General features: G+C 33.8%; 50 protein-coding genes and 1 pseudogene (1 of these 51 running past the window's edge). 46 read left to right on the top strand and 5 right to left on the bottom strand.

The window, feature by feature from the left end; translation table 11 throughout:
- The 14 genes and pseudogenes from KQI85_RS11580 to KQI85_RS11515 form a co-directional block, all read left to right on the top strand.
- On the top strand, nt 1–283 hold the 3' end of the coding sequence (locus KQI85_RS11580; protein ID WP_216576249.1) for an ABC transporter permease. Its footprint begins 671 nt before the window's first position; 283 of the gene's 954 nt are visible here — the last part of the coding sequence; the start codon falls outside the window, past its left edge; its stop codon occupies nt 281–283.
- Nucleotides 280–1,098 (top strand): ABC transporter permease, encoded by an 819-nt coding sequence (locus tag KQI85_RS11575; RefSeq protein WP_216576248.1) that lies wholly within the window; start codon nt 280–282, stop codon nt 1,096–1,098. Before KQI85_RS11580 ends, KQI85_RS11575 begins: the two co-directional genes overlap by 4 nt.
- Nucleotides 1,088–1,876 carry an ABC transporter ATP-binding protein gene (locus KQI85_RS11570; RefSeq protein WP_216576247.1) on the top strand — a complete coding sequence of 263 codons (789 nt, stop codon included), beginning with the start codon at nt 1,088–1,090 and terminating at the stop codon, nt 1,874–1,876. Before KQI85_RS11575 ends, KQI85_RS11570 begins: the two co-directional genes overlap by 11 nt.
- A complete protein-coding gene (locus KQI85_RS11565) occupies nt 1,860–2,621 on the top strand; it encodes an ABC transporter ATP-binding protein (RefSeq protein ID WP_216576246.1) in 762 nt (253 codons plus the stop codon). Before KQI85_RS11570 ends, KQI85_RS11565 begins: the two co-directional genes overlap by 17 nt.
- A gap of 53 nt (nt 2,622–2,674) precedes the next feature.
- Nucleotides 2,675–4,342, top strand: coding sequence for an ABC transporter substrate-binding protein (locus KQI85_RS11560; RefSeq protein WP_216576245.1), 1,668 nt, complete (start codon nt 2,675–2,677; stop codon nt 4,340–4,342).
- Nucleotides 4,343–4,522: 180 nt separating this feature from the next.
- The gene (locus KQI85_RS11555) at nt 4,523–6,313 is read left to right on the top strand and encodes an ABC transporter ATP-binding protein (RefSeq protein WP_216576244.1); all 1,791 of its coding nucleotides are present in this window, start codon (nt 4,523–4,525) and stop codon (nt 6,311–6,313) included.
- Nucleotides 6,307–8,022 carry an ABC transporter ATP-binding protein gene (locus KQI85_RS11550; protein WP_216576243.1) on the top strand — a complete coding sequence of 572 codons (1,716 nt, stop codon included), beginning with the start codon at nt 6,307–6,309 and terminating at the stop codon, nt 8,020–8,022. Before KQI85_RS11555 ends, KQI85_RS11550 begins: the two co-directional genes overlap by 7 nt.
- A gap of 14 nt (nt 8,023–8,036) precedes the next feature.
- Nucleotides 8,037–8,306, top strand: a pseudogene (locus KQI85_RS11545) (metal-dependent transcriptional regulator); the annotation flags it as partial.
- A 286-nt stretch (nt 8,307–8,592) separates the two neighbouring features.
- Complete coding sequence (locus tag KQI85_RS11540; protein WP_216576241.1) at nt 8,593–8,802, top strand: hypothetical protein; 210 nt, start codon at nt 8,593–8,595, stop codon at nt 8,800–8,802.
- Nucleotides 8,803–9,141: 339 nt separating this feature from the next.
- Nucleotides 9,142–9,471 carry a hypothetical protein gene (locus tag KQI85_RS16625; RefSeq protein WP_253293856.1) on the top strand — a complete coding sequence of 110 codons (330 nt, stop codon included), beginning with the start codon at nt 9,142–9,144 and terminating at the stop codon, nt 9,469–9,471.
- Nucleotides 9,472–9,529: 58 nt separating this feature from the next.
- On the top strand, nt 9,530–10,036 hold the full coding sequence (locus tag KQI85_RS11530) for a type II CAAX prenyl endopeptidase Rce1 family protein (RefSeq protein WP_216576240.1): 507 nt from the start codon (nt 9,530–9,532) through the stop codon (nt 10,034–10,036).
- Between the two features lie 80 nt (nt 10,037–10,116).
- A complete protein-coding gene (locus KQI85_RS11525) occupies nt 10,117–10,662 on the top strand; it encodes a hypothetical protein (protein WP_216576239.1) in 546 nt (181 codons plus the stop codon).
- A gap of 177 nt (nt 10,663–10,839) precedes the next feature.
- A complete protein-coding gene (gene eis, locus KQI85_RS11520) occupies nt 10,840–12,045 on the top strand; it encodes an enhanced intracellular survival protein Eis (protein WP_216576238.1) in 1,206 nt (401 codons plus the stop codon).
- 85 nt (nt 12,046–12,130) lie between these two features.
- Entirely contained in the window at nt 12,131–12,598 is a 468-nt protein-coding gene (locus KQI85_RS11515; protein ID WP_216576237.1) for a YaiI/YqxD family protein, read from the top strand.
- Between the two features lie 291 nt (nt 12,599–12,889).
- Here the strand turns inward: KQI85_RS11515 and KQI85_RS11510 are convergent, their stop codons facing one another.
- A complete protein-coding gene (locus KQI85_RS11510; protein ID WP_216576236.1) occupies nt 12,890–13,030 on the bottom strand; it encodes a hypothetical protein in 141 nt (46 codons plus the stop codon).
- 333 nt (nt 13,031–13,363) lie between these two features.
- Between KQI85_RS11510 and KQI85_RS11505 the strand changes: the two genes are divergently transcribed.
- The 4 genes from KQI85_RS11505 (at nt 13,364) to KQI85_RS11490 (ending at nt 20,997) form a co-directional block, all read left to right on the top strand.
- Nucleotides 13,364–14,440, top strand: a complete 1,077-nt coding sequence (locus KQI85_RS11505) for an NAD(P)H-dependent flavin oxidoreductase (RefSeq protein ID WP_371820609.1) — start codon at nt 13,364–13,366, stop codon at nt 14,438–14,440.
- Between the two features lie 214 nt (nt 14,441–14,654).
- A complete protein-coding gene (locus KQI85_RS11500) occupies nt 14,655–16,628 on the top strand; it encodes a cellulase family glycosylhydrolase (protein WP_253293854.1) in 1,974 nt (657 codons plus the stop codon).
- A 496-nt stretch (nt 16,629–17,124) separates the two neighbouring features.
- Nucleotides 17,125–18,819, top strand: a complete 1,695-nt coding sequence (locus KQI85_RS11495) for a GGDEF domain-containing protein (protein ID WP_216576235.1) — start codon at nt 17,125–17,127, stop codon at nt 18,817–18,819.
- A 618-nt stretch (nt 18,820–19,437) separates the two neighbouring features.
- Entirely contained in the window at nt 19,438–20,997 is a 1,560-nt protein-coding gene (locus KQI85_RS11490) for an ATP-binding cassette domain-containing protein (RefSeq protein WP_216576234.1), read from the top strand.
- Nucleotides 20,998–21,076: 79 nt separating this feature from the next.
- On the opposite strand, the gene KQI85_RS11485 is transcribed toward KQI85_RS11490, so the two are convergent.
- On the bottom strand, nt 21,077–21,931 hold the full coding sequence (locus tag KQI85_RS11485; RefSeq protein WP_216576233.1) for a bacteriohemerythrin: 855 nt from the start codon (nt 21,929–21,931) through the stop codon (nt 21,077–21,079).
- A 284-nt stretch (nt 21,932–22,215) separates the two neighbouring features.
- Between KQI85_RS11485 and KQI85_RS11480 the strand changes: the two genes are divergently transcribed.
- The 12 genes from KQI85_RS11480 to KQI85_RS11425 all read left to right on the top strand — a co-directional run bounded on the left by KQI85_RS11480 (nt 22,216) and on the right by KQI85_RS11425 (nt 37,193).
- Entirely contained in the window at nt 22,216–22,869 is a 654-nt protein-coding gene (locus KQI85_RS11480) for a helix-turn-helix transcriptional regulator (protein ID WP_216576232.1), read from the top strand.
- 169 nt (nt 22,870–23,038) lie between these two features.
- The gene (locus KQI85_RS11475; RefSeq protein WP_216576231.1) at nt 23,039–23,842 is read left to right on the top strand and encodes a motility protein A; all 804 of its coding nucleotides are present in this window, start codon (nt 23,039–23,041) and stop codon (nt 23,840–23,842) included.
- A gap of 109 nt (nt 23,843–23,951) precedes the next feature.
- A complete protein-coding gene (locus KQI85_RS11470) occupies nt 23,952–25,055 on the top strand; it encodes a methionine synthase (protein ID WP_216576230.1) in 1,104 nt (367 codons plus the stop codon).
- A 336-nt stretch (nt 25,056–25,391) separates the two neighbouring features.
- Nucleotides 25,392–26,360 carry a 3'-5' exonuclease gene (locus tag KQI85_RS11465; protein ID WP_216576229.1) on the top strand — a complete coding sequence of 323 codons (969 nt, stop codon included), beginning with the start codon at nt 25,392–25,394 and terminating at the stop codon, nt 26,358–26,360.
- A 66-nt stretch (nt 26,361–26,426) separates the two neighbouring features.
- A complete protein-coding gene (locus KQI85_RS11460) occupies nt 26,427–26,927 on the top strand; it encodes a hypothetical protein (RefSeq protein WP_216576228.1) in 501 nt (166 codons plus the stop codon).
- A 22-nt stretch (nt 26,928–26,949) separates the two neighbouring features.
- Entirely contained in the window at nt 26,950–28,152 is a 1,203-nt protein-coding gene (locus tag KQI85_RS11455) for a sugar MFS transporter (protein ID WP_216576227.1), read from the top strand.
- A 41-nt stretch (nt 28,153–28,193) separates the two neighbouring features.
- Complete coding sequence (locus KQI85_RS11450; RefSeq protein ID WP_216576226.1) at nt 28,194–28,379, top strand: hypothetical protein; 186 nt, start codon at nt 28,194–28,196, stop codon at nt 28,377–28,379.
- 20 nt (nt 28,380–28,399) lie between these two features.
- Nucleotides 28,400–29,395, top strand: a complete 996-nt coding sequence (locus KQI85_RS11445; RefSeq protein WP_216576225.1) for a YafY family protein — start codon at nt 28,400–28,402, stop codon at nt 29,393–29,395.
- A gap of 50 nt (nt 29,396–29,445) precedes the next feature.
- Nucleotides 29,446–31,203: a 1-deoxy-D-xylulose-5-phosphate synthase gene (locus tag KQI85_RS11440; protein WP_216576224.1), complete on the top strand. Its 1,758-nt coding sequence runs from the start codon at nt 29,446–29,448 to the stop codon at nt 31,201–31,203.
- Nucleotides 31,203–31,847, top strand: a complete 645-nt coding sequence (locus KQI85_RS11435) for a methylated-DNA--[protein]-cysteine S-methyltransferase (protein ID WP_216576223.1) — start codon at nt 31,203–31,205, stop codon at nt 31,845–31,847. The genes KQI85_RS11440 and KQI85_RS11435 overlap by 1 nt, the downstream gene beginning before the upstream one ends.
- A gap of 70 nt (nt 31,848–31,917) precedes the next feature.
- Complete coding sequence (locus tag KQI85_RS11430; protein WP_216576222.1) at nt 31,918–32,787, top strand: YitT family protein; 870 nt, start codon at nt 31,918–31,920, stop codon at nt 32,785–32,787.
- Between the two features lie 632 nt (nt 32,788–33,419).
- A complete protein-coding gene (locus KQI85_RS11425; protein WP_216576221.1) occupies nt 33,420–37,193 on the top strand; it encodes a lipocalin-like domain-containing protein in 3,774 nt (1,257 codons plus the stop codon).
- A gap of 462 nt (nt 37,194–37,655) precedes the next feature.
- Here KQI85_RS11425 and KQI85_RS11420 read toward each other — a convergent pair whose 3' ends face one another.
- Nucleotides 37,656–39,308 carry a Na/Pi cotransporter family protein gene (locus tag KQI85_RS11420; RefSeq protein ID WP_216576220.1) on the bottom strand — a complete coding sequence of 551 codons (1,653 nt, stop codon included), beginning with the start codon at nt 39,306–39,308 and terminating at the stop codon, nt 37,656–37,658.
- A gap of 7 nt (nt 39,309–39,315) precedes the next feature.
- Nucleotides 39,316–40,728 carry a pyruvate kinase gene (pyk, locus tag KQI85_RS11415; RefSeq protein ID WP_216576219.1) on the bottom strand — a complete coding sequence of 471 codons (1,413 nt, stop codon included), beginning with the start codon at nt 40,726–40,728 and terminating at the stop codon, nt 39,316–39,318.
- A 1,150-nt stretch (nt 40,729–41,878) separates the two neighbouring features.
- Between pyk and thiS the strand changes: the two genes are divergently transcribed.
- The 16 genes from thiS (at nt 41,879) to KQI85_RS11335 (ending at nt 56,492) form a co-directional block, all read left to right on the top strand.
- On the top strand, nt 41,879–42,073 hold the full coding sequence (gene thiS / locus KQI85_RS11410) for a sulfur carrier protein ThiS (RefSeq protein ID WP_216576276.1): 195 nt from the start codon (nt 41,879–41,881) through the stop codon (nt 42,071–42,073).
- Between the two features lies 1 nt (nt 42,074).
- On the top strand, nt 42,075–42,710 hold the full coding sequence (thiF, locus tag KQI85_RS11405; protein ID WP_216576218.1) for a sulfur carrier protein ThiS adenylyltransferase ThiF: 636 nt from the start codon (nt 42,075–42,077) through the stop codon (nt 42,708–42,710).
- A 106-nt stretch (nt 42,711–42,816) separates the two neighbouring features.
- On the top strand, nt 42,817–43,599 hold the full coding sequence (locus tag KQI85_RS11400; protein ID WP_216576217.1) for a thiazole synthase: 783 nt from the start codon (nt 42,817–42,819) through the stop codon (nt 43,597–43,599).
- A gap of 105 nt (nt 43,600–43,704) precedes the next feature.
- On the top strand, nt 43,705–44,985 hold the full coding sequence (gene thiH / locus KQI85_RS11395) for a 2-iminoacetate synthase ThiH (protein ID WP_216576216.1): 1,281 nt from the start codon (nt 43,705–43,707) through the stop codon (nt 44,983–44,985).
- Nucleotides 44,978–45,577 (top strand): thiamine phosphate synthase, encoded by a 600-nt coding sequence (locus KQI85_RS11390; RefSeq protein WP_216576215.1) that lies wholly within the window; start codon nt 44,978–44,980, stop codon nt 45,575–45,577. The genes thiH and KQI85_RS11390 overlap by 8 nt, the downstream gene beginning before the upstream one ends.
- Nucleotides 45,578–45,955: 378 nt before the next feature.
- Nucleotides 45,956–46,945, top strand: coding sequence for an Ig-like domain-containing protein (locus KQI85_RS11385; protein ID WP_216576214.1), 990 nt, complete (start codon nt 45,956–45,958; stop codon nt 46,943–46,945).
- Nucleotides 46,946–47,368: 423 nt separating this feature from the next.
- Nucleotides 47,369–48,019 carry an IS607 family transposase gene (locus KQI85_RS11380; RefSeq protein ID WP_216576213.1) on the top strand — a complete coding sequence of 217 codons (651 nt, stop codon included), beginning with the start codon at nt 47,369–47,371 and terminating at the stop codon, nt 48,017–48,019.
- On the top strand, nt 47,979–48,212 hold the full coding sequence (locus KQI85_RS11375) for a hypothetical protein (RefSeq protein WP_371820618.1): 234 nt from the start codon (nt 47,979–47,981) through the stop codon (nt 48,210–48,212). Before KQI85_RS11380 ends, KQI85_RS11375 begins: the two co-directional genes overlap by 41 nt.
- 202 nt (nt 48,213–48,414) lie before the next feature.
- The gene (locus tag KQI85_RS11370) at nt 48,415–48,861 is read left to right on the top strand and encodes a hypothetical protein (RefSeq protein ID WP_216576212.1); all 447 of its coding nucleotides are present in this window, start codon (nt 48,415–48,417) and stop codon (nt 48,859–48,861) included.
- Entirely contained in the window at nt 48,839–49,843 is a 1,005-nt protein-coding gene (locus KQI85_RS11365; protein ID WP_216576211.1) for a hypothetical protein, read from the top strand. Before KQI85_RS11370 ends, KQI85_RS11365 begins: the two co-directional genes overlap by 23 nt.
- Nucleotides 49,844–50,009: 166 nt before the next feature.
- The gene (gene cdaA / locus KQI85_RS11360) at nt 50,010–50,900 is read left to right on the top strand and encodes a diadenylate cyclase CdaA (RefSeq protein ID WP_216576210.1); all 891 of its coding nucleotides are present in this window, start codon (nt 50,010–50,012) and stop codon (nt 50,898–50,900) included.
- The gene (locus KQI85_RS11355; protein ID WP_216576209.1) at nt 50,878–52,170 is read left to right on the top strand and encodes a YbbR-like domain-containing protein; all 1,293 of its coding nucleotides are present in this window, start codon (nt 50,878–50,880) and stop codon (nt 52,168–52,170) included. Before cdaA ends, KQI85_RS11355 begins: the two co-directional genes overlap by 23 nt.
- A 23-nt stretch (nt 52,171–52,193) precedes the next feature.
- Nucleotides 52,194–53,540, top strand: coding sequence for a phosphoglucosamine mutase (gene glmM / locus KQI85_RS11350; protein ID WP_216576208.1), 1,347 nt, complete (start codon nt 52,194–52,196; stop codon nt 53,538–53,540).
- Between the two features lie 12 nt (nt 53,541–53,552).
- A complete protein-coding gene (locus tag KQI85_RS11345) occupies nt 53,553–53,816 on the top strand; it encodes an HPr family phosphocarrier protein (RefSeq protein WP_216576207.1) in 264 nt (87 codons plus the stop codon).
- 3 nt (nt 53,817–53,819) lie between these two features.
- Complete coding sequence (locus KQI85_RS11340) at nt 53,820–54,812, top strand: glycosyltransferase family 2 protein (protein WP_216576206.1); 993 nt, start codon at nt 53,820–53,822, stop codon at nt 54,810–54,812.
- A 27-nt stretch (nt 54,813–54,839) separates the two neighbouring features.
- Nucleotides 54,840–56,492 (top strand): DUF6311 domain-containing protein, encoded by a 1,653-nt coding sequence (locus KQI85_RS11335; RefSeq protein ID WP_216576205.1) that lies wholly within the window; start codon nt 54,840–54,842, stop codon nt 56,490–56,492.
- Nucleotides 56,493–56,967: 475 nt separating this feature from the next.
- Here KQI85_RS11335 and KQI85_RS16985 read toward each other — a convergent pair whose 3' ends face one another.
- Complete coding sequence (locus tag KQI85_RS16985) at nt 56,968–57,123, bottom strand: helix-turn-helix domain-containing protein (protein ID WP_216576204.1); 156 nt, start codon at nt 57,121–57,123, stop codon at nt 56,968–56,970.
- Between the last annotated feature and the right edge of the window lie 548 nt (nt 57,124–57,671).

The following is a 57,671-nucleotide window of genomic DNA, read 5'->3' as shown; positions in this document are numbered from 1 at the left end:
TACGCAGATTATATTTGGGGAGGTACTGAGAAATGCCCTGCCTGCGGCAATCACATTATTTGCTCAATATTGTGCGGCGTTGTTTGGAACATCATCACTGGTGGAAAGCGTTTTTTCGATTGATGGTTTAGGAAGTTATTTAATGAAATCTTGTGAAGGAATGGATATATATGGAATATCAGGAGCAATCTTAGTGTGTGCCGTCCTGTTTGCGTTCTTCAATACAGTTGCTGATATTCTTTCAAGCATAATATGTCCTGCGTATAGGAGGAACTGGATATGAGAAGGAAATGGCAGATAATTATTGGAATCATGTTGATCGCTTTTTTTATACTGATTGCAGTTGCCGCACCTATGCTGGCGCCAAATGATCCAAATGCAACAAACCTTGCAATGAAAAATGCAGAGCCTTCCGCAGAATATCCGTTAGGATGTGACCAGATGGGGCGTTGTGAATTGTCGAGGCTTTTATATGGGGCAAGGTATTCATTAGGGCTTTCTATTCCTGTATTGATTGTTTTAGCGGTGATTGCTTTATTCACAGGAAGTTTTTCATGCTATATAGGCGGAATGATAGATGAAATAGCAAGGGTGGTATGTGATATATTGATGGCATTCCCTTTGTTAGTTATTGCAATGGCTCTGGTTACTTCATTTGAAAATCCGACAGTCTGTATTATTGTAGCGATCAGCATATCCATGACAGCATGGTTTTTGAGGATGGTGCGTTCTTATGCAAAAACAGAGTGCGGCAAAGAGTATGTAGAGGCAGCAAGAATTTCGGGAGCTTCCAATATCCGCATTGTTGTTATGCACTTGATACCAAATGTACTGCCACAATTTATTGTATATTTTACAACGGGGATTGCATCAGTCATTATTTCTATTTCTGGATTTGCTTTTTTGGGTATAGGTCTGGTAAAGGGTACATCAGAATGGGGCGCAATGTTAAACGAAGCCCGCAACAGCTTATATTCAAATCCTAACCTAATTGTTTATCCGGGAATTTGTCTGCTTGTATGCTGTGCAGGATTTAATTTGTTAGGGGAAGGGCTGAGGAATTCTATTGGGAAGGAGGATGATATAAGTGGCACTTGATGTTAGAAATTTGAAAATATCATTGTTCTCTGGAGAAATGATTGTAAATGATGTTTCTTTTGAGATCAGTCATGGTCAGATGCTTTCACTGGTCGGAGGTTCAGGGGCAGGAAAAACAACAGTTTGCAGGGCGGTTATGGGATTGCTTTCTGATAATTACATAATCGAAGGTTCTATAAATTTTGGGGGCAGAGATTTACGAAAATTAAATAAAAAGCAGTTAAGTGGAATTTATGGAAAAGAAATCTGTTTTATCATGCAAAACCCAATGACAGCTTTTAATCCGTCTATCCGTATTGGAAAACAGTTAGAAAGATCTTATCTGCGTCACCACCTAAAAGCAGAGAAAAAAGAAACAAGAAAAAGATATGAAACGATTTTAAATGGATTAGGTTTAGATGATACAGAAAGAATTTTGAATAATTATCCTTTTGAATTATCAGGCGGTATGTTACAGAGGATTATGATAGCAGCAGCTATCATTCAGGAGCCTAAACTGTTAGTGGCAGATGAAGCAACGACAGCGATTGATGCTTGTAACAGGATGGAGTTAATGCAGCAAATGAAAAAATTATGTGGTCAGGGTATGTCTGTCCTGTTTGTAACACATGATCTGAAAGCGGCTTCTGTATCTGACTGGATGATGATAATGAATCATGGAAAGATTGTTGAAACAGGGCAGACAGATATGGTCATGAACAGCCCTGAAAATGAATTTACAAAAGAATTGGTAAATGCCTGCGAACTAAGGAGGGATGCATATGATAGAGCTAAATGACGTAAGCTGCAAATTTAGAAAAGGAAAGTTTGGAAATAGGGATTTTGTGGCCGTGGCTCCGGTTTCAATCTCATTCCATGACGGAGGCAGATATGCGATTGTAGGAGAATCCGGTTCTGGAAAAACAACACTGGCAAGAATGATTGCCGGATTACAGTTTCCTTCCGGCGGAAATATACTGGTTGACGGACATGGTATATATAAGAATCGGAGAACGGTGAGAGGGCATTACAAAACGGTGCAGTTAATCCAGCAAAATTCGGCATCGGCTCTTGATCCTAAAATGACAGTGGGAAAGTCTGTTGAAGAACCGTTGAGCTGTTTTTTTCATATGGGGTGGCAAGAGCGAAAAAAGAGGTGTCTGGAATTATTTAGCCTTTGTAACCTCCCGGAAGCCTATTACGCAAGAATGCCGTCAGAGTTGTCTGGTGGGGAACAGAAAAGAGTTGCGATAGCAAGAGCTTTAGCGGCAGAACCCAAATGCCTGATTTTTGATGAAGCAACGAATGGGTTTGACTTGCCGCTTAGGAAGAAAATCATAGAGGAAATCGTTTCTTTGCAAAAACGATTGGGGTTTACCCTTATCTTTATTACGCATGACATAGAGCTTGCAGTGGTGATTGCGGATGAGATTCTGGTAATGAAAGAGTCTGTTTTGATGGAACAGGTTGCATTTTCTGGTAACACAACAGTATTTGTTAATGAGTATAGCAAAATTTTGTTGAGAACCAGCGGATTGTTATAACCCGTGTCCATTTCAAAATAAGAAAAACAAATAAAAAGAAAGGAATATTTATCATGAAATTTAAGCATTTAGCAGCAGGATTGCTGTCTGCGGTTATGGTTTTAGGGATTGTAGCCTGCAGCAGTGACAATGGAGCAAGTGAGGCAAACGGAACAAACAATACAAATGAGGTAAGCAATACTCAGGAAACAGGACAGGAGCGGGTGCATCTCAATTTAGCAGAAAGCTGGGGATTTGAGTATTTTTACACGGTAATCACACCAGATGTAACCTCAAGCGGCTACGATTTGACATATTGGCTTCCTTCTTTCTATGACACATTGGTGAAATATGATTCAAACGGGGAATTGACTGGCGTATTGGCTGAAAGCTGGAGCATGAGCGAGGACGGCTGTACTTATACATTTAAGATACGGCAGGGGATTAAGTTTTCGGACGGTTCTGATATGACAGCGGAGGATGTGGCAAAGTCATTATTGGCGGTTCCGGTAAATCTCGGACAGTATAATGGTGGTTATGGAAAACTGTCTACTATAATTAAAGATGCGGTTGCGGTTGATGAATACACGGTTGAGCTTCAGTTAGAGCAGCCGTATTACGGTACAATGCGTGAATTGTGCCTTGCGAATCCCTGGGGGATTGTGTCAAGCGAGCAGCTAAATGAGGATTTGACAGCCAAGGATACATTTAAGAGTGCTACCTGTGGTACAGGCCCCTATATGTATTCCGGGGATAACAATGGGCAGGTATTCAACTTTGAATACAATACAAACTATTGGGGCAAAAAACCGGATGTTGACAGTTTTTCTGTAAAGAACATTCCGGATAATGATGCAAAATTATTGGCATTAAAGAATGGAGAGATTGATTTTTACACAGGCATTACCAAGATTTCAGCAGAAAACTTTGAAGAAATGAGTGCAACGGATGGATTTTCAGCAAAAGCGGATGGAAATGCCATGCAAACGTATTATATGGGCTATAACCTGAATGATCCGATTTTTAGAGATCAGGTGGTTAGGGAGGCGATTGCGACAGCAGTTGATAAAGAAACAATTACTCAAAATATTTTTGGGGGATTGTATGAAGCAGCCGATACCTTCTTTTCAAGAAGCATTCCATATTGTGATGTAGACCAGAAGATTTATGAATACAATATGGATACTGCAAATCAATTATTGGACGATGCCGGATATGTAGATACAGACAACGATGGAATACGTGAAAAGGATGGAGTAAAGCTGTCAGCAGAATTTGTATATCAGACAGGTTCAGCATCAGACGATGATACCGTGGTATACATATGTGACCAGCTAAAGCAGATCGGCATAGAACTGACGCCCAGCTCCGCCGCAATGATGGATTGGTTTGCTATGGTTTCCGGTGGGCAGTATGGAGTGACAATTTTTAAAACACAGGGCGGATATTATGACCCGACGGTTGTCGTGGGAGGCCTTGATCCCAAAACGTCAACTGATCCTATTTTATCACAGGTAAATGCATATTTAGCAAACGGATTGCTTGACGAGTTAAACGCTGCAACGGAAGAAGAAAAAATACAGGAAATTTACAATACCATTTTAACTACAATGTCAGATGAGTGTCTGGTAACGCCATTATATTATACGCATCAGCTATCTGTATATAACAGCAATGTATCAAATTATGAATATTCTGGCGATACGAGCTTTACATCAGTACAAAATATAAAAGTAAAATAGTGAAGAATGTTGTACTTGGGAAGAAAGGCGGTAATGACAGAGGAAGTCATTACCTCCTTTCATATAAAAAGCGGTGGACTGATTGGAGTAAAGATATACCTGTTAAGTCATAGATAAAAAATTATCTGACTATATAATGAATATAGTTAGTCAAAACTAATTTAAGGAGGTACTGTTTCAATGAAACAAAAATCAAATGAAATCAAGCGGTTGTTTCAATTTATGGGAAAACACCGTACATTGCTGAATGTATCTCGGTTCTTATCGGGGATCAGCGCATTGTTTATTATGTGTCCGTTTTTGTGTGTCTATTTTGCCGCAAGAGATTTGGTATCCATATTTGCCGGAAAGCCAATAGACACAGGCAATCTGGTAAAGTGGGGCATGGCGGCACTTGTATTGGAACTGGTTGGGCTTCTGCTTTACTTCATAGCATTGCTGTGTTCCCATGTTGTAGCGTTTCATACAGAAAAGAACCTGAAAATGGCTACATTAAAGGCACTTTCAAAGATGTCTATGGGATATTTTGATGTAAACCCAAGTGGAAAACTCAGGAAGATTATTGATGAAAATAGTTTCCAGACAGAAACATTTATTGCACATCAGCTTCCCGATCTTGTAGGCGCACAGGTTACTATGATTGCAAGCGTAATCTTAATGCTTGTTTTTGATTTGAGAATAGGCATTCCATTGATATTGTTATATGGAATAGGCTTTTTCCTGCAAGGGGCTTTAATGGGCAAGGAGAGCAGGGAATTTATGATGCAGTATCAGGATTCGTTAGAGAAGATGAATCATGAAGCTGTGGAATACGTCAGGGGTATATCAGTAGTAAAGGTATTTGGTCAGACAGTCAGGTCATTTTCAAAATTTAATGCAACAATCAATGATTACAGAAAACAGGCGCTTGCATATACGATGTCATGCAGGAAGGGTATGGTAGCGTTTAATTCTGTTATCAACTCGAATTATCTGGTTCTGGTTCCGGCGGCAATTATTATTGCTATGGTTTCAGATAATCTGATCGGATTTATGCAGAGCTTTTTATTCTATCTGATTTTCTCTCCAGCCTGTGCAGTTATGCTGAATAAAATCATGTATATGACAAGTTACAAGATGCAGGCAGAGGAAGCTATGCGTAGGATTGATACGATACTGACTGCTACACCGCAGCCGGAAACAAACAATCCAAAAACAACAGATAAAAATGATGTGGTCTTTGAGGGCGTGACCTTTGCCTATGAAAATACGGAGCATCCGGCAGTCTTGAATTTAAGTTTTGTGGCAAAGTCGGGAACAACGACAGCATTGGTAGGACATTCGGGTTCAGGAAAAAGCACAACAGCTAGTTTGATACCACGTTTTTATGACGTGCAGAGTGGACAGATTAAGATTGGAAACGTGGATATTAGAGAGATTGCCCACGCTGATTTAATGAAAAAGGTGGCATTTGTTTTTCAAAATCCCCAATTATTTAAAGACAGCCTTTTAGAAAATATCAGGGCGGGCAGACCGTCAGCTTCAAGAGAGGAAGTCCTGAAGGCGGCTCATCTGGCGCAGTGTGATGATATTATTGCTAAGTTTCCAAGTGGGATTGATACAGTGGTAGGGAGTAAAGGCGTTTACTTATCAGGAGGAGAAACACAGCGTATTGCGATTGCAAGGGCGATTTTAAAGGATGCTCCAATTATAGTCCTTGATGAAGCCACGGCATTTGCTGATCCGGAAAATGAGCAGCAGATACAAAAAGCATTTGAAGGGCTGCTTTCTGGTAAAACGGTTATTATGATTGCGCACCGCCTTTCAGCCGTGCAGGATGCTGACCAGATTCTTGTAATGAAACAAGGCGAGATTGTAGAGAAGGGTACACATAAGGAGTTGGTGCAGTTAAACAAAGAGTATGCCCGTATGTGGAATAATTATATGAAAACGACAAACTGGCACATAGGAAATGAGGTGGAAGTATGTTAAAGAAAATGTTTGCATTAAGCGATAAGGGAGCAAGGGATTTGAGGGGCGGCATTATTGCAACCGCAGTTAGTCATATCAGTTTACTGCTTCCTGTCGGTCTGCTTATGATGATTGTTCTTGATATTCTAAATGTTATATCAGGGAACACACAAAAACTGGAACATAATACATGGGAGTATATCGGGCTGACAGCCGCCATGTTTATCCTTGTGTTTATTATGCATTGGATACAGTACAACAAAACCTATACGGTAGCTTATTCAGAAAGTGCGTCACGGAGAATCACGCTTGCTGAAAAACTCAGAAAACTGCCGCTTTCCTTTTTTGGACAGAGGGATTTGTCAGATTTAACTTCTACCATTATGGGAGACTGTACGGCGTTAGAGCGTGTTTTCTCCAATGCCGTTCCGCAGTTTTTTGGAACAATGATCATGTTTATCATAACCGCCGTAAGTTTATTAGCCATAGACTGGAGAATGGGTTTGTGTATTGTGCTGCCGATTCCTATTGCTGCTTTAATTGTTTGCATGGCGAGAAAGGCGCAGACTAAAGCAGAAACAGCAAATTTTAATGCAAAGAGAGCAGCATATGATGGGGTTCAGGAATATCTGGATACAATTCAGGAATTAAAATCATGCGCAAAAGAGCAGGATTATTTGAATGGTTTGGAGAAGAAACTGGATTATGTTGTTCAGTGTTCTTTTAAAAATGAACTGGCACCAGGGGCGGCAACAACAGTAGCACAGTTTGTGCTTCGTTTGGGATTGGTGGCTGTGCTGCTTGTTGGCAGTGTCTTGGTTATAGATGGTTCGTTAGCTGTTCCTATGTTTATTTTGTTCCTGATATTTGCAGGAAGAATTTACGATCCATTTACCACTTGCTTTATGATGATGGCAGAACTCTTTTCCTCACAGGTTAGTGCTAAGAGAATGAAAGAAATTGAAAATACAACAGAACAGACGGGAAGCGATGTATGCAATAATCATGGATATGATATTGAATTTAAGAATGTTAAATTTTCTTATAATGAAGAACCTGTGTTAAAGGGGGTGTCTTTTGTGGCAAAGCAGGGGGAGGTAACAGCACTTGTTGGCCCTTCCGGAAGCGGAAAATCCACAGCGTCAAAACTTGCGGCAAGATTTTGGGACGCGGATTCAGGAAGCATTACGCTTGGTGGCGTTGATGTAAAAACCGTTGAGCCGGAAACCTTGTTTAAAAATTTTGCGGTGGTATTTCAGGACGTTTTATTGTTTGATGATACGGTAATGGAAAATATACGTTTAGGCAGGAATGGAGCGACAGATGAAGAAGTGAAGCAGGCGGCAAAGGCAGCTCAATGCGAAGAATTTATCAACCGTCTGCCGGAAAGCTATCAGACAAATATCGGGGAAAATGGAAGCGCACTTTCAGGAGGAGAACGGCAGCGCATTTCCATTGCCCGTGCGTTGCTGAAAAATGCTCCCGTGGTGCTTCTTGATGAAGCTACTGCTTCAATGGATGTTGAAAGTGAAACACTGGTTCAGGATGCGCTTTCCGTATTATTGAAGAATAAAACCGTAATGGTGATTGCGCATCGCATGAGGACAGTTGCCAATGCGGATAAGGTTGTTGTCTTGGATGACGGAAAAGTAAGTGAAATGGGTACTCCGTCTGAGTTGATGGCTGCGAATGGCTTGTATGCACATCTTGTGGCATTGCAGCAGAAATAAAGGAGATAAATACAATGAAACTTTATAAGTCGGGTGAGGATTATTTGGAAGCTTTACTTATATTACAAAAACAAATAGGGATTGTGCGCTCAGTTGACCTTGCCCGGCACATGGGATATGCAAAGCCCAGTATATGCCATGCAGTGTCCGTTTTGCGTGAATGCGGCTATATTACTATGGATTCAGACTATTTTCTGCATTTGACAGAAACGGGTAAGAAAGTGGCTGAAAAGATATATGAAAGACATAAATTTCTAACAGAAATGTTGGTAAATGTGGGTGTATTAAAGATGTGTTTGTGGATTTACAGGAAGAAATAGTTTATTGGTTGTAGTGGTAGCAGGAATTCAATTTAGTTTTCACAATGTCCCTGTGAATAAAGATATGGTACGATTAAATAGTAGTGAGGGCGTGGGAGAATATCCTGCGTCCTTTTTTGTGCGTGAAATAAATAAAATTTCGATATGCAAGGGATGCTTATTGGACAGCATAAATGTTATAAATAAGATATAAAGAAAAAGCAAGTAAGTTGAGTCAGAGTTAATCACTATTGATTTGGAGGTGGCAGATATGCATATTTTAACAGGAATTTTAATGTTCATAATATTTGCGATTATAGCAGCATGTGGAGGAGATTATTCAGGGATTGTAGTTATAGGAAAAGTAGTTGGCTTTCTAGTTCTTCTATTTGTAATATTATGGTTATTTACACAGCCAGCACTTCTTATAATTGCTATTATTGTATTGATTACAATTGTAGTATGTTGTTCTTCAAAGTAAGGGAGTTACACTTGTCGGACCAGATGATGTTGTGGAAGATTAGTAAGCTACAATCAGTGGTTAAAAATGATAACGATGACAAGAAGAAAAAGATGATAGGACATATTGTTCTATCTGTTTGTAAAATGTACACAAAATCACAGGCTATTTTAAGAAATATAGAGGTAAGGTTCATAATATAATCGTTGCTATTATTCCAATAGTAGAATATAATGGTACTTATTATGGAGAGTTTTAATTAAGGAGTATTTAACAGCAATGGATAGGTAGGTTTTTCTTGATAAACGGGAATATACCGGACCGATATACAAGCAGATAGAGAGTGCGGTTGATTTTGTTTTGAAAAATATCAGACTTGGAGCGACAATAGATGGTTTAGTGCGTCGGGAAAGCTATGAACTTCCGGTAGAAGCATGGGGAAGTGGCATCAGAAGAATTATAAGTGCTGCCAGAGAATACGGACTTCCTGTTCTCACAGTGGAAGTATATGATGATATGTTTCGGGCGAATTTATATAGAAATGTGCAGGGCAACGTAAATGGTGGAGAAAAAGGTGGAATAAATAAACTTACAGACTATGATAAAATCAAATTTTTAGGAGAAAAAAATGTGGTATTGTATATCTTTTTTAATAGGCTTTTTGTTAAGTGGAGCTTGTTATGGGTGTAATCTTTTTCTACAGAGTTTCTGTATTAAGAAAAAAATATATTGGCTACAGAGAATGAGTATGGTGATTATATCCATCATTCCAACTATAATTATTGGAATTTGCTTTCATGCTCATCCATTTCATTTTATTTCAATTTTTAATTGGAAATTGTGGTCAGTAGCAATTGCAACAGTAATAGTAACGAGTCTTATCATTAAGTTGAAACATGAATCACATGAGAATGTACCTTTAGCACCTTTATGCGTAGAAGCTGCATGTATGGAAATACCTCAAAGAGTGATGATGCAGACTTTGGTTTTGGGGATTTTAGCAATGCAGAAACTAAACACTTTATGGAGTGTTTTTATAACGGCATTGATTTGGTGTGCGGGCATCCTGGTTCAAGCACTTGTTACCAAACAAAAGAATTTCCAATACTTATTTTTAGAAGTGTCAGCTTCCTTTGTTTTCTCAATGGGAATAGGATATGTATTCTATTCTTCAGAATGCTTATTTATTCCGATGCTGGCACATGCTGCTGAAAGATTTGTTACGAGAACATGTCTGAGAGAAGTGGAGGAATAATATGACAGAAACAGAATCTTAGGTATTGTTACCATGGCAACAACGGAAGATGATATTAATAACGAATTGGAGGCATTATAATGAAGTGGGCAGTTTCAATGTCGTCATCGACTATAGATAGGAATATACTTGCAAGTATGAGTATGACATCAACTAATGATAGAGAACAGGAATTATTTATCAATGCTATAACAAAAAGATATAGACAGTCGTTGCAATTAATAGGAATAATGGCAATAACAATTCTACTTGGCTTTATAACAATTATTTTTACAATCAGCAGTATCTATGGAAGAATAGTAGTAGCTATATTTGGGATGATAGTATTCATATTTGCAGGAATAATATCAAGAGTACTTTTAGGTAATCAGCGAGAGCAACTTAGAAGAGTTAATACTATGAAGATTGAAAAAGTAAGTGCAAAGTTCGAGAAAGCAACAGTATCAAGCAGTGGAAGATATGGTGGAACTAATTATCTTATAAAAGTCAAAGAAATAGATGGATGGTATAATGTAGGAAAAGAGTATTTTAAGATAGAGGAGCATCCACAAGAGGTTACACTCAGTATATATGCTTATAATACGTCTAATGGCTATTGTAAGACTTATCTGGTGACAGAGTATTAGGCATAAGCATAGTCATAAACAAGTTGCCTTTGATGATTATTTGTCTCTTTGGTGTTAGCGATGCCAGTTGGTGATTGATCATAGCATAGTGTTGATAGGATTAAGTGTTGAAATTCAAATTATGCTTTGGTATGATGTAATAAGAATAAAAAAGATGATGAAATGAGTATAAAGGTTATGAGTAAAAATAATTTTATAATTAGAGTTTTGACAAAAGATGACGCAGAACAGTATAATGCATTATTACGATATTCTTTTCAGGTTACAGAACAAGAACTTGCAGAAACAGGATGGAAAGATGATGAGATTAAACAGTCAAAGTTTCCGGTTTTGGAGAGAGCAGACGTATTAGGCTGTTTTAATAAAGATGAACTTGTGGCACAGTTCGCAGTATATCCACTAGATATGAATATATATGGGGAACGTTATCAGGTTGGCTTTATTACAAGTGTATGTACATATCCGGAATATACAGGTCAGGGTATTATGAAAAAGTTAATGAAGAAGAGTCTTACACGTATGAAAGAGAGCAATAAATCATTTGCACTTTTATATCCATACTCTATCCCATTATATAGACGACTTGGCTGGGAGATTATATCTAATAAGATGACTTATGTAATTAAGGATACACAAGTTCCACAAAAGATTAAAGAGCCAGGTTATGTAAGGCGTGTTGAATGGAACGATCATGATTTTAAAGAACTTCATGGAATGTTTGCGGCTAAGATGCATGGATGTCTGTATCGCAATAAGCTTGCCTGGGAAGAATATTTTCGTTGGGATGAAGACGATACTATGGTGGCTATATATTATACAGCGCAGGGTGTACCAAGTGGCTATATGGTATATTTAATTAGTTCAGATGTTATGCATATAAAAGAGATGATATATCTTAACAGAGAAGCACAGCTTGGATTATGGGAATATATACATAAACATGATTCTATGATTGACGAAGTAAGAGGTAATAATTATTATAGTGAGCCGATTGCATTCGAATTAGATGATAGTGATATAAAAGAAACTATTCGTCCGTATGCAATGGGAAGAATTATAGATATAAAGCAGTTTGTTGAACAATATCAGTCTGATCCGGACGGTCCTGGTGGTATATTCGAATTTGAGATTACAGATGAACTTTTACCATGGAATAATGGTAATTTTATTATAGAATTTATAGATGGCAAAAGTAATATTTCACAGAAAAAGCCGGAGTATCATCTAAAGATGTCAATAGGGACACTTACAACACTCATGATGGGATATAAGAATGCAGAATATCTTTTTAATATGGGTAAAATTGAAGGTGATGTAGAAGGTGTTGGAAAAATCGATGATGTATTATTACATGAGATACCATATGTGTCAGATTATATTTAAGAAAAATTATTGATAGTATAAGACTTATCTGATAGAGATTGATATGATTAATAATACAACGTATCAATAAAAGGGAGAGAAAACTATGCAGATACTAATAGATGCAGATGCTTGTCCTGTGATTCAAATAGCAGAGAAAGTTGCAATAAAATATAATATCCCGGTGACACTTATATGTGACACGAATCATATTCTTAATTCAGATTATAGTGAAGTTATAGTTGTCAGTGCAGGTGCAGATGCTGTTGATTATAGACTTATAAATATCTGCCATAAGGGAGACATTGTAATTACACAGGATTATGGAGTAGCAGCGATGGCTCTTGCAAAAGGTGCATATTCAATTCATCAGTCGGGTAGATGGTATACCAATGAGAATATAGATCAGATGCTTATGGAAAGGCATATTAATAAAAAAGCACGCAGGACATCTGCTAAGAATCATATTAAAGGACCACGAAAGAGAACAGAAGAAGATGATAAAAGGTTTGCAGAATCATTTGAGAAAATTGTAAAGTTAGCTATGAAGACGCAAATAGAATATAATAATTAAAAGTTAGTATAGCACATAGTTTATTTTAATGTTGATGAATAAAATATTATAACGTAACTGGCAAAATAAAAATCCACAAAAGCACATTAACAATCATATCATAGAAGTTAATGTGCTTTTGGTTATATAAAAATTAATCTATCAAAATATCAAGAAATAATATCCGTATAGTGAAAAATAGATTTGCAAGAAAATATCAAGAGCAATATATAATATTTATGCAACGATATACATATATAATATCTGCAGGCATATCTACATAATATACATAGATGTCTGTAAGCATATTTGTTAATATACATAGATGTCTGTAAGCATATCAATATAATACACACAGATGTCTGTAAACGTATCTATATAATACACACAGATGTCTGTAAACGTATCTATATAATACACATAGATGTCTGCAAGCGTATCTATATAATACACATAAATGTCTGCAAACATAGCTATATAATATACATAGATATCTATAAACATACATATCTATACAATGTATATATTCATAAATGTATCTATATTATAGAACATATACATGAGAATACCATAAATATAAGTAGTATTAAAAACTATGTAACACAACATACATACAATAATATCTTGACAAAAACACGATATAGAATTATACTCAAATAAAAATACTTTGAATATCAAAGTATTTTTTACAAGATATAAAGTCAGAACAAGTAGCCTGTCGGATATTTAATATGTAATATATTATAGTCAATTATCTGGCAGGTATAGAAAGTGGAGGAATAATTAATGAGTGATTGTATGTTAAAAGAGTTAAGAATAGGTAATCTAGTAGCGAAGATTCCAATAATTCAAGGTGGCATGGGTGTTGGAGTAAGTCTAAGCCGTCTTGCAGGAGCTGTTGCTAAAGAAGGTGGAATAGGAATAATATCAACAGCTCAGATAGGATATGATGAAGACGATTTTTCTAAGAATCCGAATGAGTGCAATATAAGAGCGATTAAGAAGCATATAGATAAGGCAAAAGAGATTGCCTGTGGCAATGGGCTTGTGGGAGTTAATATTATGGTTGCACTTAAGAACTATAAGGAACATGTAAAAGCAGCAGTCAAAGCAGGTGCAGATGTTATTATAAGTGGAGCCGGACTTCCGATTGAACTTCCGGAACTTATAGAAAAAGGCTGTAATACTAAGATTGCACCTATAGTATCTTCTAAGAAAGCACTTAAGATAATTCTTAAGATGTGGGAGAAAAGATATAATACAACAGCTGATTTTGTAGTTATTGAAGGACCAAAAGCAGGTGGACATCTTGGTTTTTCGAAAGAACAGCTAGAGGATATAGATAACCTCTGTTATGACAATGAGATAAGAGATATTATAGAATGTAAAAAAGAATATGAAGAGAAGTATAGCAAAGAGATACCGGTTATCGTAGCAGGAGGAATATATGACAATAAGGATATTAAGCATGCATTAAGCCTTGGAGCAGATGGAGTGCAGATAGCAAGTAGATTTGTGGCAACCTGTGAATGTGATGCATCTGACAGATATAAAGAGGCATATATTAATGCTAAGGAAGAAGATATTAGAATTATAAAAAGTCCTGTTGGAATGCCAGGTCGTGCATTATACAATGATTTTGTTAAAAAAACAGAGAAAGGAAGAATTCCTATAACAAAGTGTTATGGATGCCTTGAAAAGTGTAATCCGGGAGAAGTTCCATACTGTATAACAAAAGCATTAACAGATGCAGTTAAAGGAGATATAGATAATGGGCTTGTGTTTTGTGGTGCTAATGTAGGTAGAATAGATAGGATAATGTCAGTGCATGAATTAATGATGGAATTATGTTGTAATGATTAAAATGGAAACTGAAAGAAATATAAACCGTATTGCAAGAAATTGTGATAGATAATTAACAATCACTATGTTATGATATATATACTGTTAGAGAAAATCATAGAATATTAAGCGACTGATAACAGCTATATGATATTTTATGAAAAAAAATCGGATGTTAAATCCGAGATTATTAACGATAACAGGGGGAATATTAATAAGTAGTGAGGGTAAAAGTATGAGAAAAACAAAATTATCAAAACACACTAAGTTGACAGGAATTTTTCTTGCAGCACTTGTAATGATGGGGACAGCTGTATTTGCATTCAATAAGACCGGTGCCAATGCTGCATCAGGTAATGGAACACAGTATGTATCATTATTCTATGGAGATTCATGGAGTAGTAACTGGGGACAGGCAGTAGATGTAGCGACAACTAGATGCGGTGGAGAATTTGATGCATCTAATATTAAAAAGGGCGGTCATTTCTATGTAGAATACAGTGGAACAGAAGGAAAAGTAGAACTTATTTTTCAGAGTATGTCAGGTGGAGCATCATGGGCAAAAGTAGAACCAAGTGAGAAAGGTTATGCAAATGGACATTATTTTATGAAATATTCATATGATAACTGTGTAAAAGCATTTGGAACAGATAATTTTGTCGGACTTCTTGATAAAGTATATGTAGGTGCGACAGATACATATGTTAATGTATATTCACTTTGCTATGATTATGGCAAATCAGTTTCATCACAGAATAGTGCTTCAGGTAATACATCAGGAAGTACAACAGACACAGGTAATAAAAATAATACAGAGAATAAAGATAATTTACAGACAGTTACAAAAGCAGAAAATTTCTATGTTGATGGAACGACAATACGTGATGCTAATGGTAATGAATTCATAATGAGAGGTATTAATGTTGCACATGCATGGTATACAGGGGAGACTAAGCAGTCAATAGAAGCGATAGCAAAAACAGGTGCCAATACAGTAAGAGTTGTTGTAGCTGATGGACAGACATATACTAAGACAAGTGCAGACGAACTTAGGAATATAATCAGCTGGTGTAAGGAGAATAATCTTGTATGTGTATTTGATGTACATGATGCAACAGGACAGGATGATATCGGTTATCTTAACAATGCAGTGAATTATTGGAAAGAGATGAAAGATATTCTTAATGAGAATAGTAAATATGTTATTCTAAACATTGCTAATGAATGGTATGGAACATGGGATGGTGCTGCTTGGGCAGATGGCAATAAGTCAGCAATTAAGAGTCTTCGTGATGCAGGAATTAAGAATCTTATAATGGTAGACTGTGCAGGATGGGGACAGTATCCGGATTCAATAAAAGATTATGGAAGAAGTGTATATGAAGCTGATAAGACTGGCAATACAGTATTCTCAATTCATATGTATGAATATGCAGGTGGCGATGCAGCTACTGTTAAGAAGAATATAGATAATGCACTTTCAACAGGTGTTCCTGTAGTTATTGGCGAGTTTGGATGCAGACATACTAATGGTGATGTAGACGAATATACAATTATGAGTTATTGTAAAGAGAAAAAAGCAGGATATATAGGCTGGTCATGGAAAGGTAATGGTAATGATTGGATATACTTAGATCTTGCTAATACATGGGATGGCAGCAGTCTTACAGAGTGGGGTAAGACACTTATATATGATACTAATGGTATAAAGAATACATCTAAGATATGCTCAGTATATACTGGTAAATCAGATAGTTCATCAGACTCAAAAAATGATAATAAAGAGACTGAGACTAAAAAAGATACAACAGACAATAATTCACAGCAGGATCCTTATGTATCAGTGTTTTGGGGAAATGCAACTACATCATGGTGGCAGGCAACAGCATCATCTAAGACAAACAGAGCAGGCGGTGAGTTTAACGCATCAGATATTAAGAAGAATGGTTACTTTTATGTAGAATATTCAGGCGATGAGAAACAGCTTGAACTTATCTTACAGAGTTGGTCAGGTGGAGCTAACTGGGCTAAAGTACAGGCATCAGAATATGGAAGTGCCAATGGACATTATTTTGCAAAATTTTCATATGATGATTGTGTAAAAGCATTTGGAACATCAGATTTTGCATCAAAGCTTGATCAGATTAATGTAGGAGCAAAAGAAGGTACTATAACAGTATATTCAGTAGCATACTGTTATGGAAGATAGTAATTGTCAAAAGTATATTAATAGAAGATACTAGAATATAATCTAGTAGATTACTAAAATATGCTCTGACAGAATTGTTAAGAATCTGTTAGAATTACTAAAAAATAGAATCGTTTGGAATTGCTATTTTAGAATTTGGTAAAATAACTATATAAAGCATGAGAAGATCACATATATAATATGCATTTAAGTGTAAAAGTATATGTGATCTTTTTTATAATATGCGTTTAAGCACAAAAATATATCTACTCTTTTTTTATAATATTTGTTTAGACTAGACATAAGAGTATATCAGCTGTTTTTGTATTTTATACATTTGTTAATAAGAACATAGTTAATATTTTGTAGATGTAGAAGAAAGATTTTTACAAAGTATAAGTCAGATAGCCTAATAAAAGATCTTTAAGATATGCCGATAAAAACTATATGACATTAAAAATTATACGATATTAGCGATGTATTTTTGCAATTATTAAAAGAGGAGAGATGATAATATATGAAGAGTGTAGATATACTGAAGAAGATATTTATGGGACAATGTATATTTTTTGTCATTGTATTCATAATATTTTTCATCTGTCATAGTGATAAATCTGGTATTACAGACACAAAAGCAATACGAGAAAGTTTTAATAAGGGATGGACAGTAAAGAGCAGTGAAGATACAAAGTTATATGATACACTTCCTGTATCTGTAAAGTCAAAAGATAATAAAGTATGCCTTACTAGAAAAATTGGAAAAATAAGCAAGGAACACAATGCTATTGGATTTTTTTCATTTCAAAAGAATATTCATATGTACATAGATGAAACAGAGATATTATCATTTACTAATACAACGTCAATAAAGAGCAAGATGCCGGGTAATAGTTGGATATTCTATGAATTTGAAGAAGAAGACGAAGGACATATATTAACAATAGAGATGGAACAATGTTATGCTAAAGGTAGTGTTACAATACCAATTATATATAGTGGTACAATATCTGGAATAACTAATAGATACATGAGAGATAAGATAATGGCATTATGCTTTAGCGTAGTCGGAATTGCTGTAGGCGTTGTTCTTATTATGCTGTGGCTTTGCACTGGCAGGAATATCATAGTATCTGGAGGACTTCCATGGCTTGGTGCTTTTGCTGTAATAAGAGGAACATGGTCGTATCTTGAAGCTAATACATATTCAATACATTCGCCAAATCTGATATTGCTAGTATGGATATCATATCTGTGTCTTAAGTTCACAGTTGTACCATTTGCATTATTTTTTGATATAACATTCTATGAGAGCAGATCAAAGTTTTTAAAAGTACTTATGTATTTATCATTCATAGATATTTTTTTAACAATACCACTTCAGCTTATGGGAATAGCGGATTTTGCTGATACAATACTTCTGACTAATGTACTTATTTTGGCTTTATGCATATATGTCATTGTGACCGGAATTAATGGAATAATAAAAGAAAAACATGGTAAGTGGGTTATTAAAGAAAAGCATATGACATATAGAGTTAATATAGTTGTTGTGTTTATACTTGTAGCAACGAGTATTATAGATATATATAGGTTTTATTGTTCTAATTCTCCTGATATAGCAAGGTTTAGCAGGGGTGGATATTTTATATATGTAATTGCAATTATGACTGCAATAATGTGGGATTATGCGAAGTTAGTATCAATTGGAAGACAGGCAGAGAATATACAGGCAGAAGCATATATGGATCCAATGACAAAACTTAATAATAGAGCATTTTTTGAAAAATATATTGATAGTTTTGATAAGATACATTTGGCAGATAAAGCAATAGTTATGTTTGATCTTAATAACCTTAAGAAATTCAATGATATTATGGGGCATGATATGGGAGATTGTTATATTAAGATATGTAGTGAAGTAATACAGGATCTTTTTGGCAGATATGGCAAGATATCAAGAATAGGTGGGGATGAGTTTTGTGGAATTGTTGCCGGACTTACTGAAAGTGAATTTGAAGATATAAAAAAAGAGATGGCAGAACGTGTAAATACACTTCAGATATATGGAAGTGAGATAAAGATGGAGATAGCATCAGGATATTGTTCTTTTGATAAGAAGACAGATGCTAATCTGCGAGAGACTATGAAAAGAGCTGATGAGAAGATGTATGAGAATAAGATTAAACTTAAAAATGAACAAAGTGTAAGGTGAAAATAGAAAAAGGTTGAAAACCATCTAAAAAGTGTTTATAATTAATGAGAAAAGTACTGTAGATATAGAAACAGAAATATAACAGAAAGAACACTTGGTAATGAAGTGTAAGGTGAAGTCATGATTAATAGATAGTTTGATTATAAGAGAAACAGATAAATATGATGCCTGGATACAGGTTTATTTGTATACACTTTGATTGAATTGTCGTTAATTGTGAATTTTGGTTATAGATATATTGCGGTGGAGAATATTATATAGAAGCTATCTGGCTATAAAAGTTTTTACTAGAATAGATTTGTACTTGTATTTCAAAGTCTGAAAATGATGTACGATTACAAGCTAAACTTGGCAGTAAGAACACCACAGGCTTGTAAGTGGAAGTAGTCAGTGGGTGATATGAAGCAGTATATTAATATAATAGATATGAGATTTGATTAAGAAGATTTAATATATAAGAGAGCTTATATATGGAATTCGCATTGTATACAGATTAATGTGTATGCAGTGCGTTTTTTGATTATTGGGGCTTATCTAAGGAATATGATTATAGTATACTTTGGATTATTGCATCCGATGATTGTATGCAGTTAATTGTACTGCAGATTGGAGGAATATATGGCTGATATTAATGTTAATAATCTTACTTTTGCCTATGAGGGCAGTTATGATAATATATTTGATAATGTTTCATTTAGTATTAATACAGACTGGAGACTTGGTTTTATTGGACGAAATGGAAAAGGAAAGACAACTTTTCTTAACCTCTTATTAGGGAAATATCCATATATAGGGACTATAACGTCTAAAGCAGTGTTTGATTATTTTCCATACCATGTTAGTGATACAGATCTTCATAAGACAGCAGATGAACTTATGAATAGTTGGAAGATAGGAGTTGAGACTTGGAGAGTAATGTGTGAATTACCTGCACTTGCTATAGATGCAGAACTTTTATATCGCCCATTTTCAACATTAAGTTTTGGAGAGAGAAATAAGATAATGCTTGCTGTACTTTTTTCAGGTGATAATGATTTTCTGCTTATAGATGAACCGACTAATCATCTTGATATTGGAGCAAGGGAGATAATTAAGAATTATCTTAAGTCAAAAAAAGGATTTATTCTGGTATCACATGATAGAGATCTGCTTGATGCATGTATAGATCATGTACTTGTCTTGAACAAAGAATCAATAGAAGTGCAGACGGGAAATTTCTCAAGCTGGTGGGAGAATAAAGAGAGAGCAGATAATTATGCAAAGATGGAGAATGAAAAACATCTTAGCGAGATAAGTAAGTTAAAGAAGGCATCAGATAGAAGCAGGAGATGGGCTGATAAGAATGAGGATACCAAGATAGGTTATGATCCGATAAAGGAACATGACAGATATATGGAGACTAGAGCTTATATAGGTGCAAAGACTAAGAAGATGCAGGCGAGAGTTAAATCTTATGAGACTAGAATTAATCGTGAGATAGAAGAAAAAGAAGGTCTTTTAAAAGATATAGAGAGCGTATGTGAATTACAGATTGTACCTAAGAAGTATTATAAGGAACGATTGTTAAGTTTAAGAGATTTTTCGCTTAAATATAATGATGTAGATAAACTAGCTGTAAGTGGTATTACATTCGAGATTAATCAAGGTGACCGATTATTTATAAGAGGTGATAATGGCTGTGGTAAGTCTAGCATTATAAAAGCAATTTTACAACAGGCAGGTCACGCAGATAGCACAAGTGCCATCAATAAAAATATTGCTGATATATCTTCTGCATTTACAACATCAGGAACTTTAGAGGTAGCATCGAATATAATAATATCTTATATTAATCAGGATACATCTCATCTTAAAGGCAATCTTAGAGATTATGCTAAGATGTATGAGCTTGATTATACAATGTTACTTACACTTTTAAGAAAACTTGATCTAGAGCGTGTGCAATTTGAGAAGAATATTGAGACATATTCAGAGGGACAGAAGAAAAAACTTCTTATAGCATCAAGCCTTATAACATCAGCACATCTGTATATCTGGGATGAACCATTTAATTATATTGATATATTCTCAAGAATGCAGATTGAAAAGCTGATTAAACAATATAAGCCTACAATGCTTATTGTTGAACATGATGTGAGATTTACAGAAGAGATTGCTACGAAAAAGATACAATTATAAATATAAGTTAATGGCGAATCAAGTAAAAAGGTTGATTCGCCATTGATATTAAGAGATAATATATATATTATAATTGTATTTAGATTTTGGATTTAAGTTCCGGATGAGATTTAATATACTCACCAATCTTTTTATCAGAACCAAGTATATGATTAGATAACCACTGAAGTAAGAATGTTATAAGTTCGTTAAGATATTCGTCCTGATTGTCATCAATATTATCAAGTTCACTTAAGTTAATATTAACAAGTTTCTCAATAAATGCACTGTGTGCATGTTTCTGACTATTAATATGTGGATAGTTAATTCGTAACATTAATTCTTCTTCATCGTGAAAATGTGATTCGGTATAATCTTTAAGTTCAGATAACAGACGCATAATTTCATCATATTTATCATGAAGATAAGCAGCATTAATAACATCATTAGTTCCTTTAATGATTTCAAAAAGATGTCTATGCTCATCGTCTACAAGTTCAATTCCGGTCATATATTTTTCGGAAAAATCAAAAATAGAAGAGTCTTTTACTTCATTAGCTGATGCAGACATCTTGCCAATCATCATATCGCTGCTTAGAATATGATGATAAAGCCATCTTACAAGATATGTAAGAAGTTCATTAAGAGATTTTTTTGCATTTTCTTTAGATGAAGTATCAAGTTTAAAATTGTTAATCTTCTCTGCAAAAGCGGCATGTTCTTTCTTTTGAAGACTAAGTTCAGGATCATTAATCTCTTCCATATAGGCTTCTTCATGGGCAAAATGATTAAGAGAATAATCTTTTAATGACTTTAAAAGATTGTTGCATAATGGCATAACATCATCAGTTTTATTTATAAGTTCAATCGATTCATTAATTACTTGAAATAGTTGTCTATGTTCATTGTCAATCTGTTCAATATTTATCATACAGTCTTTTGTGAATTCATACATAACAAAAACCTCCATAGAAATACTTTTTGATAATATCGGATGTGATAAAGCGTAGGTTAAGAATGTACAGGTAGAGAATTTTTTTTGATACTTGAAATGATACTTTAGTGTGACGAAATAATATAAAGATTCAGATTACGGGAATGCGTAGCATGTAGTAATCTGATGAATCATAAATGACGGGCAAAATACCTTTTGACCGTCATATCATATAAAGTTATGGTATAAAAAACGAGATTATGTAATTACCTTAGTGAATTATACAATTATAGGGGGACGATAAAGTGGATCAGGTAAAAACAGGAATATTCATACAACAGACAAGAAAAGAACTTGGATATACACAAAAAGAACTTGCAGATAAAGTAGGTGTAAGTGATAAGACAGTATCAAAGTGGGAGACTGGTAAAGGACTTCCTGATATAAGTTCACTTATGCCGCTTTGTGATGCACTTAAAGTCAATGTTAATGAACTTATATCAGGTGAGAGACTTGAACCGGAAGAATATCCAAAGAGAGCAGAAGATAATATGCTTAATCTTCTAAAAGAAAATAAGATATCCAAAAAAGGAATGAAGATACAGATAATATTAGGGATTATATTGCTGATTCTTGGAATAGTAACTGCATTTGGCTTTGCAACACTTAGAATAGAATGGTATATAGATGTTCCAACACTTACAATTAATGCCTGTTTATGTACAGCTATAATACTGCTATCAGGAAAAAGAGAGAAAAAAGATATACTTAGACTTTTAAGAAAGGTAGTAATACCAGTAGGATTGGTTGTAAGCATGATAGCATTTGTATGTATAATGGCATTATTAGGTAGTGCAACGCTTTTAGGTCCTAATCTGGCAGTAGCGATTTTATCTGCTATGTATTCAATGATAGCATACATAATTATAGTAGTAATAGAGAGTAAAATAAAACCTTAAAGGCTATTCTACGAATATTCGGATTAATTCTACGGTAAGCAGGTTGAGAGATTGCGAGAATCTTCCTACAATTATAGTAAGAATATAAGGCAATAATACGCAAAAGATTATAACAAAGACATGTAATGATAGTGAACCATATTTGCCTTACTGATAAGGAGGAAGATCTATGAAGTTAAATAAAGCAGGAATAACAGGGTTTGTATTATGTTTTACAGCTATACTATTTGGTATAGCGACTAATGGTGGAATGGAGACTATTGTAAGCTATCTTCATCTGCCATCATTACTTGTGACTGTTGGAGGTTCTTTTTTCGCAGTTATGGCAACTACGGATTCATTTGAAGATTTGATATTTGGCTTAAGTGGTTTTATAGAAGCATTCAGGGTAAAAGGACGGGATATAGATCATGTATGTGAGGAGATTCTATATATGTCTGATATAGCAAGAAGAGAGGGAATACTTGCACTTGAAGACAGGATGCAGTCGATGGATAATAGTTTTTTGAAAAAAGGAATGACACTTGTAATAGATGGAGCAGATCCTGAACTTATAAAAGATATTATGGATATAGAGATGACTCATAGATATGAAAAAGAAAGAGAGAGAGTAAAATTCTGGCAGGATTTTGGAGCATATGGTCCGGCATGGGGAATGGTAGGAACACTTATAGGACTTATTAATATGATGAAGAATATGGGAAGTGATCCTAGTTCGATTGGAGAAGGAATGTCACTTGCGTTAATTACAACTCTCTATGGTTCTGTACTTGCTAATTGGCTATGTATTCCTATTGCAAGAAAACTTGACAAAAACTGTTCAAAAGAATATCTTGAAATGGAACTTATAACAACTGGAACATTGTCAATACAGGCAGGAGAGAATACAAGAATTATAAAAGAGAAGATACAGGCAATTATAGAACGTGAAGATGAAGAGAATAAGCAGCAGCCTGTAGAAAAGGCAGCATAGTTAAAAACTATACCAAAACGCAAAAAAAACATATTTTGAAAAAGCAAATCATTCTGATATAGTGTGTAAAAAGATATTATACATCAGAAAAAGAGAGTGAGGAAATGATATGCTTAATATAAAATATGATATAGTTGGTTCTTTCTTACGACCACAGCAGATAAAGGAAGCAAGAGCAAAATATAATAATGGTGATATAACACTTAATGAGCTTAGACAGGTTGAGAATGAAGAGATTGCAAAGCTTGTAGAAAAAGAAGTAGAGCATGGACTTAAATATGTTACTGATGGTGAATTCAGAAGAAGATGGTGGCATCTTGATTGGTTAAAAGAATTCGAAGGATTCTCAACTAAACATCTTGATAAAGAACGTAATGGTGTAGTCAATCATATTGAATTAGGTTATATAACAGGTAAGATAAGTTATGATTCTTCACGCAGTCATGCAGAGATAGAAGCCTATGATTTTTTAAGAAAAGAAGCATCAAAATATCCAGGTATAGTTGCTAAAAAATGTATCTCCGGACCTAATATGATTCTTGTAGATAATTATCTTCAGCTTGGAATTAAAGAGATACCATACTATGGAAATGATATTAATAAATTAATAGATGATATTGCAATAGCATATCAGACAGCTATAAGAGATCTATATGCTCATGGATGTCGTTATCTTCAGATAGATGATACATCATGGACATATATGATAGATGAGAATTTCCTAAAGAAAGTAGATTCTCTTGGTTATAAAAAAGAAGAAGTACTTGAGTGGTTCAGACTTGTGTCAACTAAGGCACTTGAGAATAAACCACAGGATATGATAATAGCTAATCATTTTTGTAAAGGTAACTTCAAAGGTCATCCATTATTTGCAGGATTATATGATTCTGTTGCACCTGTTATTACAAAGATTCCTTATGATGGATTTTTTGTAGAATATGATGATGAGAGATCTGGTTCATTTGAACCATGGTCAGTACTTAAAGGAACTGATACAACTCTTGTAGTGGGACTTATATCAACTAAGAATCCTATTCTTGAAGAACATGATTTTATTAAGAAGAGATATGAAGAAGCTAAGAACATAATTGGTGATAATATAGCACTTTCACCACAGTGTGGATTTGCTTCTGTAGAAGAAGGTAATTGCATAGATGAAGATACACAGTGGAAGAAGATAGATCTACTTGTATCATGTAAAGATTTTCTGTAAGATTAAGAGAGAGTAAAAAATTTGCATTATTAGTATATTTATATATGAAATGGTGTATTAAAAAAATTTAATATATTAAATAAGTATAGATATTTGGTATATTGAATAATAAAAAGCAGCCCTATATTACACTTATACATTATAAGTTTAAGTGTGATATGGGGCTATTTTTATATATAAGGTATTTTTATTGGACTCAATTTGTGTTAGAATTTAATAAAGTAATCTAATGATTAAAGCATTAATGATTAAATCTAATGATTAAAGTGACAGTAATAGCATGTAATTAACAAAAGTAGGTAGCAATATAAGAGAACATAGGAATGGGGCGATTTTATGGAGTATTATGTAGTTATTGATTTGGAAATGTGTATGGTTGATAAAGTTATGAAAAGATATATGAGAGGAATGCGTAATGAGATTATTCAGATAGGTGCAGTAATGCTTGATATGTCACACAATATTGTTGATGAATTCTCAACATATGTCAGACCGCTTTATGGAGAGCTTGATGAGTTTATTATTGAACTTACAGGAATCACAGATAACGATCTTACTGATGCACCAATACTTAGAACAGCAATTGACAGATTTGTGTCATGGATTGGTGATAGGCAGGTAACAGTAATGTCCTGGAGTGCTTCAGATTATTATCAGCTTCAGAATGAGATGAGAGCTAAAGAGATTAAGAATAATACAATAGATAGACTTTTTGAGACATGGCTTGATTTTCAGAGAACATTTGATAAGATGATAGGTAGTAGTAAGCAGTGTGCACTTGAAGATGCAATGAGAATCGGACATATTGAATCACTTGGACGTATACATAATGGACTTTGCGATGCTTATAATACAGCAAGATTATTTAGAAAGATACACAGACAGATAGCTGTAATACCTGATTTTGAACCGATTGAACAGTATATAAGAGAAGAGCCGGTTCACCAGCTTAGTTATTCTTTGGGTAATTTTTTTACACCTGATATGATGGCGATGCTTAGAAAAAATGAAGCGGAACAGTTGTCAGAGTCTGATAAAGATGTAGAGAATACTGATGAATATGAAGATATGATATCTGATGTTCACTGGTGTTTTAAAAGAAGAGTGCATGAGATGCTTAACGAAGATGAGGATGATGAAAGTAACGGCTTAGTTGAGACTGGGAATACAGATGATAAGACTTGTTGCAAAGATAATTGGTATGGAGAAAATGTAAGGATATTAGAAAGAGAGATGCGAAGAATTGATATCACACAACAGCTTACTAATATGCTTATTAAGAACAGAGTAGATATTGCATGTTGAGTTTGCCTAAAGAGAGAATGTTTTTAGAAGATTGATAAAGTCAATATTAAAAAGGGAGAATGTTTTATGAAAGATAGTACTTTATTAAAGGGTGGTTTAATAGTTCTTATATTATATGCTATATGGGAGAGCATTACGATGTCTGGATGTCTGGAAGATAAAAAAACATCTGAATGTGCTTTTTTATATTGCGATAATGAGTGCAAGTCTGGAGATAAATATTGCAAAGAACATCGAAAAGAGCTTGATGAGGATATGAAGAAAAAAGCTGCTGAAGAAGAAAGTATCAAAGAGAGTAGCAAAGAATCAGAAACAAGAAAATCGACGTCTGATTATAAGAAGAAAAGTACTACAACAACGACTACAACTGACAAGACAACTACGTCATCTGGCAGTAATAAACATACCGGAAGTGGTAGTAAAAAGTATAATTACAATACAAAAGATTCCTATGATGCAGGATATGAAGATATATATGACGACGATGATTATGATTGGGATCGCTATGACAGTGATGATGATTACAGATCAGGTGTTGATGATGCGATGGATGAACTTGATTATTAAGTAGAATTTGAGAGGAAAAAAGATGAAATTTAATTATAAGACAACAATGTATGCCTGCTTTACCGGATATATAGTGCAGGCGATAGTTAATAGTTTTGTGCCACTTTTGTTTGTCACATTTCAGAAAAGTTACAATATACCATTATCTAAGATAACGCTTTTGATTACAGTTAATTTTGCAATACAGCTTATTATAGATATGTTATCAGCTGGTTTCATAGATCGGATTGGTTACAGAGCATCAGTTATAATAGCACATATATGTGCAGTTATGGGACTTGGAATGCTTACTTTTTTGCCAGAGATATTTGAAGATCATTTTACAGGCATAATAATATCAGTAGTAATATATGCGATAGGAGGAGGACTTATAGAAGTTCTTATAAGCCCTATTATAGAAGCATGTCCAACAGACAATAAGGAATCAACGATGAGCCTTTTACATTCTTTCTATTGTTGGGGATGTACAGGAGTAGTACTTGTATCAACTATATTTTTTAAAATATTTGGAATAGAGAATTGGAAGATACTTACACTTATATTGCTTATAATACCAGTAGTTAATATTATATTATTTGCCAAAGTTCCAATATATAGTCTACATGAAGAGGGTGAATGTGGATTCACAATGAGGGAGCTTTTTAGAGAAAAAATATTTTGGATACTAATGCTTATGATGTTATGTGCAGGTGCATCGGAACAGGCGGTAAGTCAATGGGCATCCACATTTGCAGAGCAGGGGCTTGGAGTTAGTAAAGCACTTGGAGATCTTATAGGACCAATGCTATTTTCAGTGCTTATGGGAATATCAAGGCTCATATATGGGAGATATGGAGAGAGAATGGACCTTGACAGATTTATGAGATATAGTACGATTCTGTGTATAATCTCATATATGTGTATATCACTTATCAGAGTTCCGATTATTGAACTTATAGCTTGTGGAATATGTGGTTTTTCAGTTGGAATAATGTGGCCTGGTACATTTAGTAAAGCATCAGCATCAATAAGACGTGGCGGCACAGTTATGTTCGCAATGCTTGCACTTGCAGGAGATCTTGGATGTTCTGGAGGTCCAACACTTGTAGGAATGGTATCAAGTGCATTAGATAATAATCTTAGAATAGGAATATTATCAGGGATAATCTTTCCTGTAATCTTGATAATTACACTTATAATAATTAAGAAAGTTAGTGTTAATAATCGATTGGAAAGAGAAAGTTAAGATTAGAGTATATAAGTTCACAACAAAGGTGGTATAGTAAAATGTGGAAGATAAAGCACATATTTGATGGAGAATATGGATGTGAGGCACTAATGCCTGGACAAAAACCAAAAGTATCAGTTACACTTGTAGATGAGAGTGGAGCTGAGAGATATGTATTAGTTGAAGATGAATGGCTTATACAAAAAGGGCTTGATGAAGGCGACATTTGGACAGATAACTTATAGAATGAATAGGTGGTGTTGATATGGCAAAAGGAACTAATCAAAAATTAAAACTTGTATATCTTACTAAGATTATGCTTGATAAAACAGATGATGAACATAGTCTTACAATGGCACAGATTATAGAAGAACTTGCCAAATATGATATAAGTGCAGAACGAAAGAGTATATATACGGATCTTAATGATATTAAAGACAAGATTGGAATAGATATTATTAAGGAATCTGTTGGACGTGAGACTTATTATAGAGTAGGTCAGAGAAAATTTGAACTTGCAGAGATTAAGCTGCTTATTGACGCTATACAGGCATCAAAATTCATAACACAGAATAAATCAAGAGAACTTATTAAGAAGATAAAAGGACTTGTAAGCGAATATCAGGCATCAAAACTTCAAAGACAAGTATATGTTCAAGGCAGGGTAAAGACTATGAACGAGAGCATATATTATAATGTTGATGATATATATAATGCGATTGCTGAGAATAAGAAGATTAGATTTAAATATTATAAGTGGAATACAGATAAGGTGCTTGAGCCAAGGCATAATAATGAATACATAACTGTAAGCCCATGGGCACTTACATGGAATGATGCTAATTACTATATGGTTGCATTTGATGATTATAGTAAGGAGTGTAAGCATTACAGAGTTGACAAGATGAAATATGTAAGTATTACAGACGAGATAAGGGAAGGCAAAGAGCGATTCGAGAATCTTGATATAGCATCATATTCTAAGATTAATTTTGGTATGTATCATGGCGATGTAAAAAAAGTAAAGATACAGTTTCCTAATGATATGTGTGGAATATTCATAGATCGTTTTGGTAAAGAAGTTATAATGCGACCTGTAGATAATGATAACAGTGAAGTTATTGTCGATGTTGCAGTAAGCAGCCAATTCTTTGGCTGGATATTTAGCCTTGGTAATCGTGTAAAAGTAACTTCGCCGGAAGATGTAGTAGAACAGATGCGGGATGCAGCTAAGCAGTTTTTAGATAATTACAGGATATAATGCAATTGTATTTTTATTATTTTATAATATAAAAATCAGGAGGATTAAAGATGTATATTGAAAAAATTAATGGACCTTTAGATGTTAAGAAACTTACAATTGATGAATTAATAGTACTTGCTGATGAGATGAGACATGCACTACTTATAAGAGCAAGCAAACATGGCGGACATTTTGGACCTAATTTTGGTATGGTAGAAGCAACAATAGCTATGCACTATGTATTCGAATCACCTAAGGATAAGATTGTATATGATGTATCACATCAATGTTATCCTCATAAGATGTTAACAGGAAGAAAAGATGCATATCTGTATGAAGAGCATTATGATGATGTTACAGGATATACTAATCCTAACGAAAGTGAGCATGACTTTTTTACAATAGGTCATACATCAACATCAGTAAGTCTTGCATGTGGTCTTGCCAAAGCAAGAGATTTAAAAGGTGAAGATGGTAATGTGATAGCAGTTATTGGTGATGGCTCATTAAGTGGTGGCGAAGCACTTGAGGGAATTGATTATGCAGCTGAACTTAATAGTAATATTATTATTGTAATCAATGATAATGATATGTCTATCGCAGAGAATCATGGTGGATTATATAAGAATCTTAAGCTTTTAAGAGAGACTAATGGACAGGCAGAATGTAATCTTTTTAAAGCAATGGGACTTGAATATATATATGTTAATGAAGGTAATGATATAGCTTCATTGATTGATGCATTTAAAAAAGTAAAAGACATTAATAAACCGGTAGCAGTTCATATTAATACATTAAAAGGTAAAGGATATGCACCTGCAGAAGCTAATAAAGAACAGTGGCATTATCATGGCCCTTTTAATATTGAAACAGGTGAATCTCTATACAAAGGAACAGGTGAGGAGAACTATGCATCAATTACGAGAGATTATCTGCTTGATAGGATGAAAAAGGATAAGAAAGTTGTTGCAATTACATCAGCAACACCAACAATTATGGGATTTACAAAAGAATATCGTGATATTGCAGGTGAGCAGTTTGTTGATGTTGGAATTGCAGAAGAGACAGCAGTTGCACTTGCAGCAGGAATAGCAGCTAACGGTGGCAAGCCTGTATATGGTGTATATTCAACATTTCTTCAAAGAACTTATGATCAGTTGACACAGGATCTTTGTATAGACAGTAATCCGGCAACAATTCTTACTTTTGGTGGTTCTGTATATGGAATGAGTGATGTAACACATCTTGGAATTCAGGATATTCCAATGCTTAGCAATATACCTAATCTTGTATATCTTGCACCATCAACTAAGGAAGAATATCTTGCAATGCTTGACTGGAGTATTGAACAGAGTGATTATCCTGTAGCAATACGAGTACCAGCAGGCAGATTTATATCAGATGGCAAGAATGTGACAAAAGATTTTTCAAAATTTAATAAGTATGAGATAGAGAAAAAAGGAAGTAAAGTTGCAATCATAGGACTTGGTACATTCATGGAATTAGCTTATAATACTGCTGATGAGATAAAAGCTAAGACAGGAATTGAAGCAACAGTTATTAATCCTTATTATATATCAGGAATTGATAAAGAAGTTCTTGAAGAACTCAAAAAAGAACATCAGCTTGTAATTACACTTGAAGATGGAATTACAGATGGTGGCTTTGGAGAGAAGATTACAAGATTTTATAGTATTTCTGATATGAAAGTTCTTAATTATGGACTTAAAAAAGAACTAATAGATCGTTATAAAGTAGAGGATGTATTAAGAGATAATCGTCTTACAAAAGAGCAGATAACAGAAGATGTAATGAGGTTATTATAATGAATACCAGACAAGAAGCCATTGAATATGGTTTATCATTTAATAATACTTATCTTGAAGCACCATTTCATGATGATAATTGGCAGCTTATAAGAGTAAAAGAAAGTAAGAAGGCTTTTTTGTGGATATACGAAAGAGAAGGTTGTATTAATCTTAATGTAAAAGTTGATAAAGAATGGAGAGAATACTGGCGCAATGCATTTGCGTCAGTAATTCCAGGCTGGCATCAGAATAAGGAACATTGGAATACAATAATACTTGATGGAACAGTTCCTGATGAAGTTGTTAAGAAGATGATAGCTGAGAGTTATGATATTGTAACATCGAGTCCAACTAAGAGAATCTATGAAGCAGTTAAGATGATACCAAGAGGCAAAGTTGCAACTTATGGTCAGATAGCTTATCTTGCCGGTAATAAAGATATGGCAAGAGCTGTCGGCAATGCACTTCATAAGAATCCAGATCCTGTTAATATTCCATGTTATCGCATTGTTAATGCCAGGGGTGAGCTTGCAGGAAAGTTTGCTTTTGGTGGAGAGAAAGTTCAGGAAGAACTTCTTGCAAATGATGGAATAGAAGTTGTAGATGGGCGAGTAGATCTTAATGTATATGGAATAGATGTTAGTGAGATAAAAAGAGAATAGTTAGTATTAGGCAATTTTAAAGAACTGTGATATACTTACTTGGAAAAACATATGAAAAGGTGGATATATTTTGAAAAAGCAGATTAATTACATCGAATTACTAAAAGAAACGCTTATACTGACAATAGCAGTAGCAATAGTAGCACTTGGTGTTTATTTTTTTATGGTACCAAGTCATACAACAGTAAGTAGCATAACAGGTCTTGGAATAATACTTACTAACTTTATTCCACTTAAACTTTCTGCAATTACAATGATACTTAATGTATTTCTTCTTATTGTAGGATTTTTAACATGTGGTAAGGAATTTGGAATAAAAACAGTATATACAAGTATTGCACTTCCGGTTATTCTTGGAATATTAGAACAGGCATTTCCAGGAAATGAATCGATTACAGGCAGCCAGGAACTTGATGTATTGTGCTATATTCTTATCGTAAGTTTTGGACTTAGTATTCTATTCAATCGTAATGCATCATCAGGAGGAATAGATATAGTAGCAAAAGTTATGAATAAATATCTTCATATTGAGTTAGGCAAAGCGATGTCGGCAGCCGGTATATGTATAGCGCTTTCATCAGCACTTGTATATGATAAGAAGACAGTAGTGCTTAGTGTTCTTGGAACATACTTTAATGGAATAATACTTGATCATTTTATATTTGATCATAATATGAAGCGTAGAGTATGTGTGATAACCAAAAGAGAAGAAGAACTCCGTAACTTTATAATTAATGACCTGCATAGTGGAGCAACAATCTATGAATCAATAGGTGCGTATAATATGGAGAAACGTAATGAGATAATTACAATAGTTGATAAAGGTGAGTATCAGAAACTTATGAATTATATAATAACAGAAGATCCAGAAGCATTTGTTACAGTATATACTGTATCTGATATGCGATACAAACCTAAAAAAAATAGTACTAATAAGTAAAGTCTATTACTGAAAAATATAAAGATTTGAGTAAGACACGCCAGGAAAATAACTTTGTTCGTAGTTTATATATGAATAAAATATAAGAATTTAAGAATATCAGAGTATAGATAATAATGCTAATGAAGATTATATTAGCTATTTATACTCTGATATTTTAATATATTCATAGAACATCTAATAAGATGATGTTGGACAGAGAATATCGGCTAGAGAAGTATCTAGCAAGATGATATTAAACAGAGAATATCAGATAGAGAAGTGTCTAACAGATACATATAGAATAGATAGATTTTAAGAGAATATTTATAAGTATCTGTATAAAAATATCTTTAGAAAAATCTAAACAACATATCATAATTACTATATCCAAGAACTAAATGATAGATAAAAAGTGCATAAAACCGTCAAAATATCCAAAAATAGTATTTAGAATTATTTAAAATATAAAAATATTTTAAAATGAAATAAAAAACATATGGAAAAATATTAAAAATGTGATAAAATAATTAACGTAACATATAAAATAATTGTGCAATTTTACAAGGAGAGGGTAAAAGCACTTGCAGACATAATGTACATCGTAATATGTCTGCAATAAGTCTGTAGATTACGATGTGGGAAAGAGGATTATGATGAAGAAGAGATATGTAAAAGCATTATCATTATTACTTGCAGCAACTATGAGTGCAGGAAGTGTAACATTAGTAAATCCGACAGGTATAATATATGCCGCAGAGACGGACAATGTAACATGGCAGAATGTCCTTACTGATGAAGAAGTTAATGAACTTACGAAGAAAGTATCATATGACAGAGTATCAGTACATGATCCATCTGTTGTATATGATAATAATGGAAGTTACTATATATTTGGTTCTCATATGGGCGTAGCAAAGAGTTCGGATCTTAAGAATTGGACTAATGTAACAGATGAGAGTGAGACATCAGAATTGTTTGGAGATGCTAATGGACAGGTATTGTCATATAATGAAGCATTTAAGAGCAATGCTTATACAGGGACAGTAACTGTAAGAGGTAAAGACGGTGCAGAATATCAGGCTGATTTTGGCTCATATAATATTAATGAGTGGATATCAGATAATACAATTCAGGGTAATATGTGGGCACCTGATGTTATATATAATAAAGCTATGGGCAAATGGTGCATGTATCTAAGTCTTAATGGTGCAAAATGGAATTCATCAATTGTGCTTCTTACAGCAGATGATATAGAAGGGCCTTATGTATATGAAGGACCAGTTGTATTCTCAGGCTTTAGTACATCAGATTCAACTAAATCATACAAAAATACGGATCTTGAACTTATTACAGGCACAACAGATGAGCTTCCTGATAAATATAATAAGATATCAGATGGAACATGGGGAACATATTGGCCACATGCAATAGATCCATGTGTATTCTATGATGATGACGGAAGACTGTTTATGTCTTATGGTTCATGGTCAGGTGGAATATATATGCTTGAACTTGACGAGAATACAGGTCTTAGAGATTATACAGTAAGTTATGAAAGCGATTATGACAGTAAGGGAGCATCAGTAACAAGCGATGAATATTTTGGTAAAAAAATAGCAGGTGGTTATTATGTATCAGGAGAAGGTTCATATATTCAGAAGATAGAAGATAAGTATTATCTGTTTATGTCTTATGGCTTTTATTCACCGGAAGGTGGTTATAATATGAGAATATTTAGTTCTGATAATCCTGATGGACCATATACAGATGAGAGTGGCAACAGTGCTATTTATAATAAATATGTGATGAATTACAGTTCTGTTAATAGTAGTGATAACAGAGGACTCAAACTTTTTGGTAATTACAAATGGAATACAATGGATATAGCAGAGGTAGCACAGGGACATAATTCAGCTATAGTAACTAATGATGGTGCTTTTGTCATATATCATACCAAATTTAATGATGGAACAGCAGGGCATCAGATAAGAGTACATCAGTTATTTACTAATGAAGATGGACAACTTCTTGCAGCACCATATGAATATTCAGGCGAAAGATTATCTAAAGAGCCATATACGAAAGAAGAAGTTGCCGGTGAATATGAAGTGATAATTCATGATTTTCAGGTTAATTATGCAGATCTTGAATATAACGAAGTTAAGAATATAATTCTTAATACAGATGGAACAATAACAGGTGCATATACAGGAACATATGAGATTAATGATAAGAATGTCAATATAGCTCTTGATATTAATGGAAAAGAGTATAAAGGTGTTCTACTAGAGCAGGCAATGGACAATACTAACATTAAGACGATGTGTTTTACAGCGGCATCCAAAGATGGAGTAACAATATGGGGATCAAAAGTCGCAAGTGATGATGTTGTAGTTGCACAGAATGTAAAAGAGTTAAGCGTAGCAATACCATCTGTTGTATATGGCGATATTGAACTTGACACAAATAGCACTAATGGAGCAGTAGTTACATGGTCAAGTAGTAACGAAAATATAATATCACAAGATGGAATTGTTAATAAGCCATCACAAGATGAGATAGTCACACTAACATTAACAGTATCAAAAGGTGAATATTGTTATAAAAAAGATTACAATGTACTTGTAAAAGCAGCTAAACAAAATGTAAGAAGCAGACTTCTTGTAGCAGAATATTATACAGATGAAGAGGTCGATATATCAACTGGACTTGATAAGAGTATAGCAATAGATAATCCATTATATAAAGGCAATACAGGAGGCCTTGATCTCTCAGGAGGAGTAACAGTTGAATTCGATGTTAAGAAAACTGGAGATTTGCATATGCTTGGAACTATATTATCATTCATGGGTAATGAAGGAAGTCTGGGAAGAATGTATTTTACACCAGGCTCATATCTTGGATACAATGGAGCAGCCGGATATTTTGATGCGAATATGAGAGATTACGCACTTGTTAATGATTATATAGGCGATGAAGCTCATGTTGCGATTAATCTTAATAGTGATGGTTATAAAGTGCAGATTAATGGCGAGACTGTATATACAGAGGATATAGTCAATACCGATGCCGGTTCAGGAACAGTCACAGACTATGGAAGAATAGTTGAATGGCTTAATGAACAGGCGGATAAAGTATATCTTGGATATGGTTCATGGTGGAATGCAGCCGGATATGATGAAGCTAATTGTACAGTAAGTAATCTTAAGTTCTATGCAGAGCCTATAACAGGAAAAGAATATGCAGAGATTGAATATACACCAGAAGATGTAATACTTAATACATCTTCAGACATTAATTATGATATTAATCCATTTGAAGGAAAGAATATTAAAGAACTTACACTTGAATATAATATTAAATTCAGTGATGAAGCAGCCAAAAATGGATGGGATGGATTATTCTCATTCTATAATAGAGAAACAGGAGGAAGAGTATCAGTTCAAAGTGCACCATATCTTTGTTACAATGATTCAACCGGTAACTGGATTGACATTAACCAGCCTTCAATGAGTGGAATTAAGAATATGGCTGTATTGTCAGACAAAGATAAGACTCACAATGTTATTATTAAAATAACTAAGGATGAGATTAAGATAGTATTTGATGATGAAGAACTTCCTATTGTTAAGAATAGTTCAGGAGCATCATATTCAGATATTCTCTCATTCATATCATCATGCAAGGATATTACTTATGGAGTAGGACTTGCTAAGAGTTCATATTGGAATACAGAGATGTGTGAATTAACAGATATGAAATTCAGTGCTGTTGTGGAAAAAGAATCAGAACCTATAAGATATGCAGATTTTGAGTATGATAATGAAGCAGCATGGGGTAGTTATGTTAAAGCATCAGTTAAAGTTACTAACAATAATGAGACAGCAGAAGACGCATGGAAAGTTGCTTTTGAATATGATGGAGAGATAAAACAGATATGGAATGCCGAGATTATAAGCCATGAAGGTAATACATATGTAATTGGACATCCATCATGGAATAAGACTCTTGATGCGAATGAGACAGTAGAATTCGGTTTTATAGCAGAATATGAAGGACAGGAATTACCAGTAATTGATGAGATTACATTTGAAGGTAATAGAATTACACATGATGACAGTGATACAACAGTAACCATTGAAAAACATGGAGTCTGGAATGATGGATATAATGCCAATATAGCGATTACTAACAACACTGACGAGGATATGGAGAGTTTTGTAGTAGAATTTGATTATTCGGATGAGATAACACTTATGTGGGGTGCCGAGATAATAAGTCACGAAGGTACACACTATGTCATAAAAGGTAGTGAATATAATTCGGATATAGCTGCAAATGGTAGTTTTACAGCAGGATTTAGTGCAACATCTTCTACTACAGAGACAGTTCTTGAGAATGTAGTTGTTACATCAATGAGATAGACTAATGAGAAATGCAATAGGAAGATAAAAATAGTAAAGAGAGGATACGAGTAGCAATAAAGAATAGTTTAAAAGTATACAAAAGAGTAATAGATTAAATAGAGTAGTAAAAAATAAAATGGGGCTGTCGCATTAAGAAATTAGTGAGATGCCCCTTTTTCTATGTTAATGCGGTACATAATCTAAAAAATAAATCCCAGGCTTCGAAAAACCTGGGATTTATTGTAAAATATTAGTATGCTACTACGTAATAGATTACAAAAAGATTATACTTTAAATCAGAGTGATATCAACTAAAACTTCCACATTTGCTTTGCAACTATACAATAGTTAGTAATTATAATTAGATATAGTAATTGCATTAGTAATTGTATAGAAGTAAAGACTTATATTAAATCATAATATTATAAGCTAAAATCTGTATACAAAAAATGTATACAATTACTAACAAAAGAGAATTAATTATGCAGCAAGTGAGATTTTAACCATCTCATCAGCAATATTAAGTGCATGATCTCCAATTCGTTCAAAATCTGTAAGCATCTCAGAGAATAATATACTTCCTTCATCAGAGCATATATTTTTCTGGATTCTATCATACATATTGTTCCTGAACTGAATAGTCATATCATCGATTTTTTGTTCAAAAAATGCAACAAGTTTATGCCATGTTATGTAATCTTCAGGAATATCTTCAAGAAGCTCAAAAAGCTTTTCACAAGTTTCCTGCATCTCTTTTAATTCAAGACTTGCAGCTTCTGAGAATACAATCTGTTTTTCTGCAATCATCTTAGAATATCCGGCAATATTAACAGCATGATCACTTAATCTTTCAATATTGCTTGTTATTGAAAACATTGAGTTAAGTACCTGACTTCCGGCTTTTGATTTCTCGAAAGATATAACAGAAGTTATATATTTTGAGATCTCTCTGTTTAGATAGTCTACATAATCTTCACGCTTTTCGATAACGTTATATTTTTTTAGATCGTGGTTGGCAAATATAGAGAGTGACTCAGATACATTTAATTTGGCAAGTTCAAGCATTCTTGTAACTTCTTTTTTAATACTTTCTATACATACAAGTGATGATGTAGCAAGTTTCTCTTTGTCGATATGTTTAAAATCGATGAGGTACATAGTTTTCATTTCATCAAGAACTTCATTATCATCTTTTCCATTATCTTTCATTAACATAGTAGCAAGTTTTGGAAGATAACTTCCAATAGGAAGTAAGAGTATAGTTGTTACAATGTTAAATATAGTATGAAGATTAGCAATCTGTGAAGTAACATTATATGGTGAGATATTAGTTATAATGTTTAAAAATGGAGTTACAAGACATATTATTGTGAATATAACAGTACCAAATACATTGAACATTATATGTATAAGAGTAGTTCTTCTTGCGTTGACATTAGTTCCAACAGAAGCAAGAAGTGCTGTAATACATGTACCAATATTTTGTCCAAAGAGGATGAAGGCGGCACTGTTAAGACCTATAGCACCACTTTTGGCAAGAGCCTGAAGTATACCGACTGAGGCGGAAGAAGATTGAATAATTGCAGTGAATACAGTACCGGTTAGAATTCCAAGAATAGGATTTTCAAACTTAGTTAAAATATTAACAAAAGAAGGCGATTCTGCAAGAGGTTTCATAGCATTTCCCATCATATCCATTCCTATGAAGAGAATTCCCAGTCCTGCAAGAATCTGCCCTGCGTTTTTAGCTTTTTCATTTTTTATAAATACTACGATAGCGACTCCGACAAAAGCAAGCAGGGGAGCTATAGCACCTGCATCAAGTGCTATAAGCTGTCCTGTTATAGTAGTACCAATATTGGCACCCATAATAATCCATACTGCCTGTGTAAGAGTCATAATACCTGAATTAACAAAACCGACTACCATTACAGTTGTTGCTGATGAAGATTGAATAACAGCTGTAATAAGTGCACCGACAAGAACTCCAAGAAAACGATTAGAAGTAAGTTTCTCAAGGATTCCTTTCATTCTGTTGCCGGCAGCGGCTTCAAGACCGGTGCTCATCATCTGCATTCCATATAGGAATAAAGCGAGACCACCAAGAAGTCCCATTAATCTTGTAAATGACATTTTATTTTTAGATCCTTTCTACTTTTATCATATTAGTATTACCAGTATTACCATCAATAAGACCACTAGTGAATACTATATTGTCACCTGAATTAAGTTCAAAGATTTTGCCGGCTTCGACAAGATCGTTAGCAAACATCTCTTCAGTTGACTCAAATGTCTCACATAATACAGGTGTAACACCCCAGCTTAAGTTTAATTTTCTCCAGCCTTTTTTAGAAGTTGTCAGACCAAGGATATCAACTGGACATCTGAAACGGCTAACCATTCTAGCTGTCTGACCTGTAAGTGAGTTAACAATAATACATTTTGCTTTAACGTCAATAGCCATTGAACATGTAGCATGTGAAACAGCATCAACATTATTTTTCATTGTAAATTCAGCTTTTCTGAATCTGTTAGTATAATTAATATTCTTTTCAGTAAATTCAACTGTTTCAACCATGTTCTTGATTGATGCAACTGGGTATTTACCTGAAGCAGTTTCTCCAGAGAGCATAACTGCTGATGTTCCGTCATATACAGCATTGGCAATATCTGATAATTCAGCTCTTGTTGGTCTTGGATTGTAGATCATAGACTCAAGCATCTCAGTAGCTGTTATAACTCGTTTACCAAGCATACGACATTTATTGATAAGATATTTCTGAACAGAAGGAACTTCCATAGCTGGAATTTCAACACCAAGATCACCACGTGCGACCATTACGCCGTTTGCAATCTGGCATATTTCTTCTATATTATTAACACCGGAACGGTTTTCAATTTTGGCGATGATTTCTATGTCTTTACCACCATTTGCATCAAGAAACTCTCTCATATCAGCAACATCCTGTTTAGTAGATACAAAAGATGCAGCAACAAAATCAACGTCATTTTTAATACCAAAGAGGAGATCTTTTTTATCTTGTTCACTTAAAAAATCGTGTTTCATAACTTTACCAGGGAAATTCATACTCTTTCTGTTAGAAAGTTCTCCACCGATTACAACTCTACATTTTGCATCTGTATCGTTAAGTTCAGTTACTTCAAAGATAACAAGACCATTGTTGACAAGTATTTTATCTCCAACTTCAAGATTTTCCATAAGTTTATCATAGTTAACAGAGACGATACTTTCGTTACCAACGAGCTGTCTTGTTGTAAATGTAAATGTGTCATCATCTTTTAATGTGATTTTTTTATTTTCAAAAGTTCCTATTCTGTATTCAGGACCCTTAGTATCAAGCATAAGAGCTATTGGATAATTAAGTTCTTCTCTAACACTCTTAATCAGATCAATTTTCTGCTGATGTTCTTCGTGAGTTCCGTGTGAAAAGTTAAGTCTTGCTACATTCATACCAGCAAGGCACATATCCTTAAGTATTGCAGCATCTTCGCATGCAGGTCCAATTGTACAGATTACTTTGGTTTTTCTCATAATAATTCTCCATTCCTTTATTTTGTGTTACTGTTGTTTTTCTCCCTTTTGGAATGACCATTTTCATACCACCATCCAAAGATACCGGCAAAAGCAACAACTACACATAATATACCTACAACTATATTTTCCATGATAACCTCCATTAAGGAGTATACAGAAAAACTGGCAGCATACCTGTTGATTTGTATACTCCGTTTCACTGTTTAATAATAATTTTAGAAAATAAATCTATTAACATATTGATGTAATAATTGGGATATATGCGCGTTTTTTGCCATCACTTTTGTGGATGAAATCAATTATTAATTCCATCGGGAACAACATTTTTAGTAATAAAATATCAAAAATTGTATAAATCTTTGATTTATATAAAACAAACAGAGCAGCACATAATAAGAATAATGTGAGTCTGTTGTTCCATTGCTTAATGTAATTATATGATGAATTATCCTGTTTTATGGTATACGAATGTATACGAGGGATATCAGTAGTAAAAAACTGTGTATGCTGTGTATTTAACGAGATTGATATAGTAAGAGAATTGTCATAATTTATATAATTATAGACACTTAGAGCATCGGCATTTTGTTTTTCGCAGAATATTGTGGATATAAGTATTGATATAGCAAAGATGAAACATAATATTTTGTTAATCTTATTCCGCATTGCAGACACTCCCTTCTAATTAGTATGTTTTTTTATTAACAATGTCATAGTATCAGATTTCAAAAAAAAATACAATTGAAATTTTTTGTTTTGTAATAATAACATAAATCTTTGTTAAAAATGACAAAAAATGTATTGACATATATACAATATTAAATTAGAATAGACAACAGATTGTGAGCAAAAGCCGCATGAAGGGGCACACCACCACGGGTGTGTTTCTTTGTGTGGCTTTTTTTCGTATATGAATGTTTTTGAGTCAGAAAACTTTGTGTAAATTTGCGTAAAGAGACGCTAAGAACTAAAAATATATACGAATTGTTTGTATCATAATAGATAGTTTTATATTGAAGTGTATTTTATAAGATAGAGCGTAAAACCCACTATCTTTAGGTGATGGGTAGTTCACTAAAGCATATTTTCAAAGTGAAGTAAATATATGAAACTGTCCAAAAAGAATATAGAAGAAAGGGAAGAGAACATGATAAAAGTTAATGGAAAAGAAATTGATATTAAAGAAATAAGTCTTGAAGAGTATCTTACAGATTCTAAATATGACTTAAAACGTGTGGCTGTTGAATTAAACGGTGAAATAGTACCAAAGAGTATTTATAATCAAGTGATTCTTAAGGATGGAGATCACATAGAAGTAGTAAGCTTTGTTGGAGGTGGCTGATATGATTCCAAGTAGAGAACAGATGCAAAAGGCATTATGCGAGCGGCATGGTACTAAAATGCAAGAGAGATTTAATAATGCTAAGGTTACAATATGTGGACTTGGAGGTCTTGGCTCTAATATAGCAATAGCACTTGCAAGAGCCGGTGTTGGGCATCTTCATCTTATTGATTTTGATAAGGTTGATATAAGTAATCTTAACCGACAGCAATATTTTACAGATCAGCTTGATATGTATAAGACAGATGCTATGAAAGAGAATCTTGCAAGAATTGCTCCGTATGTTGAAGTGACCTGTGAATGTATGAAGATTACAGAAGATGTTATACCTGGACTTTTTGATGATGCAGATATTATATGTGAGGCATTTGACAGACCGGAAGCAAAAGCAATGCTTGTTAATGGAGTATTGTGTGAGTATCCGGATAAGAAGATAGTGTCTGGTTCCGGAATGGCAGGGCTTGACTCAGCGAATAAGATACATACAAGAAAAGTTATGAAGAATTTCTATCTTTGTGGAGATGAAGAAGCTGATTCCTGTATGGGACTATCACTTGTGTCAGCAAGAGTCCTCGTATGTGCAGCTCATGAAGCTACAATGATACTTAGACTTATAGCCGGAGAGACTGAAGTATAGATTATAGAATCAGATAGCAGCAAAGTGGTTTATATGTTAGTTATTACCATTTTGTAATGCATAATTATCTGATATACAAAAAATATAGTATGGGAGAAATATTGAGATGAATAATACAAATATAGAAGACAAATTAATACTTGGTGGACATGAATTTACGTCAAGATTTATTCTTGGTTCAGGAAAATATTCAATGAATCTTATAAAAGCAGCTGTAAGAGATGTAGGAGCACAGATAGTTACACTTGCATTAAGACGTGCTAATACAAAGGAACATGAGAATATCCTTGATTATATACCTGATAATGTTACACTTTTACCTAATACATCAGGAGCAAGAAACGCTGATGAAGCAGTAAGAATAGCAAGACTTGCAAGAGAACTTGGCTGTGGTGACTTTGTAAAGATTGAGATAATGAGAGATTCTAAATATCTTCTTCCTGATAATAATGAGACAATTAAGGCAACAGATATACTTGCAAAAGAAGGTTTTGTTGTAATGCCATATATGTATCCGGATCTTTATGCTGCGAGAGCATTAGAGAATGCCGGAGCAGCCTGTATTATGCCACTTGCCGCACCTATAGGTTCTAATAAGGGACTTGCAACAAAAGAATTCATACAGATACTTATAGATGAGACAGAACTTCCAGTAATTGTAGATGCAGGAATAGGAAGACCATCACAGGCATGTGAAGTAATGGAGATGGGTGCAGCAGCAGTTATGGCAAATACAGCACTTGCAACAGCCGGTGATATACCACTTATGGCTATGGCATTTAGGGATGCTATTATAGCAGGAAGAAAAGCATATCTTGCAGGACTTGGAAGAGTTATAAGCAGAGGCGGAGAATCGTCAGATCCGCTTACAGGATTTTTAAGAGATTAGATAGATAGTATCTTGCAATATAATACCTTAGAGGCAATATTTGGTTAATAATTAAGCAAAATATTACTCTAAGGTAAATACAGAATTAAGATGGAGATAATTAAGATGGAAAATCAGTTTTTGATAGATTCAGATAAACTTAGCGAAAAGGCTCTTGAGAAGAAACATAGACTTGAGAATGATCCTTCATCAAGAACAAATCATATGGAATATATGGAAGGAATGGAGAGAATTAATTCTGATGTAATGGAGAAAGTTATGTCACAGATGAAATCTTATGATCCTTCTGGCTATACAGAGAAAGATGTACTCGTGGCACTTTCGCATGAGAGATGTACAATAGAAGACTTTAAAGCATTATTAAGTCCGGCAGCAGAGCCATATCTTTCGCAGATGGCAGTAAGAGCCAAAGTAGAGACAGAGAGACATTTTGGCAATACAGTATATATTTTTACACCATTATATATTGCAAATTACTGTGAGAATTACTGTGTATATTGTGGTTTTAATTGCTATAATGATATAAAACGTATGCAGCTTAATATGGAACAGATTGAAAAAGAGATGAAAGTAATAGCTGATTCAGGAATGGAAGAGATTCTTATCCTTACAGGAGAAAGTCCTGTAAAGAGCAGTGTAAAATATATTGGAGAAGCAGTAAAGATTGCATCAAGATATTTTAAAATGACAGGACTTGAGATATATCCTGTTAATTCAGATGATTACAGATACTTAAAAGAATGTGGAGCAGATTATGTTACGGTATTTCAAGAGACTTATGATACTGATAAATATGAGACATTACATCTTATGGGGCATAAAAGAGTATGGCCATATCGATTTGAAGCTCAGGAGAGAGCACTTATGGGAGGAATGCGAGGTGTAGGTTTTTCAGCACTTTTAGGCTTATCTGATTTTAGAAAAGATGCACTTGCAACAGCACTTCATGTATATTATCTTCAAAGAAAATATCCACATGCTGAGATGAGTCTGTCATGTCCACGACTTCGTCCAATAATTAACAATGATAAGATAAATCCTCTTGATGTACATGAGACACAGCTTTGTCAGATCTTGTGTGCATATAGAATATTTCTTCCATACGTAGGAATTACAGTTTCTTCAAGAGAGAGCGAGACTTTTAGAAATGGTATTGTAAAAATAGCGGCAACCAAAGTATCAGCAGGTGTATCAACAGGAATCGGCGATCATGAGAGTAAATATAATAAAGCGGATTGCAATAATGATAGTAAAGATAATGATTTGCAGGATAATACAGGTGATGAGCAATTTGAGATTAATGATGGAAGAAGTTTTGACAAGATGTATAATGATATGACTAAGGAAGGACTTCAGCCAGTGCTGAATGATTATCTATATGTATAGAGTGATGTGTTTTACCAATAGAAAACTGTGTGATGAAGACTATATTAAGAGATTGACAGATATAGCTTATTCGGAGATATCAGCAACAGTTTTAAGAGAAAAAGATCTTAGTGAAGATGAATATTATGAACTTGCAAAGAAAGTAAATGAAATATACAAAAAAGCAGGAAAAACATTAATATTACATAATTTTTATAAAGTTGCAAAAAGACTAGATATAGATAAAATTCATCTGCCACTTTCAGTACTTGAGAGTATGAATGAAGAGGAGAGAGCATATTTTAAAATTCTTGGAGCATCCTGTCATAGTATAGAAGATGCAGTTAAAGCACAAAAGCATGGATGCACTTATATAACAGCAGGACATATATATGCAACTGATTGCAAGAGGGGAGTAAGTCCAAGAGGACTTGATTTTTTAAGAGAGATAACACATAAAGTAGATATACCAGTGTGGGCGATTGGCGGAATATCAATGGATAATATTGAAGAAGTGGTTAGTTGTGGTGCATATGGCGGATGCATTATGAGTGGATTTATGAAGAATGATTATGAGACTTTGAAAAGTAATTTGTTCACATACTTTTCATAAACGTGACATTTCTTAAAAAGAGGACTTTGTTAGTCATATTTTCACAAAAACTGCCAGAATAGCCAAGTCCTTTGTAAAGTTGTGTGCATAGAATATGATGTACTCTAAAATTCATGATACAGTCTCCTATCTAGTTTTTTACATGCAGTCATTATTGTTACTGTGAACTACCCATATCTAAAGGTAAAGGGTAGTTCAATCTAGCTTATAAAAATAGTCTTTCAACTATCTGGAATGCTTTTTTAGTTGTATCAGTTTTTTATAGTAAAGTCAATAATTAGTTAAAGAACAAAATGTAGCATTAAAAAAAGCAGGCTAATGTCGATAAAAACTATGAAGTATGGGAAATTGATAATAATCATCATGGAGGAACAGATAATGAAAAAGAAAAAGTCAGATAATAAGATTATTATAAAAAAGATTACAGCAGGTGTTATTGCACTGGCAATTGTAATGGCAGGTGTTTTTACAACAAAAGCAGTTATTAAGAAGATAGATACGAAGAAAAGGCATGAACAGCTTGTGAAGATGAATGAAGAAGGAGCGGATACAGTTAATGAACTTTATCTTAATATGGGTGATCAGAAAGTCATGGTAGGCGCTACGATTCAGGTTGAAGCGTATGTTGTTCCACAAACAGAGCTTGCAGCATCAGTAGAATTCTCAAGTTCAGACAGTAATATTTTTACAGTAACACAACTTGGAATGATTACAGTAAATAGTGCCGGTAAAGCTGTACTTACAGCAAAAACAGGTAATCTTGCTACATCAATAACAATCGAAGGTGTGACAGATGAAGCAGAGGTTACGAGTGAACCATCAGTTAAGATACTTCCAAAAGAATATGCAGGAATAAGCGGAAGTGCAACATTAAAGCCACAATCAGCAAATGTAGTATACAATGGACAAGATAATGATATATTGCAGGAAGATGATGCATCAGACGAGCCTAATGGTGACCAAGAAGCAGGTAATGGCAATACGTCCATAGGTGTCGATGCTGTGATACCTGAGACAGAACCAGATCTTTCGCCGGAAGAACTACAAAGAGTAAGAGAAAATATAGAGAATTATGGTTTCACAAAATGTCAGGATTCATCATATGCAATATATAATGATGGAGATTATTATGGTCAGGTAATTGTAGATTCAAAAGCAATATATATAGGTATCAAATCTAACTCTGACATGACAGATGAAGCATTTAAAAATGTATTAAGAACTGTTTTGCCTGAAAGTTATGAAAACTGCTTTTCAATATATAAAGCAGCTACTAATGACAGAGTAATGATAATGGATAATCATAAAGTGAATATAATGACCGGTGGAGATCATACATTTATTAATATATATGCAATTGATAACTAAGAAGGTATATGAATGATAATACGTGAATGATTCAGCCTATAAGCTTATAACGAGATAACTAAGCCCCTGTGTGAATATGTATATTTGAACTTATGATACTTATGATAAAAAAATAACAATATCATAAGTGTCAGATTGATAATATACAATAGGTACGCAGGGGCTTATATAAGTAATATGGTAATCTTTTACTAAGCATTAAAAAGAGCATTAAAAAGATTTACATAATATATTAGCATTTCAATCAAAAAAATATCGTAATTGTACAAAACTTATGATATAATGGGTGTAAGTAATTCGCTATTCAAAGAAAATAGAGGATATGTTATATTGAATATTGTATATTAAAAATTGATTGCCAATATACAAAAATATTAATATTAACGACTAAATGTGCTTAAATGTACTCATGGAGGTAACGTTATGAACACATCAAATAATACTAATTACAAACCCAAGGATTTTGCTGAATTGCTAGGAGTCTCTGTTAAAACATTACAACGTTGGGATAGAGAAGGGATTCTAAAAGCAAATCGTACTCCAACTGATAGACGTTATTACACTTATGACCAATATCTTCAATTCAAAGGTATAGAGACAGAAAGTGACAATCGTAAGAATGTCATTTATGCCAGAGTGTCTACGAAAAAACAAAAAGACGACTTACAAAACCAAGTGACATTTTTACGACAATTTTGTAATGCCAGAGGTATCATTGTAGACCAATGCATTGAGGATTATGGAAGTGGACTTGATTACAATCGTAAAAAGTGGAATCAACTATTAGATGAAGTGATGGAACAAAAGATAAAAACTATTATAATCACGCATACAGATCGATTTGTTCGCTTTGGTTATGATTGGTTTGAACAATTCTGTATGAAGTTTAACACAAATATTATTGTGGTAAATAATGAGGAATTATCACCAAAGGAAGAACTTGTACAGGACATTGTGTCAATTTCCGACGATTTCTCTTGTAGCTTGTATGGTCTTCGCAAGTATAAAAAACAAATAGAAAAAGACGAGGAAATTGCAAAAGAGATTCAAAACAAAGATAAATCCGACAACTAGACAAAAAATCAGAATTAACAAGATTATAAATAATGGCAATGCTGGTATCGGAATAGATTTAGAATTAAAAGATTTTGCAATTATATCAGATGGTAAAATCTATAAGAATATTAATAAATTAGCAAAAATAAGAAAATTAACAGGCGACTGCGTAGAGAGCAAAGATGTCTTTCTCGCAAATATGAGAATTTAAGGAAAGGAGAATCCACTCAGAAGAATATACGAAAGCGAAAGCTAAAAGAGATGAAAATGGTATTGTTGCAAAGCAATAAAGAATGGCTTAAAGTTTTCGGACAGAATCTACAGATATTTGTATGGTTATGTGGAAGATAGAAAATCTTCAAATTTTTGATATGCTTAGTATATTGAAATACCTTTTGAGTGGTAGCGAATATATGCTTAATGAAGAAAAGATAAAGCTCATGACAAAGACATCCATTTACGAAAAAAAGAGAAACAAAGATATTACAATTGCAGAAAAGTATTTTAAGACAGATTATATTACATATAGTATGATAAAAACAGCTGTGGCAGTTACAATAGGCTATATGGTTTCTCTACTTATTTTTGTTATATGGAGAGCTGAAGAACTTGTAAAACTTATAAGCAAAGCAGATTATTTTGAAGTTGTAAAAAGAATAATTATTATGTATGTAATAGTGCTTGCTATATATATGTTGATATCATTTGCCATATATACATTAAAGTATGACAGAGCCAAGAGATATCTCAAAGTATATTCATCAAGACTTAAGAAGATAGAAAAAATTGATGATGAAGAATTAAGTATGACAGGAAGATTGGGAGGAACAGTTAATAATGACGAATATACTGGAATTTAAAGAAAAATTAAAGCACTTTTATGCAAAATATGATGTATACATAGTGCCGGCTATCAAATTTATAATAGCATTTGTGGCACTTACGATAATAAAAGAGAATGTAGGATATATGAAACAACTTAATAATGTGGTTATAATACTTCTTATATCACTTATGTGTTCAGTGCTTCCTGCTAATAGTATATCAATATTTTCAATGATATTCATTATACTTAATATGTCGGCAGTATCAGTAGAAGCAGCAGTTGTAGCACTCATACTTATGTTTGTTATGTTTCTTTTGTATTTTAGATTCTCGCCAAACATGGGATATTTGCTTGTAATTACTCCAATAATGTTTTTTATAAAGATACCATATCTTGTTCCAATAATTGTAGGACTTCTTTGTAATTTTACAGCAATTGTACCGATATCTTTTGGTGTCGTTGTATACTATGTATTGTATTTTGTAAAAGCTAATTCAGCGGCACTTAGCAGTTATTCAGCAGATAATATCATATCAAGAGTAACTTTTATACTAGATGGTATAATTAATAACAAATCCATGTTAGTAGTTATTGTAGGATTTGCCATAACAGTTGCGATTGTATATATAATAAGAAAACTTTCTATAGATCATGCATGGTTAATTGCTGTTATAACAGGAGGAATTGTAGAGATAATAATGATAATAATCGGTGATTATATGTTCTCAATAGAGATAGCACTTGCTGAACTTATAATTGGAACAGTTATATCAATTATACTTGGAATTTTCTTCCAGTTTTTTGTATTTTCTGTAGATTATTCAAGAACTGAGAATGTACAGTTTGAAGATGATGATTATTACTATTATGTCAAAGCAGTACCAAAGATTAATGTTACACAGACTAACAAGAAAGTTAAGAAGATTAATGAGAGAAATATGACAGAAGTAACAGACAGAAAGAAAACAGATATAGATAAAAGAGAACAAAGCAAACACATTAGAGATAAAAAATAATATTTACAGTTTACTATATAACAGTAAAACCAAAACTGTGACGATAAGCATATGACATAAATAAAAAACTAAGAAAAAATTAATATTTTGAAAAGAATATTTAAAGAATAATTGAAGATATGTGTTTATAATAGGAAACTGGTAAATAAAGAAAAGGAGATTAAGTATGACACAGTTTGAAAAAATAACAGAATTTTTTAAAAATGATGTGTTGGAATTTTACTGGCCAGAAGTTCATCCAACAGATATTGTAGAACTAATCATCCTGTCTTTTTTGATTTATCAGTTGATTATCTGGATTAAGAATACAAGAGCCTGGACACTGTTAAAAGGTATAGTAGTTATAGGCGTTTTCGTAATACTGGCATTTATATTTAAGCTCAATACGATATTATGGATAGCTAGTAAGACAATTAATGTTGGTATAATAGCGATAGTAATCATATTCCAGCCTGAACTCAGAAAAGCATTAGAGCAGCTTGGAAGAAAGAATATATTAACTAATATAATATCATTTGATGATGGAAAAGAGACAGATGCCAATTTTACAGATAAGACAATCAACGAACTAGTGCGAGCATGTTTTGAACTTGGCAAGACTAAGACAGGAGCACTTATAGTAATAGAACAGAATACACCACTTGCCGAATTTGAGAGAACAGGCATACCAATAGATGCGATAGTAACAAGTCAGCTTCTTATTAATATATTTGAACATAATACACCATTACATGATGGAGCTGTAATAGTAAGAAACAACAGAGTTGTCTCAGCAACATGCTATCTTCCGCTTACAGAGAGCATGGAACTTAGTAAAGAACTTGGAACAAGACACAGAGCAGGCGTTGGAATAAGTGAAGTATCTGATTCAGTTACGCTCATTGTCTCAGAAGAAACAGGTAAAGTATCAGTGGCAGCGGGTGGTAAATTAGTAAGAAATGTTGATGGAGATTACCTTAAGAAGAGACTTTCCGAACTTCAGAAAAAAGGTGGAGATACTAGGAAATTTAGAAGATTAAGGGGGCGACTGAAGAATGAAAAAGAAAATATTCAATAATCTTATTTTTAAAATTGCCGCAGTAATATCAGCCATTGTACTTTGGCTGATAATAGTTAATGTAGATAACCCGACAACAACAAGAACAATATATAATATTCCTGTTAATCTTAAGAATACAGAGACACTTGACGATGCAGGGACAGCGTATGATATAATATCTGGTGACACAGTAGCTATCCAGGTTAAAGGACCTCGTAACCTTATAGATAGCCTGAAGGCATCAGATTTTGTTGCGAGTGCAGATATAGATGCAAGAGAGATAACAGATACAGTGCCAATTGAAGTTACATGTACGAAGAACAACGTAACATGTATTAAGAATACGCCCACAGTGTTAAAATTAAGCCTTGAAGATATAGATGAGAAGACATTCGATATAGAAGTAGAAGTTGCAGGCAACCCGGCAGAAGGTTTTGCAGTCGGAAGTGCAAAAGCATCACGTAATAAGATAAGAATAAGAGGTCCTGTTTCACAACTTAACCTTATAAGCAAAGTTGTAGCAAGGATTGATGTAAGTGCAGCGGTAACAGATCTTGATGAGAATGCACCAATAAGAATCTATGATGGTAATGGTGAAGAGATTGATATAGAAAAATCAAAACTTGAGATAAGTATATCAGACGTTATAGTCTCAGCACAGATTTTAAAGACGAAGACAATACCAGTTAAGCTTACAGTATCAGGCGAGACAGAAACAGACTATAGATATACAGGAATGAATTATTCACCAAAGAATATAACAGTCGCAGGATATGACGATGATTTGAAACAGATAACAGCTTTAACAATACCTAGTGATGTTATAAGTATAAAAGGGCTTACAGAGACTACTAATAAGCAGATAACAATAAGTTCATATCTTCCGGCAGGAATAAGCGTAGTATCAGACTTATCAACAATTGATGTTACACTTAATATTGAGCCTGTGCTTACACAGGAAGTAACAATAAGCAAAGATAGTATTACAGTTAATGGTAAATCGGATTTATTGGATTATAGTTATAGTGACAATAATGATTTGATTATACAGGTAAAAGGAATAGCTGAAGAACTTGAAGAGTTGGATGCTGCCAATATAAAAGCGGCTATTAATGTATCCGGATTAGTACCAGGTTCACATTCTGTAAAAGTGACATTTGAGACAACAGGTTCATATAAAATAAGTGATGAATATTTTGTTGCCGTTAATGTTGCAGAAAAAACAGCACCACCAGATGATAGTGCTTCACAATCACAGCAGAATGAATCAGAGACAGCAGCAAGATAAATAAAAGTTAGGAGTTACAGATTATGTCAAGAATTTTTGGAACAGATGGAGTAAGAGGTATAGCGAATAAAGAATTAACAGTAGAACTTGCAATGAACCTCGGAAAGGCAGGAGCATGTGTTCTCACAAAAGAGATGGAACATAAACCGACTATTTTAGTTGGATGCGATACAAGAATATCAGGAGAGATGCTTTCAAGTGCACTTATGGCAGGTATATGTTCAGTAGGTGCTAATGCTGTATATGTTGGAGTACTTCCAACTCCTGCAGTAGCATATCTCACGAGAAAATACAACTATGATGCAGGTGTAGTTATATCAGCATCACACAATCCGGTTGAATATAATGGAATTAAATTCTTCAGCGGAGAAGGTTACAAACTTCCAGATGCAATGGAAGATGAGATAGAAGAGTTAATGAAGAATCCGTCACAGTATCCGGCTCCGGTTGGAGAAGAAGTAGGAAGAATAGAATACAGATATGAAGCAAAGGAAGCATATATAGAATTTGCAAAAGAAGTAGTTCCTGTAGATCTTAAAGGCGTTAAGATGGTAGTTGACTGTGCAGAAGGAGCATCTCATTATACATCGATTAAGACATTCAAAGATCTTGGAGCAGAAGTAGTAGCAATTCATAATAATCCGGATGGAACTAACATTAATAAAGAATGTGGTTCAACACATCTTCACGAACTACAAGAGAGAGTTGTGGCAGAAGAAGCTATGTTAGGTCTTGCATTTGATGGAGATGCTGACAGACTTTTAGCAGTTGATGCAAAAGGTAATGTAGTAGATGGAGATCAGATAATGGCTATATGCGCACTTGATATGAAAAATGAAGGAAGATTAAAGTCAGATACAGTAGTGGCAACAGTAATGAGTAATCTTGGATTCTTCATTATGGGTGAAAAGAATGGAATTAATATTGAAAAAACTAAAGTTGGAGATAGATATGTTCTTGAACTTATGAAAAAAGACAACTACAACCTTGGTGGAGAACAATCAGGACATATAATATTCCTTGATGAGAATACAACAGGTGATGGCCTTATAAGTGCACTTCATCTATTATCAGTAATTGTAAAAACAGGTAAATCATTAGAAGAACTAGCATCTGTAATGACAGTTCTTCCACAGTCATTAATCAATGCAAAAGTGCCTAATGATAAAAAGGATAAATATACAGATTATCCAAAGATCGTAGAAGCAATTGCAAAACTTGAAGAAAAATTTGCAGGTGAAGGAAGAGTACTTATACGTCCATCAGGAACAGAACCACTTGTAAGAGTAATGATAGAAGGAAAAGACCAAAAAGAGATAGAGAAGGATGCAAAAGAGCTTGCAGATCTCATTGTAGCTACAATAAAATAACAGGAGTAAAAAATGGTAAACGAAAAAGTAAAAGTAAAGAATTTGCTTGGTTTTCACATGCGTCCGGCAGGAATGCTGTGCAACGAAGCAATCAAATACAAATCAAAAATAACATTTGCAAAAGATGGAAATAAAACCAACGCAAAAAGTGTATTAAGTGTATTAGGTGCATGTGTAAAATGTGGAGATGAGATAGAACTTTGTTGTGAAGGAGAAGATGAGGAAGAAGCATTAAAAGCACTTGTATCACTTATAGAGAGTGGTTTGGGAGAATAGAATATGGAAGACATAGATAATAAGACAACTGATATCAAACCATCAAACAGTGAGCTTGATAAAAAAAGAAACTCACTAAAAGAATACACAGTTGATGTTATAATACCAACATATAAGCCGGATGATAGATTGATAAATAATATCAAAAAGCTTCAGACACAGACATATCCAGTTAATAAGATAATACTGATAAATACATGCAAGGAATACATGAAAGAGGAAGATTTTTCATGTATTCCAAAACTATGTATACATCATATAGGATTAGAAGAATTTGATCATGGAGCTACCAGAGATCTAGGAATGCAAATGTCAGATGCAGATATTGTTGTGCTTATGACACAGGATGCAGTACCGGCAGATAATATGCTGATATCAAGTCTTGTAGATAGACTGTCAGATGAGAATATAGCTGTAGCATATGCAAAACAGTTACCTCGTGATGATTGTTCATATATAGAACGTTATACAAGAAGATTTAACTATCCAGATGAAAGTTATGTAAAGACCAGGAAAGACATAGATAAAATGGGAATAAAAGCATATTTTTGTTCGGATGTATGTGCAGCATACAATAGGGAGACATACAATAAGCTTGGTGGTTTTATTAAAAAGACTATTTTTAATGAAGATATGATATATGCAGCAAAAGCGATTAATAATGGTTATGGTATATGTTATAGTGCCGACTCTAAAGTAATACATTCGCATAATTACACATGTATGCAGCAATTGAGACGTAATTTTGATTTAGGAGTATCACAAAAAGATAATCCACAGGTATTTGCAGATATAAAAAGTGAAAGTGAAGGAATGAAGCTTGTAAAATCTACAACAAAATACCTTATATCCACTAAAAAAGGTTATTTGATACCAAAATTCATAATAACATGTGGATTCAAATTCATCGGCTATAGACTTGGAAAGAACTACAACAAACTTCCAAAATGGCTTATAATGAGAATGACGATGGACAAAAAATACTGGACAAAATAGAGAGATGAAGGGAAGAAAGAAGACCAGATGAAAGTAGAGAAGAAAGATAAAGCATTTGCATTTTTATTCGGTGCATTAGTCGGATTAGTATTGTTTTACAAAATATATGGATATGGAGTTATAGGCATAACAAATGTTGAATGGCTGTTATCCGGAGGAGATCTTACAAGAAGCTATCTTGGATGGGTAAGTTACCGTAATTCACCATGGCATTTTCCATTATGGCTTACAGATAATCTGATTACCGGAGAAAGTGTATCAATACTTTATACAGGCTCAGTGCCACTTCTCGCAATAATATTTAAACTGTTTAGAAGCATACTTCCGGTACATTTTCAATATTTTGGATTATATGGTTTAATATGTTTTATTATACAGGGCGGACTTAGTGCAATAATTTTTAGAAAATATACTAAGAATTATTTGTATTGTGCATTAGGAGCAGTGCTAATGATAGTATGCCCTGTACTTCTTGAAGATATGTTTACAGATATGTCATTTGCAGGACATTTTGTGGTACTTGTTCCAATATACTTATGGGTATATAGAGAAGATTTTAAAGAACTTCAGACAAAGATATATGTCGGAATAGCATTAGGAATTTTAGCAGTATTTGTATCATATTATTTCTTCGTTATTATGGGAATAGTTCTTTTAGGATATGCAGTAGAAGAAGCGATAACCGATAAGAAAATTGGAGGTTCATTAGTATTAATGGTATTCTATGCAATAACATTTATACTAGGTTTTGCAGTTTTAGGCGGATTTCACAATCAATTTTCAGATACACATATAGATGGAACAATGAACAATACTAATCTTAATGCATTGTGGAATACTAATGGGTTCGGAACAGCGGCAACTAATATTATGCAAAAACAGACAGGAACATTCTTCTTAAAGGGATTATCACTTGCAAGTTCAGGCCAACATGATGGTTTTGCATACTTAGGACTTGGAATTATATTTATGCTCATAGGTTCAGGAAGCATATATCTTCTTGATTTTAAAAAAGATAAATTAAAAGATAAAGTGTCCGCAGGTAGAATATTCGGAATGATAACGATAATTATAGTGACACTTGTATTTGCTATAGGCAGTTCGTTAACATTTGGCGTCACACAGATAGCCGAGATAAGCTATCAGTCACAATTTCAGCAATTAATAGGAATGTTTAAACATAGTGGAAGGTTTATCATAATAATCGTATATATGATAACACTATTTGGAATAGCTAATCTTATAAAACAAAACAAACCCTATGCAATAGTAGTAGTTCTTGTTGGAGCTATAATATTACAGACATTTGATATAAAAAATATATGTGGTGATTATAGCAGATATAATTACACATCGACAATAGACACAGGTGCATTAGATACACTTGGATGCAATAATGTAGTTATAATAGGTAATGCAGATTATGCATATACTAAAACTGGATATGATTTAGCAATATATGCAGTAACCAATAAAAAATCAATTAATATGTTCCCATTATCACGTTCTATGTATGATAAGACAACACAGATTGTACAATCATACATGTATGAGCTTGAAAGTGGAGTAGCAAGACCATCAACATTATACATATTTGCAGATGCAACAGCCAACCCATGGAATTACAGTTGTCTGAATCTTTATCAGGTAAATGGAATAATAGTAGGCGTATCAAAATAAGAAATTTATTTGAATGATAAAAACTGATATTTCCACCTTGTAGAACTAAATTGATATTAAAAAATGGTTAATTGTAAGAGTTACTTCACTTTGTGAGATTTACTTCTACCTTATAGAACTAAAATAGTCAACTGTAAAAGTTACCCCCACTTTGTGAGACTTACTTCCACCTGTAGAACTAAAATAGTCAATTATAAAAGTTACCTCCACTTTGTGAGGCTTACTTCCACCTGTAGAACTAAATTCCATGAGGTGGAAGTTTTTTGTTCCAGAAAAGTATGGTTTTCTTAATCCAGATGATATTATTAGAACTTATAAGGAGTTTTTTTGTTCCGGAAAAGTATGGTTTTCTATCAAAAATGCGTAGGACTCCGGCTTTTTTATAAGTTAGAGTCTACCTTCCCACTACCTTTAGGTGATGGGGGTCTGCAAGCGCAAGTAGTTTTTGTATTGTTAGAGCGTATCAACGCTATCTTTAGGTGATGGGTAGTTCGCTGTTAACTTTGGATACAGTAGTACAGCTCCTAAAAATCCGTTTACCAATGGCTTTAAAACTCATGTTTTCGTTAAGGAAATGTTCAATTACGTATCTTTCATCTAAAATTAAATGTTTATTCTTGTTTTTATTCATATATCTCTCTTGTTCCTGGCGGAGTTTAGAGATGCATGAACAGGAATAAGATAACATTAAGAATAAGTAACTTCCACAGCTGATTTTCAGAAGTAGTAACTTTCACGACAAGCCATATAGGGGTGGAAGTTAGTTTTACAAATGAGCTATAAAATAAAAAAAGTTAAAAAAGAGGTTGACATAACTTGTATGGTATGATATCATCTATCTTGCTGTTGAGGCAAAGCCTTAGAAAATAAGGCAAAACGAAGAACTTAATATATAAAATTAACTGGGGAATTGATTTTCACATTGGTTAAAAATAAAAAAGTTTTTCAAAAAAGTTCTTGACAGACAATCACGAATGTGATAAGATATAAAAGTTGCTGATGAACAGTAACAAACACAGAACTTTGAAAATTTAACAATAAAACAACCTTGAAAATTCCGGTTCCAACGAAGTTGGAACGAGAACATTTTTGAAAAAGTTGTGCTGAACTTAAAACAGTAAAAGCGAGGATAAATTAGCCAAGAGTTGATTTTGAATCAGATTCAAACTTTATTTGAGA

This window comes from Falcatimonas sp. MSJ-15 (genome assembly GCF_018918265.1).
In the GTDB taxonomy this organism is placed as follows: Bacteria; Bacillota; Clostridia; order Lachnospirales; family Lachnospiraceae; genus Falcatimonas.
This window is presented reverse-complemented; position numbering and strand designations above follow the sequence as displayed.

Excerpts from the sequence above, each read along its gene's own strand:
- KQI85_RS11370 (WP_216576212.1), top strand. The coding sequence starts at position 48,415 with ATGCTTAATGAAGAAAAGATAAAGCTCATGACAAAGACATCCATTTAC.
- KQI85_RS11445 (WP_216576225.1), top strand. The coding sequence starts at position 28,400 with ATGGCAAAAGGAACTAATCAAAAATTAAAACTTGTATATCTTACTAAG.
- KQI85_RS11505 (WP_371820609.1), top strand. The coding sequence starts at position 13,364 with ATGAGTGATTGTATGTTAAAAGAGTTAAGAATAGGTAATCTAGTAGCG.
- KQI85_RS11515 (WP_216576237.1), top strand. The coding sequence starts at position 12,131 with ATGCAGATACTAATAGATGCAGATGCTTGTCCTGTGATTCAAATAGCA.
- KQI85_RS11460 (WP_216576228.1), top strand. The coding sequence starts at position 26,427 with ATGAAAGATAGTACTTTATTAAAGGGTGGTTTAATAGTTCTTATATTA.
- KQI85_RS11385 (WP_216576214.1), top strand. The coding sequence starts at position 45,956 with ATGAAAAAGAAAAAGTCAGATAATAAGATTATTATAAAAAAGATTACA.
- pyk (WP_216576219.1), bottom strand. The coding sequence starts at position 40,728 with ATGAGAAAAACCAAAGTAATCTGTACAATTGGACCTGCATGCGAAGAT.
- KQI85_RS11400 (WP_216576217.1), top strand. The coding sequence starts at position 42,817 with ATGAATAATACAAATATAGAAGACAAATTAATACTTGGTGGACATGAA.
- thiS (WP_216576276.1), top strand. The coding sequence starts at position 41,879 with ATGATAAAAGTTAATGGAAAAGAAATTGATATTAAAGAAATAAGTCTT.
- KQI85_RS11475 (WP_216576231.1), top strand. The coding sequence starts at position 23,039 with ATGAAGTTAAATAAAGCAGGAATAACAGGGTTTGTATTATGTTTTACA.
- KQI85_RS11365 (WP_216576211.1), top strand. The coding sequence starts at position 48,839 with ATGACGAATATACTGGAATTTAAAGAAAAATTAAAGCACTTTTATGCA.
- KQI85_RS11470 (WP_216576230.1), top strand. The coding sequence starts at position 23,952 with ATGCTTAATATAAAATATGATATAGTTGGTTCTTTCTTACGACCACAG.
- KQI85_RS11565 (WP_216576246.1), top strand. The coding sequence starts at position 1,860 with ATGATAGAGCTAAATGACGTAAGCTGCAAATTTAGAAAAGGAAAGTTT.
- KQI85_RS11355 (WP_216576209.1), top strand. The coding sequence starts at position 50,878 with ATGAAAAAGAAAATATTCAATAATCTTATTTTTAAAATTGCCGCAGTA.
- KQI85_RS11435 (WP_216576223.1), top strand. The coding sequence starts at position 31,203 with ATGAATACCAGACAAGAAGCCATTGAATATGGTTTATCATTTAATAAT.
- glmM (WP_216576208.1), top strand. The coding sequence starts at position 52,194 with ATGTCAAGAATTTTTGGAACAGATGGAGTAAGAGGTATAGCGAATAAA.
- KQI85_RS11575 (WP_216576248.1), top strand. The coding sequence starts at position 280 with ATGAGAAGGAAATGGCAGATAATTATTGGAATCATGTTGATCGCTTTT.
- KQI85_RS11555 (WP_216576244.1), top strand. The coding sequence starts at position 4,523 with ATGAAACAAAAATCAAATGAAATCAAGCGGTTGTTTCAATTTATGGGA.
- KQI85_RS11450 (WP_216576226.1), top strand. The coding sequence starts at position 28,194 with ATGTGGAAGATAAAGCACATATTTGATGGAGAATATGGATGTGAGGCA.
- KQI85_RS16985 (WP_216576204.1), bottom strand. The coding sequence starts at position 57,123 with ATGAATAAAAACAAGAATAAACATTTAATTTTAGATGAAAGATACGTA.
- KQI85_RS11425 (WP_216576221.1), top strand. The coding sequence starts at position 33,420 with ATGATGAAGAAGAGATATGTAAAAGCATTATCATTATTACTTGCAGCA.
- KQI85_RS11485 (WP_216576233.1), bottom strand. The coding sequence starts at position 21,931 with ATGTATGAATTCACAAAAGACTGTATGATAAATATTGAACAGATTGAC.
- KQI85_RS11495 (WP_216576235.1), top strand. The coding sequence starts at position 17,125 with ATGAAGAGTGTAGATATACTGAAGAAGATATTTATGGGACAATGTATA.
- KQI85_RS11540 (WP_216576241.1), top strand. The coding sequence starts at position 8,593 with ATGCATATTTTAACAGGAATTTTAATGTTCATAATATTTGCGATTATA.
- KQI85_RS11525 (WP_216576239.1), top strand. The coding sequence starts at position 10,117 with ATGAAGTGGGCAGTTTCAATGTCGTCATCGACTATAGATAGGAATATA.
- KQI85_RS11345 (WP_216576207.1), top strand. The coding sequence starts at position 53,553 with ATGGTAAACGAAAAAGTAAAAGTAAAGAATTTGCTTGGTTTTCACATG.
- KQI85_RS11455 (WP_216576227.1), top strand. The coding sequence starts at position 26,950 with ATGAAATTTAATTATAAGACAACAATGTATGCCTGCTTTACCGGATAT.
- KQI85_RS11465 (WP_216576229.1), top strand. The coding sequence starts at position 25,392 with ATGGAGTATTATGTAGTTATTGATTTGGAAATGTGTATGGTTGATAAA.
- KQI85_RS11420 (WP_216576220.1), bottom strand. The coding sequence starts at position 39,308 with ATGTCATTTACAAGATTAATGGGACTTCTTGGTGGTCTCGCTTTATTC.
- KQI85_RS11340 (WP_216576206.1), top strand. The coding sequence starts at position 53,820 with ATGGAAGACATAGATAATAAGACAACTGATATCAAACCATCAAACAGT.
- thiF (WP_216576218.1), top strand. The coding sequence starts at position 42,075 with ATGATTCCAAGTAGAGAACAGATGCAAAAGGCATTATGCGAGCGGCAT.
- KQI85_RS11380 (WP_216576213.1), top strand. The coding sequence starts at position 47,369 with ATGAACACATCAAATAATACTAATTACAAACCCAAGGATTTTGCTGAA.
- KQI85_RS11560 (WP_216576245.1), top strand. The coding sequence starts at position 2,675 with ATGAAATTTAAGCATTTAGCAGCAGGATTGCTGTCTGCGGTTATGGTT.
- KQI85_RS11390 (WP_216576215.1), top strand. The coding sequence starts at position 44,978 with ATGTATAGAGTGATGTGTTTTACCAATAGAAAACTGTGTGATGAAGAC.
- KQI85_RS11500 (WP_253293854.1), top strand. The coding sequence starts at position 14,655 with ATGAGAAAAACAAAATTATCAAAACACACTAAGTTGACAGGAATTTTT.
- thiH (WP_216576216.1), top strand. The coding sequence starts at position 43,705 with ATGGAAAATCAGTTTTTGATAGATTCAGATAAACTTAGCGAAAAGGCT.
- eis (WP_216576238.1), top strand. The coding sequence starts at position 10,840 with ATGAGTAAAAATAATTTTATAATTAGAGTTTTGACAAAAGATGACGCA.
- KQI85_RS11440 (WP_216576224.1), top strand. The coding sequence starts at position 29,446 with ATGTATATTGAAAAAATTAATGGACCTTTAGATGTTAAGAAACTTACA.
- KQI85_RS11490 (WP_216576234.1), top strand. The coding sequence starts at position 19,438 with ATGGCTGATATTAATGTTAATAATCTTACTTTTGCCTATGAGGGCAGT.
- KQI85_RS11530 (WP_216576240.1), top strand. The coding sequence starts at position 9,530 with ATGGTGATTATATCCATCATTCCAACTATAATTATTGGAATTTGCTTT.
- KQI85_RS11335 (WP_216576205.1), top strand. The coding sequence starts at position 54,840 with ATGAAAGTAGAGAAGAAAGATAAAGCATTTGCATTTTTATTCGGTGCA.
- cdaA (WP_216576210.1), top strand. The coding sequence starts at position 50,010 with ATGACACAGTTTGAAAAAATAACAGAATTTTTTAAAAATGATGTGTTG.
- KQI85_RS11550 (WP_216576243.1), top strand. The coding sequence starts at position 6,307 with ATGTTAAAGAAAATGTTTGCATTAAGCGATAAGGGAGCAAGGGATTTG.